Here is a 57,469-nt window from a genome sequence, read left to right on the forward strand (position 1 = left end):
CGGCGCGTCTGGCCGCGTCGAATCCCAATTACGTCGGCGGCGACATCATCGGCGGCGCCAACACCGAAACGCAGGTGGTGCTGCGCCCGCGCATCGCCCTCGACCCGTACAGCACCGGGATCCCCGGCACGTACCTGTGTTCGGCCTCCACACCGCCCGGCGCCGGGGCACACGGGATGTGCGGGTACAACGCGGCGCAATCGGCTCTGCGCTATCTGCGAAAGGGAGGAGGGGACGTGCTGTGAGCAGTCCCGCCCCCGGCGACCGCGGCGCCGGTGCCAGGCGCCGCATGGCGCGGGTGCCCGCGATGGCGGAGGCCGAGGTCCTCGACATCGTCGCCGGCGTCGCCCGGAAACTCGATGCGCGGCAGGCGGAGATCACCCGCACGATGAGCGCGCTGCTCGCACACGAGATCGACCAACTCGACGAAGACCCGCAACTCGTCGAACTGCTCGAGGCGAGCGTGAACGGCAACGTCTCGACGATCGTGCACGTCCTCGCCAACGACATTCCCGTCGATCACTTGCAGCCCACCACCGCCGCCGTGGAGTATGCGCTGCGACTGGCGCAACGCGACGTGTCGTCGAACTCGCTGGTCCGCGCGTATCACATGGGCCAGGACGACCTCATCAAGATCTGCTACGACGAAGTCAGCGCCCTCCAACTGTCCGGACCGCTGACCCTCGCTGTGCTCAAACATATTTCGGAGGTCGTGTACAGCTACATCGACTGGATCACCCTTTACGTGTTCGACGCCTACGAGCAGGAACGCCGGCGGTGGCTGGGTGCCCGCGGCAACGTCCACTCGTCGACCATCCACACCCTCCTCACCGGAACGGGCAACGACGGCTCCGCGTTCGAGGCCGAGACCCACTACCGGCTCGAGCAGACGCACGTCGCGATGATCCTGTGGTCCACCGGTTCCGACACCGAGGCGAGCCTCAACGCACTCGACCACTACGTCCGGGACCTCGCCCACCACCTCGCCACCGACTCCGCGCCCATCGTCACCGCCATTGACCGCCGAACACTGTGGGCCTGGCTGCCTTTCGGCCGCCGGAAGCCCATCCTCGACACCACCGAACTCGCCGCGGCCATGCCCGCGAACCCGGGCATCCGGACTGCGATCGGCCTGCCCGCGTCCGGGATCGCGGGATTCCGGCGGTCGCACGAACAAGCGCACGCCGCCTACTCCGTCGCCACCGTGCCCCACACCCCGGCCCGGCCGATCGTCGGCTTCGGCGACCGCGGCGTCGCCGTCGTCTCGCTCCTCGCCGAGAACCTGGACTCCACCCGGGCCTGGGTATGGGAGGTCCTCGGCCCACTCGCGGAGAACACCGACCAGGCCGCGACACTGCGGACCACGCTCAGCACCTACTTCGCGACCGGCGAAAGCCACCTCCACACCGCCCAGCAGATGAACCTCCACCGCAACACCGTCAAATACCGCATCACCAAAGCCCTCGGCGACCCCGCCACCGGCACACACAGCAAGCTGGATCTCGCACTCGCCCTGCAGGTGTGCGAATTCCTCGGTCCGACGGTGCTGAAGTAGGCGCTTCGCGCCTGTGCGTGGTTGACGAGTCTCAGGACTCCTTAACCACGCACGGGCGGCGGAGCCGCGAGCGCAATGGATCCGTCTCGCTGTGGTGGCGGGTGGAATCGTCGTCGGCTTCCCGCTCCTCACGTCGTTCGCCCTGACGACTGCGCCCGCCAGTCACGGTGCTGTCGTCATCGCGCTGCTGCCGGCGGCGACCGCGGTCACGGCTGTTGTCCGCGGCAAAGAGCCTCCGCCGCGGTCGGATACGCGAACTCGGCGCATGGCAGACGGTGTCCTGGGCTCTGATGGTCGCCGCGCCGCTGATGATCGCCCTGACAGTCATTTCGGCGATCCGGCAGCCGCCAACCGGGTCACCGATCGAGTGGGCGGCGTTCGCCTACCTGGGCGTGGTGAGAGCACGTTCCTCGGATTCTTCGCCTGGTACCGCGGGCTCGCGATCGGGCCGATGGCACAGGTCAGCCAGGTCCAACTGGTCCAACCCGTGCAGACCATCTCCTGGGCGGCCCTGCTGCTGCGTGAACAACTCACCTGGGCCACCGTCCGAGTTCGAGGGCGCTTCGCGCCCGTGCGCGGTTGAGGAGTCCAGAGACTCGTCAAGCACGCACGGGCGGCGGAGCCGCCTATGCCCGACCGAGGATGGACCCGAGGTCGGCGGACGTGGAGAGGGTGCCGTATTCGTGAGTACGGTCCGGGCCCAGGCGGGCATCGATGAAGGTGTCGGCGACGGCGGCGGGTGAGAAGCGGGTCAGTAGCGACGCCTGAAGTGCGAGGGCCATCGATTCGACGACCGTGCGGGCGCGCGACTGTGCGCGGGCCGGGTCCTCGGTGGCGAGTTCGCCGAGCTGACGACGGACCCGGTCGAGGTGCTCGTCCAGCACCGCGTTGCTGCCGCGGGCCAGGTTCACCTCGGCGTCGAATGCGGCGACGCTGTCGGGTTCGCGGGTCATCGCGCGCAGGACGTCGAGGGCGATGACGTTGCCCGACCCCTCCCACACGGCCATGACGGGCTGCTCCCGGTAGCGGCGGGCGAGCGGGAAGTCCTCGGTGTACCCGTTGCCGCCCAGGCATTCCAGTGCCTCGTACGCGTGGTGCGGGCCGCGCTTGCAGATCCAGTACTTCGCGACCGCGGTCGCGAGCCGGCGGAAGCTGCGTTCCTGCTCGCTCGCGTCCTCGTCGTGGGCGCGAGCGAGGCGCAGCGCGGTGACGGTGGCCGCCTCCGACTCCAGCGCCAGGTCGGCCAGCACCGACGTCATCGCCGGCTGATCGGCCAGGACCTTCCCGAACGCCGAGCGGTGCCGGGCGTGCCACACCGCCTCCGCGACGGACTGCCGCATGCCCGCGGTGCTGCCGAGCACGCAGTCGAGGCGGGTGCGCGCGACCATCTCGATGATGGTGCGGACGCCGCGCCCCGGTTCGCCGACCATGACGCCGACGGTGCCGTCGAGTTCGATCTCGGACGACGCGTTGGACTTGTTGCCCAGCTTGTTCTTCAGCCGCTGGATGCGAAAGACGTTGCGGGTGCCGTCCGGGAGGATGCGGGGCAGCAGGAAGCACGAGAGCCCCTCGCCACCTGCACCTTCCGCCTGCGCGAGGACGAGGAACGCGTCGGACATCGGGGCCGAGCAGAACCACTTGTGCCCGGTCAGCAGGTAGTCGGCGCCGGGGCCGCCGCGTCCGGCGGGTTTCGCGACGGTGGTGTTGGCCCGGACGTCGGAGCCGCCCTGCTTCTCCGTCATGGACATGCCGAAGATCGCGGACGCCTTGCCGGGTGCGTCGAGTTCGGGGGTGTAGCTGCGGGACAGTGCGCGCGGCTTCCAGATCGCGGCGACGTCGGGTTGCAGGTCGAGGGAGGGGATGGCGGCGTTGGTCATCGAGATCGGGCAGGAGTGTCCGGGTTCGATCTGCGCGAACATCATGAATGCCGCTGCGCGCGCGACGTTCGCGCCGGGCTTGGGGTCGGCCCAGGCCGACGTGTGCGCCCCGTGCGCGACGGCCGCGGAGATGATCCGGTGATACGCGGGGTGGTATTCGACCTCGTCGATCCGGTTGCCCCAGCGGTCGAACGTCTTCAGTTCGGGGATGATCGTGTTGGCGAGTTCGGCGTCGTGCTGGAACGTGGCACTGCCGACGAGTGCGCCGATGCCGGTGAGTTCGCCGGTGGCCCAGCCGGCGTCGTGGCGGCGAACCCCCTCGGACAGCACCGTGTCGAGGGTGAACTCGTTGACGTCGGTGCGGGGCACCGACTGGTTGAGCACGGTGTGCGTCCGGTGGGGTGCGGGATGGGTGACGTTCGTTTCGGAAAAAGTAGTCATGGCAGTGTCTTTCGTGAGTCAGCTCGCGGAGCGGATCAGGTGCTTCTGGATCTTGCCGGTGGGGGTGCGGGGCAGCACGTTGGCGAACACGTAGTCGCGGGGAATCTTGTAGCGCGCCAGCTTGTCCGACAGGTAGTCGCGGATGTCGTCGGCACCCACGACGTCCGGTTCGCGCCACACGACGTGCGCGACGACGGTCTCACCCCACTCGGGGTGCGGCCGGCCCACCACCGCGACGTCCACGACGTCGGGATGGCCGGAGATGGCGTCCTCGACTTCCTTGGAATAGACGTTCTCGCCGCCGGTGATGATCATGTCTTTCGCCCGGTCGACGATGAAGAGGTAGCCGTCGTCGTCCTTGCGTGCGAGATCGCCTGTGCGGTACCAGCCGCCGTCGGCGAACACGGCTGCGGTGGCGGCGGGATCGTCGAGGTAGCCCTGCATCACGGTCTCGGTGCGTAGCCAGATCTCGCCGATCTCCCCGGCGGGCACGTCGGCGCCGTCGGGGCCGGCCAGGCGCATGTCGACGCCGGCGAGCGCCGCCCGGCCGATCGAACCGGCCTTCGCGAGCTGTTCCTCCGGGTAGAGGACGGCCCCGACGGGACCCGTCTCCGTCATCCCGTACACCTGGTAGAAGCGGGTGGTCCGGTACGACTCGACGAGTCGGCGCGCCACGTCGGCGCCGATCGGGCCGCCGCCGTAGAGCCAGGCCCGGACGCTGGACAGGTCGTGGTCGGCGAAGTCCGGCACCGCATTCTGTGCCGTGGTGTAGATGACCGGCGGACCGAAGCACAGCGTGATGCGTTGCTGCTGTACCGCTTCCAGGAAGTGGACGGGGTGGTACTCGCGGACGAGCACGACGGTGCCGCCCATGTAGAGCGTCGCCATCAGCCAGTTGTTGAGCGGCGACGCGTGCCAGATCGGGACGGCCATCAGTAGTCGCTCTTCGCGGGTGATCGACAGACCGAGGGCCGCCGTAGTCGCCACGAGCACGACGTTGCGGTGGCTGTGCACGCAGCCCTTGGGCGCGCCGGTGGTGCCGGACGTGTAGAGGATTTCCGCGGGGTCGTTCTCGTCGAGGTCGATGCCGTCGATGCCGTCCAGGTCCGCGATCGCGTCGTCGAAGAAGGTGTGGCCCGCCACGGCGGTGTCGGTGGACAGCAGCTGCACCGGCGTCTCGAGCCGCTCGATCACGGGTGCGAGTTCGCCGTCGAAGACGCACACCTTCACCCGCGCGTGCCGCAGGATGTAGTCGACCTCGGGTGCCTGCATCTTGTGGTTGACCGGAACCACCACCGCGCCGATGCGCCAGGCGCCGAGCATCGCGTAGACGAATCCGGGGGTGTTGAAGCACATGAGAGCGACGCGGTCACCGTGCTCGACCCCCAGTGTCCGCAGCAGGGCGGCGGCCCGGCGGCTACCGTCCTGCACGGAACCATACGTATGGTCGCGGCCCTGGAAATGGAGAAACGCCTTGTCGGGGGTCTTCCGGACGTTGCTGTCGAATACGCGAACGATGTTCATCGCGCTCCTTGGAGAAGAGAAGTTCAGTCGATGGAGGTGTTGCGGACGGTCTCGGGGATCTGCAGGTTCGCGAAGATGACGGCGACGGCCTCCTCGAGCGAGTAGCCGAAGCTCTCACCGGTGGCGGTCTTCTGGATCACCAGTCCGAAGATTGCCGACCAGAACGCCTTCGATTCGACGTCGATGCCGGCGCGCAGTTGCCACCCGGTTCGCATCAGGGTGCGGATCAGCGCGACCTCGCCCGACGAGTGCAGAGTGCGGAGGGTGTCGGTGATGAGATCGCGCAGTTCGCTGCGACGTCCCGTCATCAGCATCGCCGACGTGAAGAGTTCGACGCTGGGGGCGCCGGGTCCGAGCAGGGAGCCGACGAGTTTCTCCGTGTAGTCGCCGACGGTCTCCGCGGTGGCCGCGTCGTCCTCGGCCCGCTTGCCGGCGCGCAGCACGGCAGCACACGCGACCTCGACGAAGAGTCGTTCCTTGGAACCGTAGTAATAGGTGACCTGGTTGGGGTGCGCCCCGGCGGCGGCGCAGATCTGCGTGATCGGGACGCCCTCGCCGTGCTCGAGAAACAGTTCGGTGGCGGCGGTGAACAGGGCGTCGCGGGTCTGACGACCGGACTCCCGGGTCGCTCGCGCTGCTCGGCCCGTCTGCGGCACCATGACTGCTCCCACTTGTTTGTATGACAAACAATAACTCGACTTTGTTTGTATGACAAACAAGGAGAGTGACGGGCGTCGCCCCGACGTCCTCCGACCCCGGAAATACCGACTGCCAGGGTTACGCTGCTCACCATGTTTTCTTCCGTCGGAGCGAAGATCCGTGTGGTGGTGGCGCTACTGCTCACCGCCCTGCTGGCGCTGACCCTGTCGTCGTGTTCGAGTGACGGGGAAACGTCCGGGGCGGCACCGCAGGATCTGTGTTCGCCACCCGGCGTGGGCGCGGCCACCGCCGCCCCGACCAACCTCGCCGCCGCAGGCGCCGCGGCCGAGGACCGCTACACGACGCCGTCGACCACCCCGGTCGACCAGATCGACGCGTCGAAGCTGAACCTCATCACCCCCGGCGTGCTCACCGTCGGCACGCTGTCCGACGCGCCGCCGAGCATCTGCGTGAACTCGGAGAACCAGTTCACCGGTTACGACAACGAACTGCTGAAGGCCGTCGCCGACAAGCTGGGCCTGCGCGTCGACTTCGTCGGCACCGAGTTCGCCGGACTGCTCGCCCAGGTTGCCGGGCGCCGCTTCGACGTCGGATCCTCCTCCATCACGACGACGGACGAGCGCCGCAACACCGTCGGCTTCACCAACGGCTACGACTTCGGCTACTTCTCCCTCGTCGTTCCCAACGGCGGTCCGATCCAGGGCTTCGACGACTTGACCGAGACCACTCGGATCGGCGTCGTCCAGGGCACCGTCCAGGACGACTACGTCGTGAACACGCTGAAGCTGAACCCGGTGAAGTTCCCCGACTACGCCACCGCCTACGCGAACCTGAAGTCCGGGCAGATCGACGCCTGGGTGGCGCCGTCGCAGCAGGCCGAGGGTGCCATCGCGCCGGGCGATCCCACGTCGATCGTCGAGAACACCTTCAGCGTCAACAACTTCGTGGGCTGGGCCGTCAACAAGGAGAACCAGCCGCTCATCGACGCCCTCAACTCCGGGCTCGACGCCGTCATCGCCGACGGCACCTGGGCGCAGCTGTACTCCGACTGGGTGCCCCGCGAATTGCCCGAGGGCTGGAAGCCCGGCAGCAAGTCGGCACCGGTGCCCGACCTGCCCGACTTCGCCGCGCTCGCCGCCCAGAACGCACAGAACACGACCGAAACCCCCGTCGCGGAGCCCAAGTCGACACTCCAGCAGCTGAAGGACACGTTCTTCAACTGGGACCTCTACACCCGGGCGTTCCCCGATCTGCTCAAGACCGGTCTGCCGAACACGTTGATCCTCGCGCTGGCGTCGGGCATCGTCGGCACCGTCCTCGGCATGCTGCTCGCGATGGCAGGGATCTCCCGCACCCGCTGGCTCCGCTGGCCCGCCCGCATCTACACGGACGTGTTCCGCGGACTGCCCGCCGTCGTCATCATCCTCATCGTCGGCCTCGGCGCCGGACCCATCGTCAAGGGACTCACCGGCAACAACCCGTACTGGCTCGGTGCCGCCGCGCTGTCACTGCTCGCGTCCGCATACATCGGTGAGATCTTCCGGTCCGGCATCCAGAGCGTCGAACCCGGACAGCTCGAAGCGTCCCGGGCGCTCGGGTTCAGCTACCGGAAGTCGATGACGCTCGTCGTCGTCCCGCAGGGTGTGCGACGGGTGCTGCCCGCGCTGATGAACCAGTTCATCTCCCTCATCAAGGACTCGTCGCTGATCTACTTCCTCGGCCTGCTCGTCAGCCAGCGGGAACTGTTCGCCGTCGGCCGCGACCTCAACGCCCAGACCGGCAACCTGTCGCCGCTCGTCGCCGCCGGCCTGTTCTACCTGGCGATGACGATTCCGCTGACCCACCTCGTCAACTACATCGACAACCGTCTGCGCACCGGCCGCGCCGACACGTCCGGCACGCTCGACCCGGTGGAACAGTCCATCGTCGTGGAAAGGGGATAAGGCGATGGCCGTCTCTCTCACTGGCACCGACCTGCATCTCGCATTCGGCACCAACAAGGTGCTCCGCGGCGTCGACCTCCACGTCGACGCGGGCGACACCGTCACCGTGATCGGACCGTCCGGCTCCGGAAAGTCCACCCTGCTGCGGGTCCTCAACCGGCTGCACGAACCCGATCAGGGCGACGTCCTCCTCGACGGCAAGTCGGTGCTGAAGGACAACCCGGACAAGCTGCGGCAGCGCATCGGCATGGTGTTCCAGCACTTCAACCTGTTCCCGCACAAGACCGTCGTCGACAACATCGCCCTCGGCCCCCGCAAGCTCAAGGGGATGTCCAAGGACGAGGCACGGTCGCTGGCGCTCGAACAGCTCGAACTCGTCGGGCTCGCCAACAAGGCAGACTCCCGGCCCGGCAACCTGTCGGGCGGGCAGCAGCAGCGCGTCGCGATCGCCCGCGCCCTCGCGATGAAGCCCGAGGTGATGTTCTTCGACGAGGCCACCTCGGCGCTCGACCCCGAGCTGGTGAAGGGCGTCCTCGCGCTGATGGCCGACCTCGCCAAGGGCGGCATGACGATGGTCGTCGTCACCCACGAGATGGGGTTCGCCCGCGAGGTCTCCGACACGGTGCTGTTCATGGATCACGGCGCCGTCGTCGAGACCGGGAAGCCGGACCAGCTGTTCGACAATCCCGAAACCGAACGGCTGCAGCAGTTCCTGTCCCAGGTACTCTAGGCCGCTCCGCGGCCTGTGCGTGGTTGACGAGTCCTGAGACTCCTTAACCACGCACGGGCGCGAAGCGCCTACCGCGTCATCGCCCGGATCCGCCTGGCCGCGACGGAGATCAGCGCCAGCGTGGGTTCGGTGGCGACCTCCGACTCGATCTCCGTCAGCAGTGCCCGCGCGCGGGCGAGCCGGGCGGCGTTGTGCTGTTCCCACTGGTCGACCTTGTCGGCCGCGTCCTCGCCGGGTTCGCTCACGGACAGCGCGTCGAGGGTGATGGCGCGCAGCGAGCTGTAGAGGTCGTCGCGCAGGGCCAGGCGGGCGAGGGCGTGCCAGCGGTCCAGCCGGGGGAGCGCCGTGACGGCGGTCAGCGCGGTGTTGATGTGCAGGTGCGCCGACAGCGCGAAGTACAGTTCGGCGACGTCCTCGGGACTGTGCTGTGAGATCTCCGCGATGTCCACGATGTCGAGGAGGCAGTACGTGTGCAGGAGGTCCGCCACGTCCGCGGCCAGCCCGGTCTCCGCCCCACGCGATGTGAGGGCCTCGGTGCGCCGCCCCACCGCGGTGATCTCGTCGCCCCGCAACCATTCCCGCACGCGTGGCCCGAGGTCGCGGACGACCGGACGGTAGCGGGCGATCGTCGCCTCGAGCGGCAGCGGTTGCGGCCGGTGCGTGGTCAGCCACCGCGACGCGCGGTCGATCAGTCGCTGGGTCTGCACCGTCAGTGCGTTCGTGCCGACCGTCGGTGTGGTGTCGGCCGACGCCCGGATCCGCTCGAAAGTCTCTCCGAGGTCGAAGATCTCGGCGACCGCGGTGAAGGCGTTCACCGCCTCCGCGGAGTCGGCGCCCGTCTCCTCGCGCAGGCGGAAGGCGTACGTCATCCCCGCGCGGTCGACCATGTCGTTGACGACCGACGTCGTGACGATCTCCCGGCGCAGCGGATGCGCGGCGACCGTGTGCGCGAACTCGCGGCCGAGGCGCGGCGGGAAGTAGTTGTGGAGCCGGCCGGCGTAGACCCCGTTGTCGGGGAGGGTCGTGCCCGACACCTCGCTCTTGATGAATCGCTTGACCTGCGCGGTGAGCTGCGCCAACTCCGGGCTCGTCAACCCCTTTTGCTCACGTTCGAGCGCGCCGAACTGCGCGGACGTCGGGAGCACGTCGATCGCGCGGTCCACGTGTCCGCGCCGTTCCAGGTCGTCGACCATGCGGGAGTGGAAGCTGACGAGGGTGCCGGCCTGCGCCCGGTTCAGGCTCATCATCTCGTTCTGGCTGCGGTTGTCGGCGAGGACGAGCCTGCTGACGTCGTCGGTCATGTCGGACAGCAACTCTCGCCGGTCCTGCGCGGGGAGGGTGTTGTCGGCGGTCGCGCCCGCCAGGGCGATCTTGATGTTGACCTCGTGGTCCGAGCAGTCGACGCCGGCCGAGTTGTCGAGCGCGTCGGTGTTGACGCGACCGCCGTTGCGCGCGTATTCGATTCGCCCGAGCTGGGTCAGCCCGAGGTTGCCGCCTTCGCCGACCACCCGGACCCGCAGTTCGGGCGCGTCGAGCCGGACCGCGTCGTTCGACTTGTCGCCGACGTCCGCGTGGCTCTCCGTCGTCGCCTTCACGTAGGTGCCGACCCCGCCGTTCCACAGCAGGTCGGCGGGCGCACCGAGGACGGCCCGCACCAGTTCGACGGTGGTGAGGACCCGATCGTCGTCGATCCCGAGAACGCGCCGGGCCTGCGGGGTCAGCCGAACCGACTTCGCGGACCGGTCGACGATCATGGCGCCGTCACCGAGGACCGCCTTGTCGTAGTCCTTCCAGCTCGACCTGCCGAGCGCGAAGAGGCGTGCCCGCTCGTCCCACGACCGCTGCGGGTCGGGATCGGGGTCGATGAAGACGTGCCGATGGTCGAATGCGGCGAGCAGACGGATGTGCGGGCTGAGCAGCATCCCGTTTCCGAAGACGTCGCCGCTCATGTCGCCGATGCCGACGACGGTGAAGTCGTCGGTGCGGGTGTCGACGCCCATCTCGCGGAAGTGCTGCATGACGCTTTCCCACGCGCCGCGGGCGGTGATGCCCATCGCCTTGTGGTCGTAGCCGACGGATCCGCCGGACGCGAATCCGTCGCCGAGCCAGTATCCGCGCTCGAGCGCGATCGCGTTGGCGACGTCCGAGAACGCGGCTGTCCCTTTGTCTGCGGCGACCACGAGATAGGTGTCGTCGCCGTCGCGGCGGACGATGCCCTCCGGCGCGATCACCTGCCGGGTCGTGATGTCGAGGTTGTCCGTCATGTCGAGGAGGCTCGAGATGAATTCGCGGTAGCAGGAGATGCCCGCCGACGCCGTCGCCTCCCGGTCGGCGGCGGCGTCACCGGTCGGCGCGGGCGGGTTCTTGACGACGAAGCCGCCCTTCGCTCCCGCGGGGACGATGACGGCGTTCTTGACCGCCTGCGCCTTGACGAGTCCGAGGATCTCGGTGCGGAAGTCGTCGCGGCGATCCGACCACCGGATGCCGCCGCGGGCGACGTCGTCGAATCGCAGGTGCACGCCCTCCACCCGGGGCGAGTACACGTAGGCCTCGTATTTCGGCCGGGGCAGCGGCAATTCGTCGATCGACGCAGAGTCGAACTTGAACGCGAGAGCGCGCGCGGGCCGACGGTCATCGGCGTAGTAGGTCGTCCGGGTGGTCGCGCGGATCAGGGACAGCAGTGCCCGCAGGATCCGGTCGGCGTCGATCCCGGCGACGGCGTCGATCGCATCGACGATGCGGCCCTCGAGCGCGTCCTCCGCGGCGGCGTCGCGTTCGATACCCGGGTCGAGCCGAAGCGCGTGGAACTCGACGAGAAGTTGCGTGATTGCACTGTTGCTCAGCAGGACTCGTTCGACGTTGCTGCGGCTGTACGGGAGCCCGGCCTGACGCAGGTAGGCGGCGTACGCACGGAGGACGGTCACCTGACGCCAGCCCAGCCCGGCATGCAGGACGAGCGCGTTGAAACCGTCGACCTCGGTCTCACCCGTCCACGCCGCCCGGAACGCGTCCGCGATCCGGCTGTCCCGGGTCACTCCGTGGCCGTCCGTCACGGCGACCAGATCGACGGTGAGGTCGTAGATCCAGGCACGGTGCCCGTCCGGGCGGGTCAGCGCGGCCGGACGTTCGTCGAGCGCGTTGACGCCGAGGCTGGACAGGATCGGCAGAACCTCGTTGAGCGGTGCGGGTTTCCCGACCGCGTAGATCTTGAGGTTCTCGTACGGTGCGGACGCCTCGGCGGTGGTGAACGTCAGCGCCACACTGTCGACGCCGAGGCGCTCCACCTCCGCGACATCGCGGATCGCCTGTGCCGGATCGGTTTCGGTGGCGTAGCTGATCGGCAGTGCGGACGCGTAGTGGCGCGCGACCGCGGTGTCGAGGCGATGCGGCTCCGTGAGCAGCGTGCTACGCCACAACTCGTGGGACCAGGGTGTGTCGAGTTCCGTGCCGATGCTGTTCATGACGATGGGGTGATCTCCTGTAGTGGGATCGGAGCGAAGCCGATCACGCAGTGGTGAAGCGAATCAGTTGACCTGGTCGAGCCTGGGCGATCCGGTCGATGTCCTCGTCCGCGACGACGCCGATGACGGGATAACCGCCCGAGATGGGATGGTCCGCGAGGAAGACGACGGGCTGCCCGCTCGGCGGAACCTGGATGGAGCCGAGCGCGACACCTTCGGTCGGGAGTTCGGCCTCGGACGTCCGCACCAGTGCCGGCGCGTCACCGTGCCGGTTCAGGCGCGCCCCGATGCGGTCGGTGTCCGGGGAGACGGCCCACACCCCCGTGGTCAATGCTTCGGGGTTGGTGAACCAGTCGTCGCGGGGGCCGCCGACGACCCGCACCGACAGCGTTCCCGCCTCCATCGGGGGGACGGGTGCGACGTCGACGTTCGGGAAGCTCGTCGCCGCGGTGCCGACGAGTAGAACGTCGTTGGGTTTCAACGCTTCCGGGCCGATTCCGGAGAGGGTGTCGGTGCTGCGGGAGCCGAGCACGTCCGGCACCGCGACGCCACCTCGGATGCCGACGTAGCTGCGCAGGCCGACCTGCGCGTACTGCAGGCGCAGCGTCTGCCCCGGTTGCATCACGACGACGCTCGCGTGGCCCATCGGGATTCCGTCGAGCAGCGCCGTCGCGGGTGCACCGGTGACGGCGACGATGGTCACGTCCCGTGTGCGGAGGGCGAGGCCGCCCATCAACACCTCGATGCACGCGCTGTTCTCGTCGTTCCCGACCAGCCGATTGGCCAGCTTCGCGGATCCGCGGTCGGCGGCGCCGGACACGCCCACACCCGAACTCAGGTAGCCGGGGCGGCCGAGGTCCTGGATCAGGCTGAGCGGACCCGTTTCGAGTACTTCGAGTTCACTCACAGTGTTTCCTCGTCGACGAATCGGACGCGCTGCCCCGGCTGCAGCAGCGCCGGAGGGTTCGCGTCGAGGTTCCACATCGGGGAGTCCGTGGTTCCGATGATCTGCCATCCGCCGGGTGAGGTCCGGGGATACACCGCGCCGTAGCCACCGGCGAGGGCCACGGACCCGGCGGGCACCACGGTCCGGGACTGCGCCCGCCGTGGCACGGTGAGCCGGTCGTCGCCGCAACTCAGGTAGGCGAAACCCGGTGCGAATCCGATGAACACGCAGCGCCAGGTGGCCGCGGTGTGCGCCGCGATCACGTCCTCGCGGCTCAACCGCAGATGGTCGGCGACGTCGGCGAGATCGGCGCCGTCGTAGCGGACCGGGATGGTGACCGGCTCGGAATCGGTTGCGCGGCTGTCCTCGTGCACCTCGAGGTCGACGGTCATCGTCCGCAGCGCGCGGCGCACCTCGTCGAGGTCGGTGCGCGGAGTCGTGGTCACGAGCACCGTCCGCGCCGCGGGGAGCACGTCCTCCACACCGGGAACCGGGGTGCGGCGGAGGCGTTCGGTCAGCGACACCACGAAGGGTTCCGACTCCAGTTCGACGAGGAGGGCCCGGTTGCCCGCCGGAAGGATCCGGGTGCCGGCGCTCGGGGTGGTCATGCGAAGGACCCGAGCGTGACGTCGGCACTCTCCAGGGCGCGCCGGACCTGGCGGGCCGTGCGCACGGACCCCGGCGAATCACCGTGGACGCAGATGCTGCGCACCGGCACCGCGACGTCGTCGCCGTCCATCGACTCCACCGTTCCGCTCGACACCATGCGCACGGCCTGGGCGGCGGCGACGTCGGGATCGTCGATGACGGCGCCGGTCACCGAGCGCGGGGTCAACGTGCCCGCGGCGGTGTAGCGGCGGTCGGCGAAACCCTCGGCGACGAACTCGATGCCGTGGGTTTCCGCCGCACGCTGCAACTGCGAGCCGGGTGGGCCCATCAGCGCGAGCGGTTCGGCGAACCGGCCGATGGCCGACGCGATCGCCTCCGCCCGCTCGTAGTCGAGTGCGGCGGAATTGTAGAGCGCACCATGCGGTTTGACGTACGACACGCGAGATCCGGCCGCACGCGCGAACACGGCGAGCGCGCCGATCTGGTACAGCGTCTCGTCGCACAGATCCGCCGGCGACACCGCGAGTTCCCGGCGGCCGAATCCGGCCAGATCCCGGAAACCCACGTGCGCACCGATCGCGACGTTTCGCTCGGCCGCGCCCTCGCAGGCCCGGCGGATGATCATCGGATCCCCCGCGTGAAACCCGCACGCGATGTTCGCGCTGGTGACGATGTCGAGGAGGGCCTCGTCGTCCGCCAGGGTCCACTGCCCGAAGCCCTCACCGAGGTCGCAGTTCAGATCAACGCGCATCGGGAACCTCCAGCACGTACTCGCTGTCCGGGATGTCGGTGATCAGCATGTATCCGGGCGCATGGGTGATCGCGAACGGCAACCGGGACGCCATCACCGCCGCCTGCGGGGTGACCCCGCAGGCCCAGAACACCGGCACGTCGCCGGGCTCGAAGTTCACCGGATCGCCGAAGTCGGGGGCCGCGACGTCGGCGATGCCGAGTTCCGTGGGATCGCCGATGTGCACGGGTCCACCGTGGACGGCGGGCATCCGCGCCGAGATCGCCGCCGCAAGCGACACCTGATGTTCGGGAACCGGCCGCATCGACACCACCATCGGTCCGCTCATCCGGCCCGCGGGCCTGCATTCACGGTTGGTCACGAACATCGGGACGTTGCTGCCCTGCTCGACGTGCCGCAGCGGGACCCCGGCGGCGGCCACCGGGTGCTCGAACGTGAAGCTGCATCCGATGTGGAACGCCACGAGGTCGTCCCGCCACAACCCCGACACGTCCGCGGTCTCGTCGGCCAGTTCACCGTCCTTCCACACGCGGTACAGCGGCAGGTCGGTGGTGATGTCGGCGCCGGGGGCAAGCACCGTCTCGCGGGAGCCGACGTCGCCGACGTCGAGGACAGGGCACGGCTTGGGGTTGCGCTGCGTGAACAGCAGAACGTCGTAGGCCCAGTCCTGCGGAACGGCGATGAGGTTCGTCTGCGCGAATCCGGGCGCCAGACCGGCGGTCGGGGTGACACGTCCCGAACGGAACGCGGAGCGGAGGTCGGCCGGTGAGTCAGTCAAGTTGGATCCCGCGGGTCTCGGGGAGGAAGAACAGGGCGAAGACGGCGATGGCGTACCCGAGCGCACCGAAGATCATTGCGCCGCCGATACCCAGCTGGGTGGCCGCCAGGAAACCGACGACCGCGGGGAACACGGCACCGACCGCGCGGCCGAAGTTGTAGGTGAAGCCCTGACCCGTGCCGCGGGACTGCGTCGGGTACAGCTCGGACAGGAACGATCCGAATCCGCTGAAGATCGCCGACGTGCAGAAGCCGAGGGGGAAGCCCAGGATCAGGATCAACGTGTTCGCACCCTCGGGCACCTGGGTGTAGCCGACCATGAAGATCGCCGACAGGAACGCGAACAGCTGCATGGTCCGCTTGCGGCCCAGCTTGTCGGTGAGGATGCCGCCGCTGACGTAACCGAGGAACGCACCCGAGATCAGGACGGCGAGGTACCCGCCGGTGCCGACGACGTCGAGTCCGCGCGAGGTCTTCAGGAATGTGGGCAGCCAGGACGCCAGCGTGTAGTAGCCGCCCTGCACACCGGTGGCGAGCAGCGACGCGAGCACGGTAGTGCGGAACAGTCCACCGCGGAAGATGGCGGCGAACGAGCCCGTCTGCTTGCCCGCGGACTCGCGGCGCTCCGTGACGACCTCGGGGTCCTTCAGATTCCGGCGAACCCAGATGATGAGGAAGGCGGGCAGCACACCGGTGAAGAACAGCACGCGCCACGCGACGTCGGGGTCGAACAGCTGGAAGACGACGGTGTAGACGATCACCGCCAGCGCCCAGCCGACTGCCCACGCACTCTGCACGAAGGCGACCGCCCGGCCCCGGTACTCGGCCCGGGCGTACTCGGCCACGAGAATCGCACCCGCCGCCCACTCGCCGCCGAAGCCGAGGCCCTGGAAGGCGCGGAAGACGAGCAGCGTCTCGAAGTTCTGCGCAAACCCGCACAGCACCGTGAAGATCGTGTACGTCGCGACGGTGACCTGCAGGGTGCGGACCCGGCCGATCTTGTCGACGAGGATGCCGGCGAGGGCACCGCCTAGCGCGGACACCACCAGCGTCACCGTCGTCAGCAGGCCTGCCTGACCGGTGGTGAGGCCGAAGTAGGCGGCGATGGCCGCGAGGCCGAGCGGGAGGACCTGGAAGTCGTAGGAATCCAGTCCGTACCCGCCGAACGCCCCGATGAAGGCTCTCTTTCCCTTCGGCCCGAGGGTGCGGAACCAGTCGAAGGGGCGCGCCTGCGCGACCTCGGTCTGTGTATCTGTGGTCATGGCACCTCGCCTGAAGAAGGGATGTAACTGCCGGAAGAAACGGTGTAACTCCCATCACGGTACAAATCGTTCAACGATCCTGCAATACCCTGAGAGGATCGTTTAACATGGAAGACATCGCGGAACCGAGCTCACAACTATGATTGCGGTCGAGATCGAAACCTGAGGAGTGGACTTGACCAGCTCGAATGCCCTTCGCGGCGATGCGCATTCCCGCCTGGCCGCTCACCGCGGCCTGCTCGAACGCACCAGCAGGACCACCCGGGTCGCCGGCATTCTGCGGGACGCGATCATCGACGGAACGTTCCGACCAGGGGCGCGACTGTCCGAACCCGACATCTGCGCCGCCCTCGACGTCTCCCGCAACACCGTGCGCGAGGCCTTCCAGATCCTCATCGAAGACCGGCTCGTCGCGCACGAACTCAACCGCGGCGTCTTCGTCCGCGTGCCCACCGCCGAGGACATCACCGAGCTGTACATCTGCCGGCGCGTCGTCGAATGCGCCGGTGTCAACGGATTCGATCCCGCCACCGGCGACCTGTCGCGCGTCGCCGAGGCCCTCGACCTGGCCGACGAACGGTACGCCGTCGAAGACTGGACCGGAGTCGGCACCGCCGACATCCACTTCCACAGCGCCCTCGCCAGCCTCAACAACAGCAATCGCATCGACGAACTGATGCGCAGCGTGTGGAACGAGGCGCGACTCGTCTTCCACGTCATGGACGACGCCCACCGATTCCACGGCCCGTACCTCACCCGCAATCACGAGATCTACGACGCCCTGGCGGCCGGCAACACCGAAGCCGCAGGTCAGCTACTCAAGACCTACCTCGAAGACGCCGAGGCGCAGATCCTGGGGGCGTACCGCCCCGTGAGCGGTTGACGAGTCCAGAGACTCCTCAACCACGCACGGGCGCGAAGCGCCCGTAGAAGCCCTCGATGTGCTCCCGCACCAGGCCGGCGGCCTCGGCGCCGTGCCCGTCGCGGAGGGCGGCGACGATGCCGCGGTGCTCGCAGCGGAGGTGGGTCGCGACGGCAGGCCAGTCGTCGAGGAGCGGAACGGCCTGCATGACGTAGCCGTGAATCGAGTCGCGGAGCGAGACCATCATCGCCTCGACGAGGACGTTGCCCGCGAGTCCGGCCATCGCGACGTGCAGGTCGGCGTCGAGCCGGTGGAACGCCTCGGGTGAGAGGTCCTCGTCGTCCATCGCGTCGAGCAGTGTGTCGATGGCCGAGAAGTCGAGGTCGGGGGCCTGTCCGGCGGCTTCCTGCACCGCCCACGACTCGAGCAGTGTGCGTGTCTGGACGACGTCGTGGATGGGTAGCGTGCGCGTCGCCATGTGCAGTCGGATGGCTGCGCCGATGGACGCGGCCGGGTCGGCGGCCACGATCGCGCCCGCGTCCGGTCCGGACCCGACGGCCGTGCGGACGATGCCCATGGCCTCGAGCACGCGCATGGCCTCGCGGACGGACGACCGTCCGACCCCCAGTTCCTCGGCGAGTGCGCGTTCGGCGGGCAGACGACCGCCGACGGTGAGTTTGCCTGCCGCCAGATCCTGCTCGATGCGGTGCAGGACGACCTCGTGTGTGCGCACGACGAAAGTTTACCTGGTGTGGTCTGACCACAGTGCGCTACTGTGGTCAGACCACAGCCCAGCCCGGTTGGAGTACCCGATGAGAATCGCCCTGTTCGCCACGTGCCTGGCGGATGCCCTGTTCCCCGAATCCGCCACCTCGACGGTCCGCCTGCTCGAGCGGCTCGGCCACGAGGTCGTGTTCCCACCGAAGCAGACGTGCTGCGGGCAGATGCACGTCAACACCGGCTACCAGGCCGAAGCGCTCCCACTCGTCCGTCACCACGTGGAAGCGTTCGAGAGGGGACCGTCCTGGGACGTCGCGGTCGCGCCGTCCGGTTCCTGCGTCGGATCCGTCCGGCACCAGCACGCGATGGTCGCCCGCCGGTACGGGGACGAATCACTCGCGACGCGCGCCGAGGAGGTCGCGTCCCGGACGTACGAACTGTCGGAACTGCTCGTCGACGTCCTCGGCGTCACCGACGTCGGCGCCTATTACCCGCACCGGGTGACGTACCACCCGACATGCCACTCGCTGCGGATGCTGCGCGTCGCCGACAAACCGCTGCAACTGCTTCGCGCGGTGCGGGGGATGACGCTGATCGAACTCCCCGCGGCCGAATCCTGTTGCGGCTTCGGCGGAACGTTCGCGCTGAAGAACTCCGAGACGTCGACCGCGATGCTCGCCGACAAGATGGGCAACGTCCTGAGCACGGGCGCCGAGGTGTGCAGCGCCGGCGACTCGTCCTGCCTGATGCACATCGGCGGCGGACTGTCCCGGCTGCGCAGCGGGGTCCGCACCGTCCACCTCGCCGAGATCCTGGCGAGCACCGAGAAGATCGGGAGCAACGCATGACCACGTTCCTCGGCTCGCCCACCTTCCATGCGGGCACCGGAAACATCCGGGGCACAGAATCTTTCCCCGACGCGGCGCGGAAATCACTCGCCGACACCCAACTGCGCGCCAATCTCGGCGCGGCCACCACCACCATTCGCAACAAGCGCATCGCCGCGGTCGCCGAGGTCGAGGACTGGGAGGAACTGCGGCAGGCGGGCAGCGCCCTCAAGGCGGACGTGATGGCGCGGCTCCCCGAATTGCTCGTTCAGTTCGAGGAGAACGTCACCGCCCGCGGCGGCACCGTCCACTGGGCACGCGACTCGGAGGAGGCGAACCGGATCATCACCGACCTCGTGCAGGCCACCGGCTCCGACGAGGTCGTGAAGGTCAAGTCGATGGCCACCCAGGAGACGGGCCTCAACGAGCACCTCGAGGCGAACGGGATCGCGGCGATCGAAACCGACCTCGCCGAACTCATCGTCCAACTCGGCGAAGACAAGCCGAGCCACATCCTCGTTCCCGCCATCCACCGCAACCGCGCCGAGATCCGTGAGATCTTCCTGAAATCGATGCCGGGCATCGACAAGGACATCACCGACGACCCCCGGGCGCTGGCGATGGCCGCGCGGGCACACCTTCGGCGGAAGTTCCTCTCCGCGAAGGTGGCAGTCAGCGGCGCGAACTTCGGGGTCACGGAAACCGGGACCCTCGCGGTGGTGGAGTCGGAGGGCAACGGGCGGATGTGCCTCACCCTCCCCGACACCCTCATCACCCTCATGGGCATCGAGAAACTGGTCCCGACGTTCACCGACCTCGAGGTGTTCATGCAACTGCTGCCGCGGTCGTCCACCGCCGAGCGGATGAACCCGTACACCTCCATGTGGACCGGGGTGCATCCCGGCGACGGCCCGCAGAACTTCCACGTCGTCCTCCTCGACAACGGTCGCACCAACGTGCTGGCCGACGAGGTCGGGCGGTCGGCACTCCACTGCATCCGCTGCAGCGCCTGCCTGAACGTGTGCCCCGTCTACGAGCGGGCAGGCGGACACGCGTACGGGTCGGTGTATCCGGGCCCGATCGGCGCGATCCTCAGCCCGCAACTCACCGGGACCACCGGCCACGACGACCCGAACGCGTCGCTGCCGTTCGCCTCGACGCTGTGCGGCGCCTGCTTCGACGCCTGCCCGGTACGCATCGACATCCCCAGCATTCTCGTGCACCTGCGCGCGGAGCAGGTCGACTCCGAGCGGCACGGGCTTCCCGGCGGCCAGGACCTCGCGATGAAGGCCGCGGGCTTCGTGATGGGGTCGGAGAAGCGCTTCGCCGCCGCCGAGACGGCGTCCAAGGTCGGCCGGGTGCTGGGCGGCAAGAAGGGACGCATCACGTCGCTGCCGTACCCGGGGTCCAAGTGGACCGCGAGCCGCGACCTCCCCTCCCCGCCGAAGGAAACCTTCCGCCAATGGTGGGCCCGCACTCACGAGGACACGACACGATGACCGCACGCGAAGAGATCCTGTCCCGGATCCGGTCGGCGCTCGCCGACGCGCCCGCCCCCGAACCCGTTCCCCGCGACTACCACCGCCTGCCTGCGTCGGGGCCCGGGGACGTCGAGTTCTTCGCCCACACCGTCGACGACTACCGCGCGCAGGTCCATCGCGCCGACGAGAGCACGGTCGCCGAGGTCGTCACCGGGCTGATCGCGGAGGGCGCGCGCGCCGTCGTCCCGCCGGACCTGCCGCTGTCGTGGCGGCCGCGACGTGACGTCGTCGTCGACGGGGCACCCGCCGAACTGTCGACGCTCGAACTCGACGCGCTCGACGTGGTCGTCACCGGTTGCACCCTCGGGATCGCCGCCACCGGGACGATCGTGCTCGACGGCGGCACCGGGCAGGGGCGGCGGGCACTGACCCTGGTCCCGGATCACCACATCTGCATCGTGCGCACCGATCAGATCGTCGACACCGTCCCGCAGGCCTTCCAGACCCTCGACGCAACCAAGCCGCTGACGTTCATCAGCGGCCCCAGCGCCACCAGCGACATCGAACTCAACCGCGTCGAGGGCGTCCACGGTCCCCGGACGCTGGACGTCGTCATAGTGCGCTGACGCGCCTGTGCGTGGCTTGCGAGTCCAGAGACTCGTCAACCACTCACGGGGCGCGGAGCGCCCTCGCGGCCAGATCGGCGATGGCGCGGACGATCTCCGCGCCCCCGAACATCACGTCGTCGTTGTGCCCCGCCCCTTGCAGCACGACGGTTTCGACGGGACCGCGCGCCGCATCCGCCACGCGTGCGCTCTGGTCCGGGGGGACGACGCTGTCGGCGGTGCCGTAGACCACGGTGGTCGGCACATCGATGCGTGCGACGTACTCCGCGACGGGGAAACGGTCGCGCAGCAGCAGCCGGACCGGCAGGAACGGGTAGTGCCGGGCGCCGACGGACGCGAGGTCGACGAACGGCGACCGAAGCAACAGGCCCGCAGGCGGATGCCCGGTGGCGAGTTCGGTGACGACGCCGGTGCCGAGGCTTTCCCCGAAGTAGAGCAGCCGCTCCGGCGGCACGCGACGTTCGTCGACGAGGTACCGGTGGGCCGCTCGGACGTCGAGTGCCAGCCCGTCCTCGCCGGGGTGGCCGGGGTTGCCGCCGTACCCGCGGTAGTCGAAGAGCAGTGTGGCGAAACCGGCGGCGGCGAGGTCCGACGCCAGCAGCGCGCGGTCGGCCCTGTTGCCGGCGTTCCCGGCGGCCACGAGGACGGTCATGCGCGGGCCCCCGCTCGCGGGTGGGACGTACCAGGCACCCAGTTCGAGGCCGTCCGACGTGGTCAACGTGATGTCCTCGGCCCCGGCGATCAGTCGGTCGGCAGGCGGCACCGGCGAGTTGTCGGGGTAGTAGATCAGACGCCGCTGCAATACCCACACCCCCGCGACCAGCAGAGCGACGACTACGAGCGCAACGATGCCGACGCGGATCATTGCCGGATCGGTGTTCCCGCCCACTCCAGCAACTCGGCCACGGGCAGGGTGTTGATCACGTCCGACGGCTCGACTCCGCGTTCGGCGGCGCGCTCGCAGGCGTAGCCCTGCCAGGCGAGCTGACCGGTGGTGTGCGCGTCGGTGTCGATGGAGAACTTGCACCCGCTGTTCAGTGCGAGGTCGATCAGGCGTCCCGGCGGGTCGCGGCGCTCGGGGCGGGAGTTGATCTCGACCGCGGTGCCGTACTCCCGGCACGCCTCGAACACCCGTTCCGCGTCGAACTTCGATTCGGGCCGCGGTCCCCGCGCACCCTCGACGAGCCGGCCGGTGCAGTGCCCGAGCACGTCGACGTGCGGGGACTTCACGGCCTGCAGCATCCGCTTGGTCGTCGTCGCACGGTCGGTGTCCAGGTGCGAGTGCACGCTGGCCACCACGATGTCCAGGTCGGCGAGCAGGTCGTCGTCCTGGTCGAGGGAGCCGTCGTCGAGGATGTCGACCTCGATACCGGTGAGCACGCGGAACGGCGCGAGTTCCGCGTTCAGTTCGGCGACGACGCTCAGCTGGGAGAGCAGTTGCTCCGACGACATCCCGTTCGCGACCGTCAGCCGCGGCGAGTGATCGGTGATCGCGCAGTACTCGTGGCCCAGGGCGGCCGCGCGGCGCATCATCTCCCGGATCGGGCACCGGCCGTCCGACCAGTCGGAATGGGTGTGCAGGTCGCCGCGGAGGGCGTCGAGCAGTTCGGTCCCGCCGAGGCCGATCGGCTCGGCCGCATTGCGCAGGTACATCAGATACAGCGGCACCGACTCGGCGCACTCACGGATGATCGCGGCGGCCTCGGATCCGATGTCGGGTGGCGACACCCAGCCGCGCTCCTCCAGCTCGGCCAGTTCGTCCTCGTCCGCGTACGTCAGCACGTCGGCCGCCCGCCGGAATGCGGCGATCCTCGGTGCCTCGTCACGCGAGCGCTCGAGCCAGAACGCAATTTCCCGCAGCGCTTCGACGGGGTCCATCTTTCAATGGTGCACGGCTGCCGGGCTGCTGGCTAGAAGCAATTTCTGCCAGAACTTAGGGTCACCTCGTTGTCCGCACGTTCACACGCACGTTCCCTTCGTCTCGCTTACGACTTCTACGGTGCCGGAGTTGTCCACATTCGAATCGGGAGCCACGGTGAGTTTGAAACCCCTCGCACTGTTCGTCAATCACGACGGCGTGTCTTCGCGCGCATCCGTCACCTGTCAGTACAAGTGCGGAAACGCGTGCTCCCACGACGTGCCCAACACCTCGCACGGCGAATACTTCCGTGACATCGCCCGTACCGCCCTGTCGCGGCGCGGGATGCTGCGCGGGACCGGGATGGCCGTCCTCGCCGTCGGCGCGGGCAGTGCGCTGGTGGCCTGCTCGGACGACTCCGGCAACGGAAGCGTCTCCGGTTCGGACGGTTCGGACGGTTCCGCACCAGCCGGAACGAACTTCGACGCCGTCGCCCCCAACACCGAGGACGCCCTCGTCGTCCCCGACGGGTACGAGCAGGCCGTGGTGATCCGCTGGGGCGACCCGGTGCTGCCCGGGGCTCCCGCGTTCGACTTCGACAACCAGACCGCCCAGGCGCAGGCGCAGCAGTTCGGGTTCAACAACGACTTCGCCGGACTCCTGCCGGTCGAGGGGCAGCCGAACACCTTCCTGCTGGTGGTCAACCACGAGTACACCACCGAGCCGTTCATGTTCACGGGCTACGACGCCGAGAACCCGTCGCCGGAGCAGTTCCAGACCGCGCTCGCCGCCCACGGGCTGTCCGTGGTGCAGGTGAAGGGCGAATCCGCCTCCGGCGCGCTCACTCCCGAGTTCGGACCGTACAACCGGCGCATCACGGCGACGACGGAATTCGTCGTCACCGGCCCTGCCGCGGGCAGCGACTTCCTGAAGACGTCCGCGGACCCGACGGGCACGAAGGTGCTCGGCACGCTGAACAACTGTTCGGGTGGCGTCACCCCGTGGGGCACGGTGCTGTCGGGGGAGGAGAACTTCAACCAGTACTTCGCGAACGCCGAACTGGTCACCGACCCCGCCGTCGCCGCACGGCTGAAGCGGTACGGCGTGGAAGGTGGTGCGTCCGAACGTAAGTGGGAACGGTTCGACAAGCGTTTCGACCTCGCCCAGGAGCCGAACGAGGTGAACCGCTTCGGCTACGTCGTCGAAGTCGATCCGTGGGACGCGACGTCCGCACCCGTCAAGCACACGGCACTGGGCCGGTTCAAGCACGAGGCCGCCACCATCCACGTCACCGACGACGGCACCGTCGTGGCGTACAGCGGTGACGACGAACGATTCGACTACATGTACAAGTTCGTCTCCAGCCGCAAGGTGATGGACGGCAGGAGCCAGGCCGCATTGCGCCACAACATGACGCTGCTGGACGCGGGCACCCTGTACGTCGCGAAGTTCAGCGGCAACTCGGCGGACGAAATCGACGGGTCGGGCACGCTGCCGGCGAGCGGCACGTTCGACGGCACCGGCGAGTGGATCCCGCTGCTGCGCACCGGCGAGGACGGCCGGGGCGAGTCGCTCGTCGACGGCATGAGCGCCGAGGAGGTGGCGGTGTTCACCCGTCAGGCCGGCGACAAGGTGGGTGCCACCAAGATGGACCGTCCCGAGGACTTCGAACCCAGCCCGACGACCGGCAAGGTGTACGTGGCACTGACCAACAACACCAAGCGCGGCGTCGACGGCGCGGCGGCCGCCGACGAGGCCAACCCGCGGAACAACAACAAGAACGGCCAGGTCCTCGAACTCACCGACGACCACGCCGGCACCGCGTTCACGTGGAACCTGCTGCTCGTGTGCGGTGACCCGACGGAGGCCGACACCTACTTCGGCGGCTTCGACAAGGCGAGCGTCAGCCCGATCTCCTGCCCCGACAACCTCGCGTTCGATCCGCACGGCAACCTGTGGATCTCCACCGACGGCAACGCGCTGAAGTCCAACGACGGCCTGTTCAGCGTCGTCCTCGAGGGCCCGAACCGCGGGGAGACCAAGCAGTTCCTCACCGTGCCCAAGGGCGCCGAGACGTGCGGTCCGATCGTCGGCGAGCAGCGGGTCACGGTGTGCGTGCAGCACCCGGGTGAACTGGACGACGCCAGCGCCGACAACCCGGCGTCGCACTGGCCCGACGGCGGCGACGCGCAGCCGCGTCCCGCCGTCGTGGCGGTGTGGAAGTCGGGCGGCCGGATCGGCGTCTGACCCCAGGTGAGTGGCAAAGTGTGCCCCGGCACGCTTTGTCACTCACCCGGCGGGGGTGGGCGGACGCCCGAGCAGCGACTCGAACATCGCGCCGCCCGCGAGGAACCCGTACCGGTCGTAGAACTCGAACATCGCGGACAACCGGGCGCGACCGTCGTCCGTCAGGTCCCGCCCGTGCCGCGACATCCACTCGTCGACGGACACCTGCTTCACCGACACCGGGCCACCCGCCCGGTCGCACAGGTCCCGCACGCTGAGGGCCTCCGGGCCGCCGAGTTCGTAGGTGGCGCCGTGGTGGATGTCCGGGCCCTCCACCAGCACTCGCGCGCCCACCTCGGCGACGTCCGCGAGTGCGACGAACGAGAACGCCGCGTCGGGGCTGTAGGGCAGTTCGACGGTCGTCGCCGTGCCCGCCAGCACCGCCCCGAAATTCTCGGCGTAGGCGCACGGCTGCAGGACGGTCCACCGGAGCCCGCCGAACGTCCGGAGTTCGTCCTCGCACCGCGCCTTGTCGACGTGGTGGGGCATGAGCGGGGTGTACGGCCAGGCCACGGAGTGGTAGACGAAGTGATCGACGCCCACCGACGCTGCGGCGCGCATCGTGTTCCGCAGCAGCGCCGGCTCGTCGGGGTGCACGTTGGGGGCGATGAAGTACACACCCCGGCAACCCGACAGCGCCTTGTCCAGTCCCGCACCCGTTTCGAGGTCGACGGCGAAATCACCGGCACGCCGGGCGGTGTGCACCACCCGGCGTACGTCGTCGAGTCCCTCGAGCGCCGCCACGACGGCGGCTCCGGTCTTCCCCGCGGCGCCGATGACGGCGATCTCGGCGCCGCGGGAGAGTGACTCGGTCATCGGATCACCGGTCGATGAAGTCGAACTCGGCGAACTTCGCTCCGCCGGACAGACGTTCGTAGCCGGGACCGCGGTCGAAGAAGGGCTCGTCGAGGCCGCGGTCCGCGCGCAGCTGCTCACGCAGGGCCTCGGTGGCGTCGATGTCCGCGACCGGTTCCCCGGTCGACGACGCCAGCACCACACCGTAGTCGACGCGTGCACCCTCCGCGGACACCTTGCCCCACAGCACGTCCCGGACGACTTCCTCGATCGGACGGTCGAGCGGGTCGCCCCAGCCGCCGCCACCTGTGGTGCGGATGCGCACCACTTCGCCGGCCTTGATCGGTTCGGCGTCGGTCAGCGCGTCGAACTCGCGCTCGTTCGGTCCGCCGGGGTCGAGGACCACCGAGAAGGGGCGTCCGGCCTTGCCGCCCTTGACTCCCCAGCAGGAGAGGATCGACCGGTCGGCGATGGACATGAAGTTCGCGTCCTTGAGCATCCGGATGTGCTTCTCGTAGCCGAGGCCGCCGCGGTAGCGTCCGGCGCCGCCGGAGTCCTTCGCCAGGCCGAGCTTCTCGACGATGAACGGGAACCGGCTCTCGGTGAATTCGGTCGGCAGGTTCCGCGAGTCGGGAACGACGTGGATGGTGTCCTCCCCGTCCGCGTAGTGCCTGCCGCCGGACCCGCCGCCGAGCACCTCCCGCATCAGGTAGGAGTGCCCGTCGAAGTCCTCGCCGTACACCCCCGTGTAGCGGATGGTCTCCTGGTCGGCGGGCATGTTCCCGTCGACGGCTTTCGCGACGACGCCGGCGAGCACGCCGAGCAGTCGCAGGATCACGAACGTCCGGGCATTGGTGGGCGCCGGGAAGATCGGGGTGATCAGCGTGCCCTTCTCCGGGAACTTCATCTCGATCAACGGCACGACACCCTCGTTGACGTCGAGTTCCGCCATCCGCTCGGGACTGTCGGCGAGGTTGCGCAGGATCGGCGCGAGCCATTTGATGAGAAAGTTGCCGTCGGCGTAGTCACCGCAGTGGTTGATGGGACCCTTGGCCTGCGGGCCCGTGCCGTTGAAGTCGAGGATGAGGCGTTCGCCGCCCTCGTCCTCCGGGCCGGTCTTGGTGAGCGTGATCCGCTGCCGGTGCAGCATGGGCTCGTCGACGCCGTCGTGTTCGGCGTAGTCCTCCCACGTGTACTCGCCCTTCGGGATCTTGCTGAGGATCTCCCGCCGGTACGTCTCGGTGGTCGCGTCCATCATCGCGTCGAAGCAGGCCTCGACGGTGTCGCAGCCGTACCGCTCGAACAGCTCGGTGAGACGGCGAGCGCCCATGAGGCAGGCCGAGCACTCGGCGTCGAGGTCGGCGGCCAGCGCATCGGGCATCCGCGAGTTGCGGGTCATGATGCGCAGTGCGGCCTCGTTGGGCACACCCTGATCCCACAGCTTGATCGGCGGGACCATCAGGCCCTCCTCGTACACCGTGGTCGCGCCCGACGGCATCGATCCCGGGCAACAGCCACCGATGTCGTCGTGGTGGCCGAACGCCTGCACGAACGCGACGACGGACGGTTCCTCCTCGCCCGGCCTGGTGGCGAACACCGGGACGGTGACGCAGAGGTCGGGGAGGTGGCCGATGCCGCCTTCGGACAGGTAGACGTCGTTGTGGAAGTAGACGTCGCCGGGCTTCATCGTGTCGAGCGGGAAGTCCCGGGCCACCGGGTGCACCAGCGCCGAATACGAACGGCCCGTGAGCTTCCGGAGGTTTCGGTCGTGGATGCCGGCGCGGAAGTCGTGGGCGTCGCGGATCATCGGGGAGCGGGAGGTCCGCGAGATCGACGTCTCGACCTCCATCTCGACGCTGGCGAGGTAGCCGGCGACGATCTCCACCAGCACCGGGTCGGGGGTCGTGCCGTCGACCGGGGTCAGCCGGTAGGGCTTGACCGCCTGCACTGCAACGGGTTCGGTGGTGACGGTCATCGGTTCGCTCCGTTCGAGTCGGCGATCTTGGTGATGCGGATGTTTCCGAAGGTGTCGATCCGCGCCCGGAAACCGGGGTGCACGGGGATGGTCGAGCTGAATTCCTCGATCACCGCCGGACCCTCGAGGACGTCGCCGGCACCGAGCCGGGCCCGGTCGTAGACCTGGGTGGTGACCCACTCGTCGAAGTACGCCGGACGGGTGCCGGTCACGGCGGACTCCGCTCCGGTCCCTGCCGCGATCTCGTTGAGGATCGGGCGCTTGATCGGGCCGATGCCGCTGACGCGCAGGTTGACCCACTCGACGTGCTGGTGCGGGTCGCCGCGGAAGTCGTAGCCGTACAGCTCCTTGTGTGCCTGGTGGAACCGGTCCGCGGCGTCGTCCATCAACTCCTGCGTGACGGGACCCTCACCGACGGGCACCCGCACCTCGAAGGCCTGGCCGAGGTAGCGCAGGTCGGCCGAGCGCGCATACTTGCGCTCGGCCTCGCCGAAGCCCTCGTCGGCGAGTGCGCGCTCCGCCTCCGCGGCGAGCGCGTCCAGCCCCGATTGCAGTTCCTCGATCTTCAGCCGGTCGTGTCTGCAGACGTGGGTCTGCACGTAGTCGTTGCGGACGTCGACCGTGAGCAGCCCGAATGCGGACACGTTGCCCGGGTTCAGCGGGACGAGGACGTCCTTGAGACCGAGGATGTCGACCAGCCGGCAGGCGAGCAGCGAACCGGAGCCGCCGAACGTGACCAGGGTGAAGTCGCGGACGTCGAGACCGCGCTTGACCGTGATCTGCCGCAGCGCGTTGGCCTGGTTCCATGCGGACACCTCGAGGATGCCGGTGGCGCACGCCTCGAAGTCGAGCTTCAGCTGGTGGGCGAGCTGCTCGACGCCCTTGCGGGCCAGTTCGGTGTCGAGGGGGATCTCGCCGCCGAGCAGGTGGGGTGGGATGCGGCCGAGCAGCACGTGGGCGTCGGTGATCGTCGGCTCGCTGCCGCCCTTGCCGTAGCAGAGCGGTCCGGGGTCGGCACCCGCCGACTGCGGTCCGACGCGGAGCGTGCCCTCGGGGGTCTGCCAGGCGATGGAGCCGCCGCCGGCGCCGACGGTGACGACGTCGATCATCGGGATCTTCGACGGGTACGCCCCCACCCGACCCTCGGTGGTGAGCGCGGGCTCACCGCGGACCACCACGGTGACGTCGGTCGACGTTCCGCCGCCGTCGCACGTGAGGACCTGTTCGACACCCGCGACACTCGCGATGAGCGCCGCGCCGAGCGCGCCGGCCGCCGGGCCGGACAGCACCGTCGTGATCGGCTGGTGCACGACCTCCTTGGCGGAGAGCACGCCGCCGTTCGACTTCATCACGTAGAACGGGATGTCGCGTGCTTCGCCCTCGTCGGAGGAGAACTCGCGCAGCCGGTTGGCGATGTTGTTCACGTAGTTGCGGATGTTCGGCTTCACGGCCGCATCGACCAGCGTGGTGATGGACCGCTCGTATTCGCGGTACTCGCGCAGCACCTGGCTGGAGATGCTTACCGTGGCCTCGGGGTATTCCTCGAGCAGAAGATCCCGGACGCGGTTCTCGTGGCTGGGGTCGGCGTAGGAGTGCATGAGGCACACGCCGATGGTGCGGATGCCGCGCTGGGCGAAGAACCGGGCGGCCTCGCGGACGTCGTCCTCGACGAGGGGGCGGATCTCGCTGCCGTCGAACGCGAGCCGGCCGCCGATGGTGCGGACGCGGTCGGCGGGGACGATGCGGTCGGGCTTGACCCAGAAGTAGGAGTTGCCGTAGCCGTCGGGGACGGACTGGCGGGCGATCTCGAGGACGTGCTCGTACCCCTCGGTGGTGATGAATCCGAGGTTCTCGACCTTGCCTTCGAGGAGCTTGTTGGTGGCGACGGTGGTGCCGTGGCTGACGGCGCCGATCGCGTCGCCGGTCTCGCCGAGCTTGGCGAGCACCTTCTCGATACCGGTGAGGAATCCCTGCGCCGGGTCGGCAGGCGTCGAGGGCGTCTTGGTGGTGACGACGGCTCCGGACTCCTCGTCCACAGCCACGACGTCGGTGAATGTTCCGCCGGTGTCGATACCGACCCGAATCTTTCTGGATTCCACGATTCCTCCTGGGCTCGTCTCTGTAAGGCAATTGCACCGCTTCCGCCGCCCGGTTTCTTTGTCACATATCGCCGAACTCATCGGTCCTCGTTCGGTGCTGCCCGTGCCCGGATGGCCCGGACAGACGACAGCACCCCGAACCGGACGGTTCGGGGTGCTGTGTGACGAGGTGTTCGCGACGCTACTTCGAGCAGGTGCCCCGCACGAGGATGCCGCCGACGAGAACACCGGCGAGGGCGATGCCGGCGCCGAGTGCGGCCGACGCGAGAACGGTTGTCGTGGAAGCACCCTCGGGCGCCCGCACCCGCGCGGCGGCTGCCGCGGGAGCCGCGGCCGCCTCCGCGACACCGGCGACCGCCGGTGCCTCGCCGGCCGCCGCGGCGACCTCGGCCGCCGGGATGCCGTTGGCGATCACGCCGTCGATGCCCTTGAAGAACACCCCGGCCATCTTCTTCGCGACGCCGGTGATCATCCGCTGCCCGACGCCGCCGACCATGCCTCCGACGACGGCGTCCGCGTCGTAACTGAGCAGGGTGCCGCCGTCGCGTTCCTCGAGCCGCACCGTCACGTCGGCCTTGACGGTGCCGGGAGCGCCCGCACCCGACGCCGTCATCACGAACGACTCGGGCCGATTCTGCTGCGACAGAATCACTTCGCCGTCATAGGTGCCCTTGATGGACGCGACACCCGCGGTGATGGACAACTTGTAATGGTTGTCGCTGAGTTGCTCGAGGGACTGCACCCCGGGGATCGTCGCCGCGAGGACCCGTCCGTCCTGCAGGTTGTCGTACACGGCCTCCGGTGGGGCCGTCAGTAGGGCGGTGCCGGCGATTCTCATTCGTTCTCCTTGCTCTGTGACGACGCGTGTGCGAGGCGAAGCTCGAACAACTCTGAAGGGGATATCGGCATGGAGGTGATCGGGATGCCTTCGGCGTCCTCGATCGCTGCCGCGATGACGGCGGACGTCGGGATCACGCCCGCCTCGCCTGCGCCCTTCATCCCGAGGGGATTGAGACCGGACGGGGTGACGGTGTGGTCCATCTCGAGCGAGTCGGGCATCTCGGTGACGAACGGCATCAGGAAATCCATGTACGACGCGTTGAGCATCTGGCCGTGCTCGTCGTAGACGATCTTCTCGTACAGCGCGCCGCCGACACCCTGCGCGACGGCGCCCATGACCTGGCCCTCGACGATCCGCGGGTTGATGACGTTGCCGCAGTCGTGGATCACGGCGTACCGCCGCACGTGGATCTCCGCCGTCACCGGATCGGTTTCGACGATCGCCGCGTGCACACCGGACGCGAACGTCGACGTCGGGGGCGAGTAGTAGCCGGTGGCCTCGAGCCCGGGTTGTTCACCCTCCCGGACCGGCGGAATCGTCATGTCCGTATCGGCTTTCGCGAATCCGGTGGCCTGCCGCGACGCGTCGTCGAACGCGTAGCGCAGCGGATTCGACAGCACGGCGACCACACCCAGCGAGATGGACGTGCCCTCGGCGCCGGGCAGCGTGCCGATCTTGCACACGTGCCCACCGCGAAGTTCCAGTTCGGCGGGGTCGAGGTTCAGCGCCTCACCGGCGATCGTGCGGGCCTTCTCCGCCACCATCTGCGCGGCCACGTGGAACGCCGAACCGGACATCACGGCGCCGCGGGACGCGAACGTGCCGACGGCATAACCGAATCGACGGGTGTCGCCGGTGACGATCTCCACGTCGGTGACCGGCACGCCGAGGTCGTCCGCGACGATCTGCGCGAACGCCGTCTGGTGGCCCTGCCCCTGGGTGGTCAGACCCGTTGCGGCCTTGACCTTCCCGGACGTCTCGACGAGGACGTGGGCGCCCTCGTACGGGCCCGGTCCGGTGCCTTCCACGTAGGCGCCGATCCCGATGCCCACGGCCCGGCCTTCGGCCTTCGCCTGTTTCTTGTACTCGGCGAACCCGTCCCAGTCGATGAGCTTCTTGAGCTTGTCGATCCCGGCCTGGTAGTCGCCGGTGTCGTAGATCAGCGGGCGGCCGTCCTGGAAGGTGAGGTGGAAGTCGTACGGCATTTCCTCGGGCCGGATGAAGTTGTGTTCGCGAACCTCGATGACGTCCTTGCCGAGGTATTTCGCGATCGCGTCCATTGCCCGTTCCATCGCGAACACGGCCTGCGGTCGGCCGGCGCCGCGGTAGGGCGTGACGATGACGGTGTTCGTGTAGAGCGAGTACGCGTCCACCCGGAACGATTTCGGCTTGTACGGCCCGAGCACCTGCGTCGACGTGTTCAGCATGACGATGATGCCGTACGGCAGGTAGGCGCCGTTGTCGTGCCAGAACGTGAAGTCGAACGCGAGGAGTGTGCCGTCGTCGTCGAATCCGACCGTCACCTCCTGGATCTGGCCGCGCTCGTGCGCGCTCGACACGAAATGCTCGCGCCGGTCCTCGACCCATTTGACCTCGCTCGAGATGCCCGCCGTCCCGAGCCGCCGCGCGGCCCAGGTGACCATGACCTCCTCCGGCCACGGGTGGACGATCTTGACGCCGAATCCGCCACCGACATCGGGCGCGATGCAGTGGACCTTGTTGTGCGCCATCTTCAGTCGTGCCGCGATCGCGGCGCGAGCCGACGTCGATGTCTGCGTGGACGTCCAGAACGTGAGCGCCTGCTCGTCGGTGTCCCAGCGCGCGTAGACGCCCTTGCCCTCCATCGGCATCGACGCCGACCGCTCGATCTCGAGGTTCAGCGTCAGCCGGTGCGGCGCATTCGCCAGTTCCGCGTCCACGTCGCCGAATCCGTGCTGCAGGTGCGCCGCGACGTTGTCGGGGACGTCCGCGTGCACCGCGTTGTCCGCCTGCCGCGCCACGTCGATACCCACGACCGGTGGGAGCATCTCGTACGTGACGTCGATCTTGGCGCACGCGTCCTCGGCGACGTACCGGTTGTCGGCGACCACCATCGCGATCGCCTCGCCGACATGATTCACCTCGTCCTTGGCGAGCGGATACCCGTTGCGCGGGGCGGTGATCGCCGGATGCGGGATCAGGAGGGGGAGATTCTCCGCCATCTCCGGGGAGTCGTCCACGAGGTCGTCGTACGTGTAGATCGCGTGCACACCGGGCAGGTCGAGCGCGGCATCGATGTCGATCCCCGTGATGCGGGCATGCGCGTGCGGTGACCGGACGAACGCGGCGATGAGCGCGTTGTGACCCAGATCGTCGAGGTAGCGGCCGTTGCCGGACAGGAGCCGGGCGTCCTCCGTGCGGGGAATCGGCTTGCCGAACAACTTCTCCGACGCGGCGGGCGCGTCGGCACCCGTGGTGGGCGCGGGCTCGGTGCGGGGTTTCGTGACGCTCATGCTCGCCCTGCCCTTCCACCGACCGGGTTGGTCGTGCCGCGGACCTTCGGATCGAGTGAGGCCCGTGACGACTCGTCGTCCTCGCCGAGCGGGAACTCGCCCGAACGCTCGCGCTTGATCTCCGCGGCGCGCAGCACGGCCGCCCTGATGTTCTGATATCCGGTGCACCGGCAGAGGTTGCCCGCGATCGCGTCGGTGGCCTCCTCGCGGGTGGGCGAGTCGTTCTCCTCGAGGAACGCTGCGATGGTGGTCACGAAGCCGGGAGTGCAGAATCCGCACTGCAGGCCGTGGCAGTCGATGAACGCCTGCTGCACCGGATGCAGGGTGCCGTCGGGTTCGACGAGACCCTCGACGGTGGTGACCTCCCGGCCCTCGAGGCTCGCCGCGAGCACCAGGCACGACCGCACGGGTTTGCCGTCGAGCAGCACGGTGCATGCGCCGCAGACCCCGTGCTCGCAGCCGACGTGTGTCCCCGTCTGGCGCAGATGGTGCCGGATCGCGTCGGACGCGAGGGTGCGCGACGGCAGCACCACCGTCTGCGTCACCGCGTTGAGCGTGAACGTCACCGCGACGTGCTGTTCACCCGTCTCCTCCTGCAGTCCGGCGAGTTGTTCGTCGATGCTGTGCGTTGCCTTTGCCATGGTCACCTTCCTCCCGCCGACGCGTGCACGGCGGCACCGTCGAGCACTGCATCCTGCGCGGCCGCGAAGCCGACCCGGGCGGTCAGCGCCGCCACCAGCTGCGACCGGTACCGCGCGGTGGCGTGGATGTCGGGCTCGGTGTCGATTCGCTCCCGCGCGAACTCGGACAGATTCCGCCACAACGGGTCCCGGTCGTCCGTCGCGGACGCACCCCGCAGCACGTCCGTGTAGTCGACGACCTCACCGAGCTCGCCGGCCGACACGTACGTCATCCGAGCCTCCGCGACCGCACCGCCTTCGACCCGCACCTGCGCCGCGACCCCGACGAGTGCGTAGTCGCCGTGCCTTCGGGCGATCTCGTCGATCGCCGTCCCGACACCGGGCTCGGCGGCCGGGACGGTGACACTCGTGGCGATCTCGTCCGCCTCGAGCGTCGTCTCGAGCGGCCCGGCGAACAGGTCGGTCGAGCGGATCTCCCGGACCCCGCGCACGGAACGCACGGTGACCGAGCCGCCGAGCAGCGCGAGCACGGCCGGCATCTCGGCGGACGGGTCGGCGTGGACGATCGAGCCGACCGTCGTGCCGCGGTTACGGATGGTCGGGTGCGCGACGAGACGCAGCCCGCGGCCGATCAGCGGCTGCACCTGGGCGGCGCCGCGGTCGGCTTCGAGCACCGAATGGGTGGTCAGTGCGTCGAACGTGACACCGAGCTCGCGTGACGACGACACCGCGTCCAACCGGGGGATCGATCCGATGTCGACGAGGTGCGCCGGCGCGGCCAGCCGCATGGAGAGCAACGGGATCAGCGACTGCCCGCCCGCGAGCACCTTTCCCTCGTGAGCCACGTCCGCGAGGATCTGAGAGGCCTCGTCGATCGACCGAGGTCGGTGATAAGTCAGTGGCGACGGTTTCATTCCTCAGATCCTGCCCGTATCGTACGCTCGACGTTTCGTGAACTAGTGACAAAACTCACGTCCCCCCGATGGCAGATCACGTGAGCTGACCGACCCGATCCGGGGCCGTTCCGTCGTCCGCGGTGGGCTTCGGGGCGTGACCGCCGGCCCCCGCGTCGTCCGCGTCCTTCGGTGCGATGACCCGGCACAGGTGGTACATGCCGATCACCACGATCGTGCCGAGCGCGATGCCGCTGAGGGAGAAACTGTCCGTGAAGGTCAGCTCGGTGTCACCGATCGCGATGATCAGGCCGGCGGCGATGGGCATCAGGTTGAGCGGGTTGCCGAAGTCGACGCCGTTCTCCTTCCAGATCTTCGCGCCGAGCAGGCCGATGATCCCGTAGAGCACCACCGTGATTCCGCCGAGCACACCACCGGGGGTCGCGGAGATGACGGCACCGAACTTGGGGGAGAAGCCCAGCAGCATCGCGATGACGCCTGCCGCGGCGTACGCGGCGGTCGAGTACACCTTCGTCGCGGCCATGACGCCGATGTTCTCGGCGTACGTCGTCGTGGGGGATCCGCCGACGCTGGTCGCGATGGTCGTGGCAAGGCCGTCGCCGATCAGGGCGCGTCCCATCATCGGGTCGAGGTCGGTCTTGGTGATCTCGGCGACGGCCTTGACGTGTCCTGCGTTCTCTGCGATCAGGGCGATCACACCGGGCAGCACGAGGACGATGAACGTGAGGCTGAACGACGGCGCGTGGATGCCCACGATGCCGTTCGCCTCGTCGGAGAACGGCGGAAGTCCGATCCACGACGCGGAGGAGACGCCGTCCCAGTTGACGCGGAAGTGCTCGGTGACTCCGCCTGCGACCGGGTCGTACGACGTGATCATGCCGGTCGTCAGGTCGAGCACCCACGACAGCACGTATCCGAAGAGCAGCGTCAGGAAGATCGCGACCCGTCCGAGGAATCCGCTGAGCGCGACGCTCGCCACCACCAGCACGACCATCACCGTCAGCGCGACCCACTGGTCCTGCGGCCAGTACGTTCCGGCCACGACCGGGGCCAGGTTGAACCCGATCAGCATGACGACGGCGCCGGTGACCACGGGCGGCAGGATCTTGAACACCACCCCGCCGCCGAGGAAGTGGATCAGCACGCCGATCCCGGCGAGCACGAGACCCGATACCAGGATCGCCCCGGTCACCTGCGCGGAGGTGCCGCCCTGGGCACGGATGGCGGCGATGCCGCCGACGAACGCGGCCGACGTCCCCAGGTAGCTGGGAATCCGGCCCTTGACGACCAACAGGAAGAAGAGGGTGCAGAAACCCGACAACATCACGGCCAGTTGAGGATTGAGTCCCATGATGATCGGGAAGACGAACGTGGCCCCGAACATCGAGACCACGTGCTGCCCGCCGAGCCCGATCGTGCGACCCCAGCTGAGCCGTTCGCTCGGGGCGACGACCTCCCCGGGCGCGATGGTCTTGCCATCTCCGTGCAGTGTCCAGATAGGCATAGGGGGACCTTTCAGACAGGTGACGGTGCAGGAGTGCCGACGGCCAGCTTCGATGATGTGCCGCATGTCACAGTTGCACCTCGATAGGAGGGAAACGTTATTACAGCGTCAGCCACCCGGCGTGAGAAGAATCTGCCAGTGCGCGTGCAGCGAAATTGGCAACTTTAGGAATTGATGCCGCGCATCGCCATGATCTTGAGGGCGAGCGACAGGTCGAGTCGTAATTCGGGGTGATCGGTGAACGACCCGAGCATCTTCTCCAGCTTTACCACCCGGTACCGCAGGGTGTTGTAGTGAAAGTGGAGTTGACGTGCGGTTTCGGCGATGTTGATGTTGGTGGCGAGCAACACCTCGAGGGTGCGCCGCATGTCCTGAGCCTCGGGTGTGTCGGCCGTCAGTTCGCGGAGGGTCTCGGAGGCGAACGACTCCAGTTCCCGGTCGTCCTCGACGAGGCTCAGCAACCGGTAGACACCGAGATCGTCGAAATGTGTCACGGCCCAGGCGCCGGTGATCTGCCGTCCCACCTTCAGCGCGGTCCGGGCCTGGCCGTAGAGGGCCGGGATGCCGTCCACCGAGTCCGTCGGCCGGGACACTCCCACCCCGAAGGGCCTGCGCCCACCGCCGCCGTCGCCGCGCACGTACGCGACGAGTTCGTGGACGAGGTTCATCGTGTCGGTGCCGACCCCCATCAGGATCACCGTCTCCGTCGCCAGCGCAGTGACCGCGGCACCGGTGTCACGGCCCGCGACGGCACTCGTGAATGCCCGCGCCTGACGCTCGACGAGCGGCATCCGGGTAGGCATCGACGGCTCGTCCTCACCGACCGGATCGGGTTGGATCACCACGACGACCACGGGACGGTCCAGGTCCCAGCCGAACGTCTTGGCATGCGCGACGACGTGCTCGTGTTCGCCGCCGCGGCCGAGCAGCAGGTCCCGCACGAAGTTCGCGCGATGCTTCTCCTCCACCGAGGACACGACCAGTTCACGGGCGACCACCAGGGCGCACACCGCCGCCGCCTGCTCGACGAGATACAGGTCTTCGCTGCGCAGCGGGTGCCCGGTGCTGAAGTGCACCAGCCGCCCGTGATCGATGCCGTTGGCTGAAATCGCTGAGACGGCGATGAACTCGTCGCCCAGCCGGTGCAGGCCGAGCCCGCCCTCCGTCGAATCGGTGCGGACCCGCCCGGTGGAGTCGAGCGCCGCACTCGACGCCAGCCGGTTCAGCTCGGACTCGTCCCCGGCCCGGCACAACTGACGTCCGTCGGGTGTCGTGATCAGCACGGCCCCGCCCAGTTCGCCGTGGACGGCGACGGCGAGTTCGGCGAACCCTCCACCGGCCATCACGACGTCGACGAGCACTCTCCGCAGCCGGTCCGCCTCGAACACGGCGTCGACCTGCCGGGCCGACAACTCCGCGAGCGCACCCGCCAGCGGGTGTGTCTGCGAGTACAGGTCCGCGACCACGACGACGGGAAGCCCGAGTTCGTCGGCCGCGTCGGACATCTCGGCCGGCAGCGTGGCGCCGGGGTCGTCGAGTCGGACGGCGAGCCCGCAGACGCCTCGCCTGTCGAGCCGGGCGAGAAACGCGTCGATCGGCTCGACCAGTCGGCCGAGAACCGCGGACGTGGTGATCAGCAACTGTCCGGTCCGGAGCCACGGTCCGATGTCCGGCACCGCCATCACGGCCACGTTCGAGACCTCACGCGAGGTGCCGGTCTCGCCGGCGACGAGGGTCGGGGAGACGAGGAGATCGGACACCAGCACGTCGGCGAACGATTGCGGCGCAACGTCCCGACCAGGCGTGTCGCCGATGTCGGCGGCTGCGCGGAACCCGGGAGCGGAACTACCGACATCCCTCGCCGTCACTGCAACACCCTGCTCACTTGATCCGATACTCGCCCCGGATGGCGCGAAAGTGTGACCTTAAGTCTCGACCCGAATACCCGTCAAACGATGGTCACACGGTGCACTCGAGCGGACGGCCGGTCCCGGCCGGTGCGTCACGGTGAATCGGACCGCTCAGCTGCTGGAGCTCGAGCCCGGTGGTGCCCCGGGTCGTCTTCATCATCTCGGCGAGGATCGACACCGCGGTCTCTTCGGGAGTGCGGGCACCCAGGTCGAGGCCGATCGGGGAATGCAGCCGCGCCAGCTCCGCCGTGGTCGTCCCCTGTTCCCGCAGCCGCGCGACCCGGCGCTCGTGCGTGGCCCGGCTGCCCATCGCGCCGATGTACGCGGCGTCCGATCGCAGGGCCAGCTCCAGCAGTGGGATGTCGAATTTTTCGTCGTGGGTGAGCACCGCGAGGACCGTCCGGTGGTCGACCGGCGCGGTCTCGAGGAACCGGTGCGGCCACATCACGACGACGTCGTCGGCGTCCGGGAACCGGGCGCGCGTCGCGAACACGGCGCGGGCGTCGATCACCGTGACGTGGTAGCCGGCGAACGCGCCGAGCGTGCACATGGCCGCCGCGAAGTCGATGGCCCCGAAGATGTACATCCGCGGTGGGGGCGCGAAGATCTCGACCATGCACACCGTCTCGGACTGCAGCTGATACACCAGCGACTCACCGGCGTCGAGACGACGGCGGACATTCGCGACGTCGGTCTCGGGCAGGTCGAGCTCGCCCGCGGGACCGTCCCCGGTGATCACGCAGCGCCGGGTCCGTGATCCGTCGCCCGTCTCCGTCACGACGGCGATCGACTCACCGCCGCGGATCCGTCGCGCCACATCCGCGAAGTCGGGGAAGTCGTTGTGCCCGATGCGCTGAACGAACACCTCGATGGTGCCGCCGCACGTCAGACCGACACCGATCGCGTCGTCGTCCGCCACGCAGAACACCTCGGTCCGGCTCCGTCCGTCGGCCAGCACGTCCCGCGCCGTCTCGTACAGCGCGCTCTCGACGCACCCACCGGACACACTTCCGAGCACCTCACCGGATTGCGACACGGCCATCGCCGCGCCCGGTGCCCGCGGAGACGACTTCCAGGTGCGCACCACCGTGGCGAGGGCGAAGTTCTCGCCGCGGTCGAACCACGCTTCCAGGCCCGTCAGGATGTCGCGCATCGTCTCGTACTCCTCGGGTGATTCGTCGGGACCCTCACGCTAACCGGAGGCGACCGGCCGACGCGGCACACAATGCGCCGAAAACCCCAGCGGCCGCTTGTGCATTCTCGCCATCGCTATCGATCGGCGGCTCCGCAATTCTCGGACGGCCCCCTTCCTTCACAGAGAACCGAGGATCCACCATGAATCAGTTGCTCAGCGGAATCCGGGTCCTCGACCTCACGCGGGCCCTCGCCGGTCCGCTGTGCACGGCACTGCTGTCCGATTTCGGCGCCGACATCATCAAGGTCGAGACCCGTTCCGGTGGCGACAGTTCCCGGCAGTGGCCGCCGTTCGACGGCAGCGACAGCCTGTACTTCGCCTCTGTCAACCGCGGCAAACGGTCCGTCGCGCTCGACATGCGCAGCGAGCAGGGCCGGAAACTGCTGCGCCGCATGGCCGTCGACGTGGACGTCATCGTCGAGAACTTCCGTCCCGGCGTCCTCGCGGACATGGGGCTCGATCAGGAGTCGCTCGCCGAAGACAATCCCGGCGTGATCGTCATGAGTGTCAGCGGTTTCGGCCCGACCGGACCCGAGCAGTTCTCGCCGGGACTCGATCAGGTGGCGCAGGGCATGTCGGGTCTGATGTCGGTGACCGGCGCGGGCGACCACACGCCGATGCGCGTCGGCGTCCCGATCATCGATACCGTGTCCGGTATCTATGCGGCACTGGGCATCACGGCGGCGCTCGTGTCGCGGGGCAGTGACGGCGCCGGTCATCACGTGCAGACGTCGCTGCTCGAATCGGCCCTGTCGATCATGTCGTTCCAGGCGCAGAACTACCTGAGCACCGGTCGCGTCGCGGAGCCGAACGGCAACACGCACCCGACGATCACGCCGTACGGCACGTTCGACACGGCCGATTTTCCCATCATCATCGCGACCGGCTCGGATCGGCACTGGGAGTCGCTGTGCCAGGTTCTCGGGGATCCCGACCTCGCCGACCGGCCCGAATACCGCACCGGCCAGTCACGACTCGCGCACCGCGATCGGCTCACCAAGGAACTCCTCGAACTGCTGTCCGTGCGGCCGGCCGCCGAATGGGTGACGGCGATTCGCGCGGCGGGTATCCCGTGCGGTCCCGTCCACACGATCGATCAGGCCTTCGCCGACCCTCAGGTGCAGGCGCTGAAGATGGTGCAGCCGGTGGCCACACCTGACGGCGGTGAAGTGCCGCTGGTGCGTGGTCCGTTCTGGGTGGACGACGAGACCCTGCCCATCCGGAATGCGCCGCCGATGGTGCTGGGACAGGACACGGCCGAGGTGCTCGGTGAATTCGGGCTGAGCGACGAAGACATCGCGGGCCTGCGGCGAGACCGGGTGATCTGACACCCGCGTCGGCCGTGGTCGCCTCACAACCGGGCGGCCACGGCCAACGCCACGTGCTCGCACCACGGGCGCGCGACGACCTGCACCCCGATCGGCAACCCGGACCGGGTGCTTCCCACCGGAACGACGATGGACGGCAGACCCGTCACACTGATCGCGCGGCAACTCGCCAGGGCCTGAGACCACGTGAGCGAGTGCCCACCGACGTCGAACAGTTCCTCGCCCAGAGGCGGCGCCGGGATGGAGGCGACGGGAAGGACGAGCACGTCGCCCATCTCGCCGAGCAATCGGTGGACGAGTTCCGCTCGCTGCGCCCACAGTCGCTCGACCAGGCGCCGGTCCACGTCCCGCGCGTCGGCGAGCATCATGGCGATGTTCGTTCCGAAGTCGGTACCGAGTTCTTCGATGTCGGTGTGGGTTTCGACCGAACGCAACGTCCCGAACAGATCGTTCCCCTCCGACAGCGCCGCTCCCCGGTACGGTCGGGCGCAGAGCCGTCCGGCGGCGCCGGCGACGGCCGCGACAATCTCCGTGTCGACCGGGACGGTCCCGTCACCGGGCGCCCACGTGATGTCGAGACCCGGGAGGTCCACCGAAGCCGGGTCCGTCCAGCGGTACTGCCGGGACGAGAGCACCCGCAGCACGAGCGCCGCGTCGTCCAGGGTCCGCGCCATCGGGCCGATCGTCTGCAGTGTGCCGTGCATGGTCGCCGGATTGGTCAACAAGTGATCGCCGGACGGGACGCCGGGATACTGTCCGTCGGGGTCCACCCGGCCGATCGTGGGGCGCACGGACCGCAGTCCCGTGCAGTGGGCGGGCCAGCGGACCGAGCCGCCGAAGTCGGTGCCGAGACCGACGACACTCATCCCGGACGCGATCGCTGCCGCCTCGCCGCCACTCGAACCGCCGGGGGAGCGGGCGACACCGTCGGGCCGCAGCGGGTTCACGGTGTACCCGAACAGGTCGTTGTGCGTCAGGCCGCTGGCCCCGAACTCCGGGGTGTTCGTCTTCCCGACGAGAATCGCGCCGGCCGCCCTCATCGCGGCCACCGCGGGCGCGTCGACACGCGGCACGTTGTGCTCGAGCGCGCGCGACCCCGCCGTCGTCCGGACACCTGCGGTCGCGATCAGGTCCTTCACGGTGAACGGGACCCCGGCCAGCGGACCGACGTCCTCCCCTCGGCCGATGCGGGTGTCGAGGTCGTCGGCGGCCCGGATCGCCTGATCCTCGGCGACGGTGACGACGGCGTTCAGCTCCGGGTTCCGGGCCTTGATGTGCGCCAGGTGGTCGTCGAGCACCTCGCTCGCGGACACCTCCCGGTTCGTCACCGCGCGGGCGATCGTCTGCGCGTCCGAGCCGACCCAGCTGCCGTCGTTACCCCACACATGTCCTCCTCGGCTCGTGCTCAGGGGTCGACGCTAGACACCCCCACACCCGCCGCACACGGCCAGTGTGCACAGGAAACCGTCGCCCGAGCTGTGAAGAGTTGATACTTCGCCGCGCCACGGGCTCTGGGAGGATCGGGTGATGCTCTCGCCCTGGGTCCGCCTCGCCGCCGCGCTGTTCGCGGTCAGCTGGGGTGCCAACCAGTTCGCCCCGATGCAGCTCGTCTACCGCGAACATCTCGGTCTCGGCAACGGCTCGTTCACCGCGATGCTCGCGTCGTACGTCGTCGGGCTGGTACCCGCCCTGCTGTACTTCGGGCGCGTGTCCGACCGGTTCGGCCGGCGCGCGGTGATCCGCCCGATGATCCCCGTCGGCATCGTCTCCTCCCTCGTCCTCATCGCGGGCGCCGCCGTCCCCGACCTGCTCTACCTGGGCCGGGTGCTGGCCGGACTCGCCTCCGGCATGGCGTTCGGCGCCGGAACCGCCTGGATGAAGGAACTCAGCTCCACCGCGCCCGCCGGGGCGGGTGCACGCCGCGCCGCCGTGTCGTTGTCCGCGGGATTCGGCTGCGGAGCCCTGTTCGCCGGCATGATCGCGCAGTGGCTCCCCGCCCCCGAACTGCTCCCGTACCTGGTGCACATCGCGTTGATGCTCGGGGCCCTTGCGTTGGTGTGGGCGGTGCCCGACGTGCGCGTCCGGGCGACCGACCTCACCGCCACACCCCTGTCGGCGCTGGCGACACCCCAGTTCCGGTGGCGCATCGCGCCCTGGGCACCGTGGGTGTTCGGTGTGGCGACCGTGTCGTTCGCGACCCTTCCGCCGCTCGTCTCCGAGTCGCTGCGGTCCACGTCGGTGGCCTTCACCGGGCTCGTCGCGGCGCTGACCCTGATCACCGGGGCGATGATCCAGCCGTGGGCCAAACGGTGGTCGCAGCAGGACGACGCCGCCGCCGGGATCCGGGTCGGCATCACCCTCGGGGTGCTGGGCTTCGGCGCCGCGACCGTGGTCGCATACACGGACGGCGCGCTGTCCGTCGCCGCGATCGTCGTCGCGGCCTTCCTCCTCGGATCCTGCTACGGCATCCTGCTCGGATCCGGTCTGGCGTCCGTCGAAAGACTGGCACCGGCAGACGAACTCGCACAGACCGTGGCGGTGTTCTACTGCCTGATTTACGTCGGCTTCACCGTCCCGTTCGTCATCTCACTACTCGCCCCGCACGTCGGTTACGCCGCCTGCTTCGTGGGGGCGGCACTGCTGATGCTGCTGTCCGTGGCAGTGGGCCGGATGGTGAAGGACCGGCACCTCACCCACACGTGAGTGGCGAAGCGTGCCCTGGCACGCTTCGCCACTCACCTACGGAGGGTCCTACCGTTCGGTCGCGCCGCACTCGCCGCATGCGGGCACCAGCGCCTCACTGCGCGGCTGCGGCGCACCGGCCTGCGACCGCACCGGGAGCAGCGGCGGCCACGGCCAGTGCTGGCCGAGGCGGCCCCGCGCACGCAGGAAGCCGAGACCGAGCACGAGCCCGAAGATCAGGTGCCCGATCAGCGACAACGTGATCGTCGTCGGCGTGAGCGGGAACATGTCGTGCTGTCCGTGTGGCGACAGGGCGACCGTTCCGATGAGCCCGGCCCACACCGGGAACACCGCGAAGGTGACGAACGCGAGGATGACGACGCGGCGCGACCGATGCTGGAGGCCGAGTGCGAGGGCGACGAGGAAGAAGGCGATTCCGATGCCGCCGCCGTCACCGAGATACCGCCACAGGTAGCCGACGATCGCGCCGGTCCGGGTGTCGGTTCCCGAGTGCAGCCACGTCCCCATTTTCGGAATGAAGTCGCCCCACAGCCCGAGCAGATACACGGTGTCGAGGCGGAAGACGTCGTAGGCCAGACACGCGAACATGCCCCAGCCGAGGCCGTGGCCGACGATGCGGTCGATCGGGTGCGGAGCGAACACGCACAACACGGCGAGGGTGGCGGCGAGCGGAATGATCACCAGCGCACCGGTGGCATTCATCGGCACGACGCCGAACACCTGCGCCGAGATCGCGAGCAGCGGCAGGGAGGCGAGCAGCAGATACAGGCCGATCCGGGCGAAGGCCCAGTGGTGACGGACCGCCTTCCGGACGGATTCGACGGCGGGCAACGCCACGCCCGGCGGATCGTGTTCGTGGACGTCGGGGACGGTGGTGCCGAGGATGCGGGGCATGCGACGGATTCCTTTCGATCGAGGGACTTCTCTCTCCGAGTGGTCGGTTTTCGAGATCCCCAGCGTCCGACGAGTGCCCGGCATTCGAATAGTCCCCCGAGGGGTGGTGGTAGCCACCCCTGTACGTGCGTCCCGTCAGTAGGCGCGCCCGAAGATCACCCGCTTGCCATACGCCGACGCCGCGCCGCATCGCACGCACACACCTGTCTCCGGTTCGCCGCCGAGGGGAACACATCGCGGGGTGGCAGCGGTGAGGGACTTGATCTCCTCCTCGCACGCGGCAATCCCGCAGTGCAGGGCCAGTGCCCACCCGGTCGACACCGCGTCCGCGAAATCCGTCCAGTTGTCGACGGTTCGGGCGTGGCCGTCACGGAACGCGGTGGCGCGAGCGAGCAGGAAGGCCTGAAAGTCGTCCAGGACCCCGGGCATGGCCTCGGGCAGGGAGTCGATCGGCACGGCCTGCTTACCGTCGTCGCCGAGTCGTTTCACCATCATCACGGTGCCGTCCTCCAGATCTCGCGGGCCGAGCTCGAGCCGGACCGGGACGCCGCGCATCTCCCATTCGTTGTATTTGAAACCCGGGGTGAGGTGGGGGCGGGCATCGACATGGGTCCGTACCCCCACCGACCGCAGGCGGTGAGCCAACTCGTCGGCCGCGCCCTCGACCGCGACGTTGCCGCCGCGGGTGATCGGCACGATCACCACCTGGTGGGGCGCCAACCGCGGCGGGAACACCAGGCCCTTGTCGTCGCCGTGCGTCATGACGATGCCACCGATCATCCGGGTGCTCATCCCCCAGGACGTGGTGTGACACAACTCCTCTCGTCCAGTCTCGCTGGTGAACCGTATGTCGAACGCCGACGCGAACTTGATGCCCATGTAATGCGAGGTGCCGGACTGCAGCGCACGACCGTCCCGCATCATGCCCTCGATCGTGTAGGTCGCCACCGCACCCGCGAACCGTTCGCCGGGTGTCTTCTCACCCGGGACGACCGGGATCGCGGCCAACTCACGCGCCACCTCGTGGTAGATGTCCAGCGCCAGCATCGTCTCGCGGCGGGCGGACGCCTCGTCGACGTGCGCGGTGTGACCCTCCTGCCACAGAAACTCTGTGGTGCGCAGAAACATTCGCGGCCGTAGCTCCCACCGCACCACATTCGCCCATTGATTCAACAGCAGTGGCAGGTCGCGGTGCGAGCTGATCCACTTGGCCATCATCTCGCCGATGATCGTCTCCGACGTCGGCCGCACCACCAACGGCTCCTCGAGAACCTTCCCGCCGACATGGGTGACCACCGCCAGTTCCGGGGAGAACCCTTCGACGTGTTCGGCCTCCCGGCCCAGGTAACTCTCCGGAATCAGCAACGGGAAGTATGCGTTCTCGTGACCGGTGTCCTTGATGCGACGATCCAGCTCCGACTGCAACAGCTCCCACAGCCGGTACCCGTACGGCCGGATCACCATGGTGCCCTTGGCCGGACCTCGATCCACCAGGCCCGCCTTGAAGACCACCTCGTTGTACCAGGCAGCGAAGTCCTCACTCTGGGCTGTCACACCACGCTCATCCCGTGCCATGCCCAGACAGACTACTCGGGAGGCGCATGCCACGGTCGGTCCTGGGGCACCCGGCCGCCGGCCGCCCGGGCTGCGGCGACAAGATTGATCGACTACATCTCGACGTGCCGAGAACCTGCGCGGGGTCGTACCCCACAGTCTCGTCGAGTCCACAGCATGCCTCCACAACCGACCACGGTGGGCCGAATACTCACCTCCCGTGAACTTCCCGGTTGCCAGATCATTTCTGGCCGGCAGCGGCCGGAGCTTCCCCGCTGTCTGTATCAACCAGAGAGGTGTAGGCCACGATGTTGGACAGGTAGCTACGGGCGTCCGCGTCGTACTCTCCCCCACAGGTGACCAGTTGCAGCGTTTCATCACCGTGAGAGCCGTACACCTCCTCGGCCGGGAACTCCGTCTTCGGATACGTCTCCACCCTGGTGACCGCGAAATGAGCGATGGTGCCGTCGGCCAAGCTCACCTCGATCGAATCTCCCGCCTCGAGGTCTTTCAATCGGTAGAACACCGCCGGACCCTCATAGGAATCGACGTGCCCCAGGATCACTGCCGAACCCAGCTGGCCCGGAGCCGGCCCGAACTTGTACCACCCCGGCTTGTCGAAATCGGCGGGCACCTCGACTGTTTCGTCGGGATTGAGACCAAGAGTGATGAGTGTTTCGTCCACCCCCAGTGCAGGGATCCGCAACGCGACCGGTGCCGGGCCGGACGCCCCGTCGGAGGGCGCCGGCACGGTGTCGGTCACGGATGGCTGTCCGAGCTGGGGATCTCCCGACTCCTGATAGCTGCGCAGGGCGAGGACAGCCGTCGCGATGAGTATCAGGACCGCTGCCACCACCCACCAGCGTTTCACCCTGCCCATCGCCCCCTCGAGCCCTGGCCACTCGGGGCCCGGGACGGGCTCGGGGTATTCGGGGCTCGGGTCGCTCATCGCTGCCTCCTGCGCAGTCGGGCCCCCTGGCCTGCCGCTATGCCCGATCCGGCCAGGGCCAGACCTGCGAGGGAGCGGAGAACGTTGTCATCTGAGTGGGGAGTGGTGCCGCCAGCCCCCGTTTCCGGATGCCCCTTGGGGATGATGTATCCGTTGCCACCGGGGCCGCCCTTGCCTCCGCCGCCGGGTCCGCCTTGTTCGCCGGGTCCGCCTTGCTCACCCGGGCCACCTTGCTCACCCGGGCCACCTTGTTCGTCGGGTCCGCCCTGCTCACCAGGTCCACCAGGACCGCCGGGGGGAGCGGGGGGAGCCGGAGGAGCCGGAGGAGCGGGGGGAGCCGGAGGGCCGGGGGGTGCCGGCGGGCCCGGAGGAGCGGGAGGGCCGGGAATTCCGGGGACACCGGGGATGCCGGGGACACCGGGGATGCCTCCGCCGGGGGGGATCGGAATGGGGATGGGAATCGGAATGGGAATCGGAATGATGGGACCGTTGGTGACGGTCGTAGTAGTGGTGGTCGGCGGTGCCGTGGTTGTCGTGGTCGGCGGCGGTGTCGTCGTGGACGTCGGCGGCGGCGTGACGCAGTTGGGCCGGGTGATGGTGTTGGTGTCCAGAGTGACTGCGCCGTTGCGTGCCAAGACGCGTCCGTTCACGGTGGTGCCGGTCTGCACCGAGATCGAGGTCAACGCCATGATGGTTCCGACGAAGGTGGTGTTGGTCCCCAGGGTCGCTGAGCTACCCACCTGCCAGAACACGTTGCACGGGGAGGCCCCGTTGATGAGAGCGACCGTGCTGCCCGACGCGGTGATCAACGTGGACCCGGCCTGAAAAATAAACACCGAGTTGGGATCACCCTGCGCATCGAGGGTGACGGTGCCGGTCAGTCCCATCGGGCCGGCCGTGTTGTAGGTGCCATCGACCAGAGTCAGGCCACCGAGATCGGGGGGCGCCGCCGCGGTGGCCGGCCGGCCGGCCGCATCGTTGTATGCCGTCGTCAGATCGGATTGAGCCTGCAGCGCAACGGCATCGGCAACGTGTTGCGTGCCGTTGATCACCGTTCCCGGCGGAAAGCCGGTGACCGCGCTGCCCGGACTGACACCCAGGTCCCCGGAGATAATCGACGGGCCGGTGTTGGTGACCGTTTGGCCCGCCAATATCGCGAAGGAGTTGGCTGTCCCCAGTCCGACCGGAGGATGAGCCGCTGACGCGACTCCACCGAAAACGATCACAGCCGTGGCGGTCGCCATGGCCGCCCCCGCCACAAACCAGCGACGCCGAGAACGCGCCTGGATCGAAGTGTGCACCGATGTCACGAATTTCCCCTCACCGTGGAGCGGTTGATGGCAGGAATCATTCGCAAACCACCCGGTATGTGTCAACGACCGGCGCGGTGTGTCGGTTATTAATTAATTTACGACCGAATAGCGAATCCACGCCTTCGCGGGAATTCGTCGATTTGGAACTGTCGCCCGAAGAGGTGTGACCGCCGCAGTTACGGAGAAAAGTACTGTTCTTCACAAGAACTAGAAGCGCGCGCCTGAGCAGGAGAACCCGGATCGGACCTGGCAGTGCGCGTTTCGCTTTCGGTTGAACGTACAGCAAGGTTCGCTTCTTTATGCTGGTTGGACGTACAGCAAGGTTCGCTAATTTATATGGGTTGGACGTTCGATAAGTTAGATTGAAATATTGTTACCAAGCTACATTGCATGCCATTTCATACCGGCGGTACGGTACCCGGCGTCAAAACAATTACAGAAACGGTGAGCGTCCCTTTTCTCGGGCCGATGTCACAATTCTCGTATTGGTTTATTTTTCCGGTAACAAGTTGCATTGCGATCACGCGTGCTATCTTTCAATGTGTCAGCTTCAAGTTCCGTCCGCTCTGGTCGTAAATGTGGGCGACAGAATTTTTCCGATACTTCGCGTAACACTCAACATGTGCCTGCAAAGTCAGCCCTCCCGGACTGAACACGCGAGGGTGCGGCACCGAGGCCGCCGATCTCGTCGAACAGCTACCTCATCGGTACGTCAAGGAGATGAAGATGGGCAACGAGCACTCCGCGGGAGCATCCGACACCGTGCTGCAGATCGCGGCGCCGGATTGTGATTCGGATCCGCTCTTCCCGAGTACTACAGCCGAGGCCGCTCCGGTCTCCGTCGGTGCGGCGAAACTCCCGCAGTTCTCCGCGCGCGTGGACCCGGAGTTGCTGCGGCAGGTGAAGATCGAAGTAGCCACCCGCGGGACGACTTTGCAGGCTGCGACGGCCGAAGCATTCAGGCTGTGGCTGTCGTCGAAGTAGCCCCGACCGGGACGTCCGATCTCGCCTTCGGCCCCGAGCCGCACAGATTCATCGGTACGGATCGTCTCGACAACTGCGGGAATGGGTGCCGGTAGCGCCGAAACAGAATGAACAGCCGAGGCCCGGCACCCAAGAATCCGAAGGCGAGTAGCCAGCGTGAATTACTCGCCACTTGGCCGACTCCGCCACAACCATCAATCTGGAGACGAAGTGACCTGACGGCGGCGCGCGGCATTCGGTTACGGGTACCAATATCTGGTTAACGCCGAGGAGTTGCTCAGAGCCAAGGGAGGTCGACAACGGACCCGGGCGGTCATTCCCCCGGGTGCCGGTCAAGGGCGTCCCAGGCGGTGCGCTGCTCGCACAGTTCGCCGATGGCGGCGACCGCGGTGCCTGTGTGCGGGTCGACCCACACCGGTTCTTCCTGGCGGAGGCGGGGGTTGAGGATGTGCCGTCCTCGCGATGGCCATTGGATGAACTCGTAGCCGGTCAGCTCGCCTTGCGCGGTGTCGGCGACCCAGACCGTGGCCTGCGGGTAGGGGGCTTCCATCGAAACGCCGTGGCAGAGGTTGAACCCACCGACCCCCGGCCCTCGCCAGCCGATGGTGACGGCGTACTGGTCAGTGATCGCGAGTTCCCACACCAGACGTTCTACCTGCACGTCGCGTCCGTATCGCAGGCACCACAGATCGCGGGCAACGGCTGCGATCGCGAGCAGCCACGCAGCCGGCGGCTCAAAGCCCGGAGTCTCGTAGAAGTCCGGACCGTCGTCGGTCATAACGAAGCGCCACACCAAACTGTCCTGGTTCCATTCCGAGATCGGCATGGAACGATCATCGCGGTCGATGACTTCCCGCGATGCGCTTTCACCTACGGGATGGGATGGGAAGGTGACACTTTTTGCATGTTGAGCAACGTATTTCGTTCGCGATCCGGGCGGCGTGAACCCAGGACCCCAGCGGCCGTCGTCACCATCGACCGAGCCTGAGTCCGTCATCCGTTCCGCTGCCGCGCCCAGCCGCATTGTGTGTTCGTTTTTTTCGTTTTATGGTGAGGTATGGGCGCTGGGACGAACCACACGGTACTGCCGCCGGCCACCGACGATCGGGATCTTCTCGCAGCGCTGAAGGCCGTTCTTGCTGGTTCCGAGGAGGTGTCGATCTCGTCCCCGGGCGGGTCGGTGCCGTTGCCGGACAGTGTCCGGGGTTTGCTCGTCGACGCGGTTGCTGCTTTGGATCGGGGTCAGGCGGTGACGGTGGAACCGCATCGCACGATGTTGACGACGCAGGAGGCTGCGGACCTGTTGGGGATTACGCGGCCGACGTTGGTGCGATTGTTGGAAGCGGGGAAGATCCCATACACCTCGCCCGGCCGGCATCGGCGGGTGGAGTTGGCGGACGTGCTCGCATTCCAGCAGGGTGAGCGGGCGCGTCGGGGCCAGGTGTTCGAGGAGATGGCGCACGAGGAACCCCCGGACCCGGGCGATGCCGCTGACGGCTTCGTGTCGACTCGTTGATATAGGGCGGGGCGACCATGACGACCTTTCGGGTGGTTCTCGACACGTGCGTCATGCTTCCCCAGACCCTGAACAACCTGCTGCTGACGCTGGCCGATGCCGAGTTGTTCCGGCCGGTGTGGACGCCGGATCTGCTCGACGAGGTCGAGCGCACCCTGTCCGGGGAGAGGTTCGGTAAGTCGCCGCAGCAGGCGGCGCGGCGAGTGCAGCAGATGCGCAGAGCATTTCCCCTCGCAGAGGAGGAATCACGCGGATACCGTGAGCTGATCCCCGCGATGACCAACGATCCGAAGGACCGGCACGTCCTGGCTGCGGCGGTGCGATCCGGTGCGGGTGTGATCGTGACCGCAACCGTGCAGGATTTCCCGCCGGCGGCCCTCGTCCCGTTCGACGTCGAGGCGATCCACCCCGACGAATTCCTCTGTGATCTGCTCGATCTGGACCCGGACGCGGTGCTCGAGTGCATGCATGCCCTGGTCGCCCGGAACATGCTCTCGCCGCGCACGGTGGGGGAACTGCTCGAGTCGCTCGAGCGGCTGACCCCACGGTTCGTCGACACCGTCCGCGCCTTGCTCGTCGCCCGAGGCGAGGCTCCCGACCTTGGTGCGGTGCCGGCGGCGTCCTCCCTTCCGGAATTGACCGACCAACAGATCAGCGCCTTGCTGCCCGAGATGCGGGAGGCCTACCTCGAGCTACGTGCGATGGATCCGACGGAATTGGTGCGGTTCCTCGGGCATACGAAGCTGGTGGGTGCGGCGTGGGCGTTCTTGACGTCGGTGTGCGTCGACGGGGATCTGTTATCGGTGTGGCCGAACGTGGATCCCGACTTCCGGTCGGTACTCGCATGGCGGTGGGTGCGGGACAACCACTATCAGATGACCGTTGACGGTTGGGAGGGTGAGGCGGTCGCGGCGGCCCTCGCGGGTCCGGTGCCGGAGCATCCGCTGTGGGTGCATTTCGAGCGCGTACATGTGCGGTCGTTCCGGGCGATGCTGCCGGACCCGGCGACGTGGGGGATCGGTACCGGAACAAGGATCGTCGGCCCCGGTGTGGAGGTGCTCTATGTGCACGAGATGTCGACGCTCGAGAGCGGTGTGTGGGAGCCGAACGTTCCTCGGCCGGTGTTTCCGATCCTGATGCATCTCGTCGACGATCGGTGGCTGGTGCGGAACCTGGGGTCCGAGGAGGACCCCGCCGCCAGGGCCTGATTCCTTCGCACACGAACCTCGCCCGTACCTCGAGCGCGTTTGATCTCAGCTTCCTCACTGGTGCATGACCACTCGCGTGGAAGGCAGTGCGGCTTTCGGACTAAAGGCTTACCGCATGGTCGACGCAGATTCGGCTGATATCGGAATTCGTCCAGATCGATTCATCCGGTCTGCGATACGTTCGATGAAAACTGCACGTTCGGCCTCTCGATGACAGGTTCTCAGGATATCGCCCGACGGCGTGATCCAGCTGACTCATCACTGAGGTAGACGTAATCCGAGTCATTCGAGGATGAGCGGGAGTTTCATCGCCAGCTCGCCGAGTTCGGCCTTCTCCGTGTCGGTCGGGCCCCGTCGTCCGGTGCCGACCAGCAGTGTGTCCCTGTCGGAGAACGACGCGGGGAATGCGGCCCCGGCGATCTTCTCCAGCAAGTCGCGGGACCGGGCGAGGCCCTCTGCGGGCGGTTCCGCCACGCCTGGGAGGTAAGCGATCAGGTCGAGGTGGTGCAGCGTCGATTCCAAGACGTACGCGGAGAGGTACTCGCCTGCGGTAAGGACCTCGTCGCGGGTGCTGACCCGCAGGTCCGGGTCGGCGAGTTCGGCGGCGCGGCCGGCAGCGGAGCCGACGTCGTCGAAGTGGAACTTCAGCAGCCGTGGCTCCTGGTACGCGGCGGCCAGCCGGACGATCAGCGCGTCGAGCGGGTCGTCTCCGGTCGGCGGCGTGTCGGCGAGGTCCCAGTAGGTCACGGCGTCGCGAGTCGGTTCCATGTCGGAGGGGGTGACGAGGGTGATCAGGACGTCCTGCGCGTCGATGATCAGGTGGCACACCAGATCCCGCACGAGCCAGCCGCTACAGCCGGACTGCTGTGCGAAGTCGTCGTCCGGCAGGTCGGCGACCGCGGTGCGCAGCGCCGACCACGAGCGTGCGAAAAGATCCACATCGGCACGGTAGTGCGGGCGTACCGTCGATGTCATGACCGAGGACAACCAGGTTGCGCCGTGGGACGACATCTACCGAGGTGACGCGGAGGTATTTACGGGGCCGGTGCCGTGGAACATCGGTGAGCCCCAGCCCGAGATCGCCGGGCTGATCGCGGAGGGCAAGTTCCGCAGCGACGTGCTGGACGCGGGCTGCGGACATGCCGAGACGTCCCTCCAGCTGGCGGAGCAGGGGTACACGGTGGTGGGTCTGGACCTGTCGCCGACGGCCATCGCGGTGGCTCAGGCCGCCGCCGCCGATCGTGGACTGACGACGGCGACGTATCAGGTGGCGGACATCAGTTCGTTCACGGGTTTCGACGGCCGGTTCTCCACGATCGTCGACAGCACCCTGTTCCATTCCCTTCCCGTCGACAGACGGCGCGACTACCTGCGCGCGGTCGCTCGGGCGGCCGCGCCCGGCGCGTCGTACTACATCTTGGTGTTCGCGAAGGGCGCCTTCCCCGAGGGCGAGGGACCGAACCCGGTGACCGACGACGAGCTGCGCGAGGCCGTCGCCGAGTTCTGGACCATCGACGACATTCGTCCGGCCTTCATCCACGCGCTGCTCGGCCCGGAGCAGGCCGCGAACTGGGAGCACGACGAGAAGGGCCGGTCCAAGTTGCCGGCGTGGCTGTTGTCGGCTCACCTCGACTGATTCGGCAGTCGGAAACCCTTACCCGGCAGAACTGTTCGTATCGGACGGGCGCAGGAGGAATTCTCCGGCGAGTTGGATGGCTTCACGTTTGGTGTACCCGGGGTGGTCCGCGACGATGAAGTGACGGCCGATCGCAAGTCCGAACATGAGGGTGCTGCGTGCCTCGATCTCGTCGGGGTCGGTGACGAAGGTGCCGAACATCTTTCGCAGGAAGTCCATCCGCTCGTTGTCGATGGCGTGCAGGCGCGTCGCGACGGACCGGTCGTGGTGGGCCCAGGCCCGGATCGCGAGATCGATCCGTTGAAAGTCCTCCGAGTAGGTCAGTTGCCCCACGCGCCGGATTCTGTCGGCGGGGGTGCCGCCTTCGGCATCGGCTTGGGCGATAACGGTTTTGGTGCAGCGGCGTTCCCATTCGTCGAGCATCTCGGTGAGCAATGCGGGACGGCCGTCGAAGTAGCCGTAGAACCCGCCCTTCGTCACGCCGAGTTCGGCGGCGAGTGTCTCGACGCGGACGGCGTCGGGGCCTCCTCTTGCGAGGGCGTCGAGGCCCGCCTCTATCCAGCGGGCTCGTGTCGTGCGGGCGACGGCGGGAATCGGGCCACCTCCATTGATCGCGTTCAATTTGTACGGTACCGTATAGATGAAATATACGGTGCCGTATAGATCGGGGTCGACAGTGCCACGAATAGCAGAGGCCACCTACATCGAGCAGCCCTGGCGCATCCACGAATTCACGAGAGACTTCGACGTCGAAGACGTGTGGTCGTTCCGCACTCCCGGAGCCGGGCCCGACGACTTCCCCACAATGCTCGCAGCGATGCGAGCCGCGGGCGGACCCGCGAAGCAGCCCCGACTGGTGAGGTTCCTGTTCGCCGTTCGATGGAAACTCGGGGCACTCTTCGGCTGGGACAATCGCTCAACTGGTGTCGGTGAGCGGGTTGCCTCGCTCCGCGACCGCCTGCCCAGCGATCTCCGCGCCGCTCCGCGCGGCCCGGACGACGCAGGCATGCCCCTCACCGCGGTGTACGAGCTCTACACGGAGTCCGCCCGCGAGCTGGCGAACAAGACCGTGCACACCGTGATGCATCTCGGCTGGGCGAGAGGAGCGAACGGCGACTACGAGCTGCAGATGACCGTTCTCGTCAAGCCCAACGGATGGTTCGGGCGGCTCTACATGACCGCCATCGCGCCTTTCCGGTACCTCATCGTCTACCCCGCCCTGACCCGGCAATGGGAGCGAGCGTGGCGCGACCGCCACCAAGCGGCGACGAGGTAGGGCGGCTTGCTCCCTCAGCGGCTCACCGCGGTTTCCCGCTCGACGCGCGACAGCTTCTCCGGGTTGCGCACGATGTAGAGCCCGGTGATCTTGCCGTCGTCCATCCGCACCGCCACGACGTCGTCGATCTCCCCGTCGAGCCGGACGATCAGCGCGGGGGAGCCGTTCATCTGCACCGGCTCGACCGACACCGTGCCGTCGATCCGGGGCAGGCCGGCCGCCAGCAGGCGACCCACCTTGTCGGCCCCCACGATGGGCCGCAGCACAGCCTGCTTGACTCCGCCACCGTCACCCAACAGGACGACATCCGGTGCGAGCAGGTCGAGCAGGCTCTGCAGATCGCCCGTTTCGAGCGCCCGTTGGAACGCCTCGAGTGCGTCTCGGGACTCGGCCGGGGATACGACGCCGCGCGGCCTGCGCGACGCGACATGTGCCCGCGCCCGGTGCGCGATCTGACGGACGGCGTCCGGGCTCTTGCCGACGGCGTCCGCGATCTCGCCGTACTCCAGAGCGAACACCTCACGCAGTACGAACACGGCCCGCTCGGTCGGCGCGAGCGTCTCCAGCACCAGCAGCATCGCCATCGAGACGCTGTCGGCCAACTCGACGTCCTCGGCCACATCGGGCGCGGTCAGCAGCGGCTCGGGCAACCAGGGGCCGACGTAGGACTCCTTGCGACGGCTGAGTGTGCGCAGCCGAACGAGCGCCTGGCGGGTGGTGATCCGGACCAGGTACGCACGCTGATTGCGCACCGTGTCGAGATCGACGCCCGCCCACCGCAGCCAGGTCTCCTGGAGAATGTCTTCCGCGTCGGCGGCCGATCCGAGCATCTCGTAAGCGACGGTGAACAGCAGGTTGCGGTGGGCGACGAACGCCTCCGTAGCGGGGTCCGAACGATCGTCCTGGCTCCCGCCGCGATCTGCGGGCGTGGTCTGCGACGTGCCGGCCATGGGTGGCTCCTCTTCACTTTCGACTGTGTCACACACCAGACACCGGGCCCCGCCGTTTTGTGACACCCAGCCGTGTTGCCCGCTGCCAAATTACGTGACCGCGAGGCAGCGGCGTGAACGATTTGTCACAAGAATCGGGTCGCCGGCATCTCATGTTCGTTCCGAGCAGTACACGACACCACGAGTGAGGACGAAGTCATGGACGCCCGATTCAACCTGTTCGACAACGAGATCGCCCTGAAGTTCGGCAAGAGGTTCGCCAACGCGTCCCTGGTGATCGACCAATCGCCACTGCCGAAGGCCACTCAGGAACTGGTCAAGATCCGGGCCAGTCAGATCAACGGCTGCGGCTTCTGCACCGACATGCACACCAAGGACGCCACAGCTGCCGGCGAGACCCCGGTCCGGCTCAACCTCGTCGCGGCCTGGCGCGAGGCCACCGTGTTCACCGAGGCCGAGCGGGCCGCGCTGGCGCTCAGCGAGGAAGGCACCCGGCTCGCCGACGCCCACCACGGCGTGACCGACGAGACCTGGGCCCAGGTGCGCAAGCACTACGACGACGACCAGATCGCCGCGCTGGTCTCGCTGGTCGCCCTGATCAACGCCGCCAACCGGATCAACGTGATCGTGCGCAACCCGGCGGGTTCGTACGAGCCCGGCATGTTCGCCAGCATGACGAACTGACCGGCAGACGACAGCCTCCTGACAACGAGCCCTTGACCCTGACACAGTGACAAGGACTCGAATGGTCGGCGAAGGAGGTGGTTGTCGTGAACACAACCAACCACGGTGGGCCGAATGCCCACCTCGTCGACGCTCTCGCCGCAGCCGACCCGTCGGGTCGGCTGCGTGCGGCGCTCTCGGCAGGCACACGCCCCGATCCGCATCTCACGGACACTCTCGTCGATCGGTGCGCCGTCGAGCCGGACTTCTTTGTCCGGGACATGCTGACCTGGGCATTGTGCCGCTTCCCGACCGAGCTCACGGTGCCGAGACTGGTCCGAGAGCTCGGGTCGGACACCGCGCAGGCCCGCAGTCAGTCGCTGCACACCCTGTCCAAGATCGGGGACCGGCTCGCCTGGCCCGCCGTGTCGGCACTGCTGCACGACGAGCACGACGAGGTCGCGCGCAGCGCGTGGCGGGCCGCCGTGGCACTCGTGCCGCCCGGCGACGAGGCTGCGCTCGCGGCCGATCTGACGACCGAACTCGGACGGGGCGACCAGCACGTGCAGCTCAGTCTGAGCCGTGCTCTGGTGGGACTCGGGGACGCTGCCCTCCCGGTCCTCGATGCAGCCGGGACGAGTCCCGATCCGCGTATTCGAGCGCATGCGGAGGCGACGAAGCGGCTCTGTCACGACCCCGACAGCGGGTTCACCCTCTCGGTCGAGACGGCGAAACGCGTCGCGGTCACCGGTCCGAACGCGTAGCAGGAGGCGATGGAATGTTGATCGGTGAGGTCTCCCGGCGTTGTGGTGTCAGCACGCGGATGTTGCGCCACTACGACAGGCTGGGACTGGTGAAGCCCACAGGCCGCACGTCCGGCGGCTACCGCGAGTACTCCGCCGACGACATCCGACGGCTCTTCCACGTCGAGAG

Annotated in this window: 50 protein-coding genes and 1 pseudogene (2 of these 51 running past the window's edge); 20 read left to right on the plus strand and 31 right to left on the minus strand. The window is 68.1% G+C overall.

Annotated features, from left to right (window positions below; translation table 11 throughout):
- The 3 genes and pseudogenes from RHA1_RS16815 to RHA1_RS16825 form a co-directional block, all read left to right on the plus strand.
- Positions 1-245: the end of a phytoene desaturase family protein gene (locus tag RHA1_RS16815; RefSeq protein WP_011596091.1), read on the plus strand. Its footprint begins 1,189 nt before the window's first position; 245 of the gene's 1,434 nt are visible here — the last part of the coding sequence; its start codon lies beyond the left edge, outside the window; its stop codon occupies positions 243-245.
- Positions 242-1,555: a PucR family transcriptional regulator gene (locus tag RHA1_RS16820; RefSeq protein WP_016884841.1), complete on the plus strand. Its 1,314-nt coding sequence runs from the start codon at positions 242-244 to the stop codon at positions 1,553-1,555. The genes RHA1_RS16815 and RHA1_RS16820 overlap by 4 nt, the downstream gene beginning before the upstream one ends.
- A 52-nt stretch (positions 1,556-1,607) precedes the next feature.
- Positions 1,608-2,138 (plus strand): annotated as a pseudogene (locus RHA1_RS16825) (EamA family transporter); the annotation flags it as partial.
- 43 nt (positions 2,139-2,181) lie between these two features.
- On the opposite strand, the gene RHA1_RS16830 reads toward RHA1_RS16825, so the two are convergent.
- From RHA1_RS16830 to RHA1_RS16840, 3 genes are read right to left on the minus strand one after another with little or no spacing between them, the layout of a single operon-like run.
- Complete coding sequence (locus tag RHA1_RS16830) at positions 2,182-3,873, minus strand: acyl-CoA dehydrogenase family protein (protein WP_011596094.1); 1,692 nt, start codon at positions 3,871-3,873, stop codon at positions 2,182-2,184.
- A gap of 18 nt (positions 3,874-3,891) precedes the next feature.
- Complete coding sequence (locus RHA1_RS16835; RefSeq protein ID WP_011596095.1) at positions 3,892-5,397, minus strand: class I adenylate-forming enzyme family protein; 1,506 nt, start codon at positions 5,395-5,397, stop codon at positions 3,892-3,894.
- 23 nt (positions 5,398-5,420) lie between these two features.
- A complete protein-coding gene (locus tag RHA1_RS16840) occupies positions 5,421-6,056 on the minus strand; it encodes a TetR/AcrR family transcriptional regulator C-terminal domain-containing protein (RefSeq protein ID WP_011596096.1) in 636 nt (211 codons plus the stop codon).
- 132 nt (positions 6,057-6,188) lie between these two features.
- On the opposite strand from RHA1_RS16840, the gene RHA1_RS16845 reads away from it, so the two are divergent.
- Positions 6,189-8,000 carry an ABC transporter substrate-binding protein/permease gene (locus tag RHA1_RS16845; RefSeq protein ID WP_011596097.1) on the plus strand — a complete coding sequence of 604 codons (1,812 nt, stop codon included), beginning with the start codon at positions 6,189-6,191 and terminating at the stop codon, positions 7,998-8,000.
- Positions 8,001-8,004: 4 nt separating this feature from the next.
- Positions 8,005-8,730: an amino acid ABC transporter ATP-binding protein gene (locus tag RHA1_RS16850; RefSeq protein ID WP_011596098.1), complete on the plus strand. Its 726-nt coding sequence runs from the start codon at positions 8,005-8,007 to the stop codon at positions 8,728-8,730.
- Between the two features lie 68 nt (positions 8,731-8,798).
- Here RHA1_RS16850 and RHA1_RS16855 read toward each other — a convergent pair whose 3' ends face one another.
- Genes RHA1_RS16855 through RHA1_RS16880 form a run of 6 tightly spaced genes read right to left on the minus strand, consistent with a single transcriptional unit; the run spans position 8,799 to position 16,536 of the window.
- Positions 8,799-12,191, minus strand: a complete 3,393-nt coding sequence (locus tag RHA1_RS16855; protein WP_011596099.1) for an NAD-glutamate dehydrogenase domain-containing protein — start codon at positions 12,189-12,191, stop codon at positions 8,799-8,801.
- A gap of 43 nt (positions 12,192-12,234) precedes the next feature.
- Positions 12,235-13,098, minus strand: coding sequence for a 5-oxoprolinase subunit C family protein (locus RHA1_RS16860; RefSeq protein ID WP_009476472.1), 864 nt, complete (start codon positions 13,096-13,098; stop codon positions 12,235-12,237).
- Entirely contained in the window at positions 13,095-13,745 is a 651-nt protein-coding gene (locus tag RHA1_RS16865; RefSeq protein WP_009476473.1) for a 5-oxoprolinase subunit B family protein, read from the minus strand. The genes RHA1_RS16860 and RHA1_RS16865 overlap by 4 nt, the downstream gene beginning before the upstream one ends.
- Positions 13,742-14,497 (minus strand): LamB/YcsF family protein, encoded by a 756-nt coding sequence (locus RHA1_RS16870; RefSeq protein WP_011596100.1) that lies wholly within the window; start codon positions 14,495-14,497, stop codon positions 13,742-13,744. The genes RHA1_RS16865 and RHA1_RS16870 overlap by 4 nt, the downstream gene beginning before the upstream one ends.
- A complete protein-coding gene (locus tag RHA1_RS16875; protein WP_011596101.1) occupies positions 14,487-15,275 on the minus strand; it encodes a putative hydro-lyase in 789 nt (262 codons plus the stop codon). Before RHA1_RS16875 ends, RHA1_RS16870 begins: the two co-directional genes overlap by 11 nt.
- The gene (locus RHA1_RS16880) at positions 15,268-16,536 is read right to left on the minus strand and encodes an MFS transporter (protein WP_009476476.1); all 1,269 of its coding nucleotides are present in this window, start codon (positions 16,534-16,536) and stop codon (positions 15,268-15,270) included. Before RHA1_RS16880 ends, RHA1_RS16875 begins: the two co-directional genes overlap by 8 nt.
- Before the next feature lie 169 nt (positions 16,537-16,705).
- Between RHA1_RS16880 and RHA1_RS16885 the strand changes: the two genes are divergently transcribed.
- Entirely contained in the window at positions 16,706-17,419 is a 714-nt protein-coding gene (locus RHA1_RS16885) for a GntR family transcriptional regulator (protein WP_016884833.1), read from the plus strand.
- Between the two features lie 16 nt (positions 17,420-17,435).
- On the opposite strand, the gene RHA1_RS16890 is transcribed toward RHA1_RS16885, so the two are convergent.
- Positions 17,436-18,131, minus strand: coding sequence for a FadR/GntR family transcriptional regulator (locus RHA1_RS16890; RefSeq protein WP_011596103.1), 696 nt, complete (start codon positions 18,129-18,131; stop codon positions 17,436-17,438).
- Between the two features lie 79 nt (positions 18,132-18,210).
- Here RHA1_RS16890 and RHA1_RS16895 point away from each other — a divergent pair, with 79 nt between their 5' ends.
- The 3 genes from RHA1_RS16895 to RHA1_RS16905 are packed head-to-tail and all read left to right on the plus strand — an operon-like array spanning position 18,211 to position 21,052.
- A complete protein-coding gene (locus RHA1_RS16895) occupies positions 18,211-18,966 on the plus strand; it encodes a (Fe-S)-binding protein (protein ID WP_029539765.1) in 756 nt (251 codons plus the stop codon).
- Positions 18,963-20,444, plus strand: coding sequence for a LutB/LldF family L-lactate oxidation iron-sulfur protein (locus RHA1_RS16900; protein ID WP_011596105.1), 1,482 nt, complete (start codon positions 18,963-18,965; stop codon positions 20,442-20,444). The genes RHA1_RS16895 and RHA1_RS16900 overlap by 4 nt, the downstream gene beginning before the upstream one ends.
- Positions 20,441-21,052, plus strand: coding sequence for a LutC/YkgG family protein (locus tag RHA1_RS16905; RefSeq protein WP_011596106.1), 612 nt, complete (start codon positions 20,441-20,443; stop codon positions 21,050-21,052). The genes RHA1_RS16900 and RHA1_RS16905 overlap by 4 nt, the downstream gene beginning before the upstream one ends.
- Positions 21,053-21,095: 43 nt before the next feature.
- Here RHA1_RS16905 and RHA1_RS16910 read toward each other — a convergent pair whose 3' ends face one another.
- Positions 21,096-21,917, minus strand: a complete 822-nt coding sequence (locus RHA1_RS16910; RefSeq protein WP_011596107.1) for an alpha/beta hydrolase — start codon at positions 21,915-21,917, stop codon at positions 21,096-21,098.
- On the minus strand, positions 21,914-22,930 hold the full coding sequence (locus RHA1_RS16915; protein WP_011596108.1) for a PHP domain-containing protein: 1,017 nt from the start codon (positions 22,928-22,930) through the stop codon (positions 21,914-21,916). Before RHA1_RS16915 ends, RHA1_RS16910 begins: the two co-directional genes overlap by 4 nt.
- A 157-nt stretch (positions 22,931-23,087) precedes the next feature.
- Between RHA1_RS16915 and RHA1_RS16920 the strand changes: the two genes are divergently transcribed.
- Positions 23,088-25,157: a PhoX family protein gene (locus RHA1_RS16920; RefSeq protein WP_011596109.1), complete on the plus strand. Its 2,070-nt coding sequence runs from the start codon at positions 23,088-23,090 to the stop codon at positions 25,155-25,157.
- A gap of 42 nt (positions 25,158-25,199) precedes the next feature.
- Here the strand turns inward: RHA1_RS16920 and RHA1_RS16925 are convergent, their stop codons facing one another.
- The 10 genes from RHA1_RS16925 to RHA1_RS16970 form a co-directional block, all read right to left on the minus strand.
- Positions 25,200-26,012, minus strand: a complete 813-nt coding sequence (locus tag RHA1_RS16925; protein WP_011596110.1) for an NmrA family NAD(P)-binding protein — start codon at positions 26,010-26,012, stop codon at positions 25,200-25,202.
- Between the two features lie 4 nt (positions 26,013-26,016).
- Entirely contained in the window at positions 26,017-27,966 is a 1,950-nt protein-coding gene (locus tag RHA1_RS16930) for a hydantoinase B/oxoprolinase family protein (RefSeq protein WP_009476486.1), read from the minus strand.
- Positions 27,963-30,065 carry a hydantoinase/oxoprolinase family protein gene (locus tag RHA1_RS16935; RefSeq protein ID WP_050787322.1) on the minus strand — a complete coding sequence of 701 codons (2,103 nt, stop codon included), beginning with the start codon at positions 30,063-30,065 and terminating at the stop codon, positions 27,963-27,965. The genes RHA1_RS16930 and RHA1_RS16935 overlap by 4 nt, the downstream gene beginning before the upstream one ends.
- Positions 30,066-30,246: 181 nt before the next feature.
- Entirely contained in the window at positions 30,247-30,903 is a 657-nt protein-coding gene (locus tag RHA1_RS16940; protein ID WP_011596112.1) for an SRPBCC family protein, read from the minus strand.
- Positions 30,900-33,398 carry an aerobic carbon-monoxide dehydrogenase large subunit gene (gene cutA / locus RHA1_RS16945; protein ID WP_011596113.1) on the minus strand — a complete coding sequence of 833 codons (2,499 nt, stop codon included), beginning with the start codon at positions 33,396-33,398 and terminating at the stop codon, positions 30,900-30,902. Before cutA ends, RHA1_RS16940 begins: the two co-directional genes overlap by 4 nt.
- Positions 33,395-34,039, minus strand: a complete 645-nt coding sequence (locus tag RHA1_RS16950) for a (2Fe-2S)-binding protein (RefSeq protein WP_009476490.1) — start codon at positions 34,037-34,039, stop codon at positions 33,395-33,397. Before RHA1_RS16950 ends, cutA begins: the two co-directional genes overlap by 4 nt.
- A gap of 2 nt (positions 34,040-34,041) precedes the next feature.
- Positions 34,042-34,953 carry an FAD binding domain-containing protein gene (locus RHA1_RS16955; protein WP_011596115.1) on the minus strand — a complete coding sequence of 304 codons (912 nt, stop codon included), beginning with the start codon at positions 34,951-34,953 and terminating at the stop codon, positions 34,042-34,044.
- A 76-nt stretch (positions 34,954-35,029) separates the two neighbouring features.
- On the minus strand, positions 35,030-36,457 hold the full coding sequence (locus tag RHA1_RS16960; protein WP_029539762.1) for a uracil-xanthine permease family protein: 1,428 nt from the start codon (positions 36,455-36,457) through the stop codon (positions 35,030-35,032).
- A 164-nt stretch (positions 36,458-36,621) separates the two neighbouring features.
- Positions 36,622-38,325, minus strand: coding sequence for a PucR family transcriptional regulator (locus RHA1_RS16965; RefSeq protein WP_041811585.1), 1,704 nt, complete (start codon positions 38,323-38,325; stop codon positions 36,622-36,624).
- 91 nt (positions 38,326-38,416) lie between these two features.
- Entirely contained in the window at positions 38,417-39,520 is a 1,104-nt protein-coding gene (locus RHA1_RS16970) for an XdhC family protein (RefSeq protein WP_011596118.1), read from the minus strand.
- A gap of 182 nt (positions 39,521-39,702) precedes the next feature.
- Between RHA1_RS16970 and RHA1_RS16975 the strand changes: the two genes are divergently transcribed.
- Positions 39,703-40,890, plus strand: coding sequence for a CaiB/BaiF CoA transferase family protein (locus RHA1_RS16975; RefSeq protein WP_011596119.1), 1,188 nt, complete (start codon positions 39,703-39,705; stop codon positions 40,888-40,890).
- 23 nt (positions 40,891-40,913) lie between these two features.
- Here RHA1_RS16975 and RHA1_RS16980 read toward each other — a convergent pair whose 3' ends face one another.
- Positions 40,914-42,275 (minus strand): amidase, encoded by a 1,362-nt coding sequence (locus tag RHA1_RS16980; protein ID WP_011596120.1) that lies wholly within the window; start codon positions 42,273-42,275, stop codon positions 40,914-40,916.
- A 142-nt stretch (positions 42,276-42,417) separates the two neighbouring features.
- On the opposite strand from RHA1_RS16980, the gene RHA1_RS16985 reads away from it, so the two are divergent.
- Positions 42,418-43,593 carry an MFS transporter gene (locus RHA1_RS16985; protein WP_011596121.1) on the plus strand — a complete coding sequence of 392 codons (1,176 nt, stop codon included), beginning with the start codon at positions 42,418-42,420 and terminating at the stop codon, positions 43,591-43,593.
- 48 nt (positions 43,594-43,641) lie between these two features.
- Here RHA1_RS16985 and RHA1_RS16990 read toward each other — a convergent pair whose 3' ends face one another.
- The 4 genes from RHA1_RS16990 to RHA1_RS46170 all read right to left on the minus strand — a co-directional run bounded on the left by RHA1_RS16990 (position 43,642) and on the right by RHA1_RS46170 (position 48,234).
- Positions 43,642-44,487, minus strand: coding sequence for a hypothetical protein (locus RHA1_RS16990; RefSeq protein ID WP_011596122.1), 846 nt, complete (start codon positions 44,485-44,487; stop codon positions 43,642-43,644).
- A 135-nt stretch (positions 44,488-44,622) separates the two neighbouring features.
- Entirely contained in the window at positions 44,623-46,062 is a 1,440-nt protein-coding gene (gene proS, locus RHA1_RS16995) for a proline--tRNA ligase (protein WP_050787323.1), read from the minus strand.
- 220 nt (positions 46,063-46,282) lie between these two features.
- Positions 46,283-46,990: a class F sortase gene (locus RHA1_RS17000; protein ID WP_011596124.1), complete on the minus strand. Its 708-nt coding sequence runs from the start codon at positions 46,988-46,990 to the stop codon at positions 46,283-46,285.
- Complete coding sequence (locus tag RHA1_RS46170) at positions 46,987-48,234, minus strand: ice-binding family protein (RefSeq protein ID WP_011596125.1); 1,248 nt, start codon at positions 48,232-48,234, stop codon at positions 46,987-46,989. The genes RHA1_RS17000 and RHA1_RS46170 overlap by 4 nt, the downstream gene beginning before the upstream one ends.
- 789 nt (positions 48,235-49,023) lie before the next feature.
- On the opposite strand from RHA1_RS46170, the gene RHA1_RS17010 reads away from it, so the two are divergent.
- Positions 49,024-49,287: a hypothetical protein gene (locus RHA1_RS17010; RefSeq protein ID WP_016884814.1), complete on the plus strand. Its 264-nt coding sequence runs from the start codon at positions 49,024-49,026 to the stop codon at positions 49,285-49,287.
- A gap of 313 nt (positions 49,288-49,600) precedes the next feature.
- On the opposite strand, the gene RHA1_RS17015 is transcribed toward RHA1_RS17010, so the two are convergent.
- A complete protein-coding gene (locus RHA1_RS17015) occupies positions 49,601-50,113 on the minus strand; it encodes a hypothetical protein (protein ID WP_041811592.1) in 513 nt (170 codons plus the stop codon).
- A gap of 231 nt (positions 50,114-50,344) precedes the next feature.
- Between RHA1_RS17015 and RHA1_RS17020 the strand changes: the two genes are divergently transcribed.
- Together RHA1_RS17020 and RHA1_RS17025 are read left to right on the plus strand one after the other, a co-directional pair.
- Positions 50,345-50,803: a helix-turn-helix domain-containing protein gene (locus RHA1_RS17020; RefSeq protein ID WP_011596129.1), complete on the plus strand. Its 459-nt coding sequence runs from the start codon at positions 50,345-50,347 to the stop codon at positions 50,801-50,803.
- 17 nt (positions 50,804-50,820) lie between these two features.
- On the plus strand, positions 50,821-52,011 hold the full coding sequence (locus RHA1_RS17025) for a PIN domain-containing protein (protein ID WP_011596130.1): 1,191 nt from the start codon (positions 50,821-50,823) through the stop codon (positions 52,009-52,011).
- A gap of 282 nt (positions 52,012-52,293) precedes the next feature.
- Here the strand turns inward: RHA1_RS17025 and RHA1_RS17030 are convergent, their stop codons facing one another.
- Positions 52,294-52,950: a maleylpyruvate isomerase N-terminal domain-containing protein gene (locus RHA1_RS17030; RefSeq protein ID WP_011596131.1), complete on the minus strand. Its 657-nt coding sequence runs from the start codon at positions 52,948-52,950 to the stop codon at positions 52,294-52,296.
- A gap of 34 nt (positions 52,951-52,984) precedes the next feature.
- Here RHA1_RS17030 and RHA1_RS17035 point away from each other — a divergent pair, with 34 nt between their 5' ends.
- Complete coding sequence (locus tag RHA1_RS17035; RefSeq protein WP_011596132.1) at positions 52,985-53,647, plus strand: class I SAM-dependent methyltransferase; 663 nt, start codon at positions 52,985-52,987, stop codon at positions 53,645-53,647.
- Between the two features lie 18 nt (positions 53,648-53,665).
- Here RHA1_RS17035 and RHA1_RS17040 read toward each other — a convergent pair whose 3' ends face one another.
- Positions 53,666-54,346, minus strand: a complete 681-nt coding sequence (locus tag RHA1_RS17040; protein WP_011596133.1) for a TetR/AcrR family transcriptional regulator — start codon at positions 54,344-54,346, stop codon at positions 53,666-53,668.
- On the opposite strand from RHA1_RS17040, the gene RHA1_RS17045 reads away from it, so the two are divergent.
- On the plus strand, positions 54,324-54,923 hold the full coding sequence (locus RHA1_RS17045; RefSeq protein ID WP_011596134.1) for a DUF2867 domain-containing protein: 600 nt from the start codon (positions 54,324-54,326) through the stop codon (positions 54,921-54,923). The genes RHA1_RS17040 and RHA1_RS17045 overlap by 23 nt on opposite strands.
- A 14-nt stretch (positions 54,924-54,937) precedes the next feature.
- Here RHA1_RS17045 and RHA1_RS17050 read toward each other — a convergent pair whose 3' ends face one another.
- Positions 54,938-55,873, minus strand: coding sequence for an RNA polymerase sigma-70 factor (locus tag RHA1_RS17050; protein WP_011596135.1), 936 nt, complete (start codon positions 55,871-55,873; stop codon positions 54,938-54,940).
- A 198-nt stretch (positions 55,874-56,071) separates the two neighbouring features.
- On the opposite strand from RHA1_RS17050, the gene RHA1_RS17055 reads away from it, so the two are divergent.
- The 3 genes from RHA1_RS17055 to RHA1_RS17065 all read left to right on the plus strand — a co-directional run.
- Positions 56,072-56,557: a carboxymuconolactone decarboxylase family protein gene (locus tag RHA1_RS17055; RefSeq protein WP_009476518.1), complete on the plus strand. Its 486-nt coding sequence runs from the start codon at positions 56,072-56,074 to the stop codon at positions 56,555-56,557.
- 77 nt (positions 56,558-56,634) lie between these two features.
- Complete coding sequence (locus RHA1_RS17060; RefSeq protein ID WP_016884810.1) at positions 56,635-57,300, plus strand: HEAT repeat domain-containing protein; 666 nt, start codon at positions 56,635-56,637, stop codon at positions 57,298-57,300.
- 14 nt (positions 57,301-57,314) lie between these two features.
- Positions 57,315-57,469, plus strand: partial view of a MerR family transcriptional regulator gene (locus RHA1_RS17065; protein WP_011596137.1) — the start only. 925 nt of this gene lie beyond the right edge of the window; the window shows 155 of its 1,080 coding nt (coding positions 1-155); it begins with the start codon at positions 57,315-57,317; its stop codon lies beyond the right edge, outside the window.

This window comes from Rhodococcus jostii RHA1 (genome assembly GCF_000014565.1).
GTDB lineage: Bacteria > Actinomycetota > Actinomycetes > Mycobacteriales > Mycobacteriaceae > Rhodococcus_F > Rhodococcus_F jostii_A.

Excerpts from the sequence above, each read along its gene's own strand:
- RHA1_RS16830 (WP_011596094.1), bottom strand. The coding sequence starts at position 3,873 with ATGACTACTTTTTCCGAAACGAACGTCACCCATCCCGCACCCCACCGG.
- RHA1_RS16835 (WP_011596095.1), bottom strand. The coding sequence starts at position 5,397 with ATGAACATCGTTCGCGTATTCGACAGCAACGTCCGGAAGACCCCCGAC.
- RHA1_RS16840 (WP_011596096.1), bottom strand. The coding sequence starts at position 6,056 with ATGGTGCCGCAGACGGGCCGAGCAGCGCGAGCGACCCGGGAGTCCGGT.
- RHA1_RS16845 (WP_011596097.1), top strand. The coding sequence starts at position 6,189 with ATGTTTTCTTCCGTCGGAGCGAAGATCCGTGTGGTGGTGGCGCTACTG.
- RHA1_RS16850 (WP_011596098.1), top strand. The coding sequence starts at position 8,005 with ATGGCCGTCTCTCTCACTGGCACCGACCTGCATCTCGCATTCGGCACC.
- RHA1_RS16855 (WP_011596099.1), bottom strand. The coding sequence starts at position 12,191 with ATGAACAGCATCGGCACGGAACTCGACACACCCTGGTCCCACGAGTTG.
- RHA1_RS16865 (WP_009476473.1), bottom strand. The coding sequence starts at position 13,745 with ATGACCACCCCGAGCGCCGGCACCCGGATCCTTCCGGCGGGCAACCGG.
- RHA1_RS16870 (WP_011596100.1), bottom strand. The coding sequence starts at position 14,497 with ATGCGCGTTGATCTGAACTGCGACCTCGGTGAGGGCTTCGGGCAGTGG.
- RHA1_RS16880 (WP_009476476.1), bottom strand. The coding sequence starts at position 16,536 with ATGACCACAGATACACAGACCGAGGTCGCGCAGGCGCGCCCCTTCGAC.
- RHA1_RS16895 (WP_029539765.1), top strand. The coding sequence starts at position 18,211 with ATGAGAATCGCCCTGTTCGCCACGTGCCTGGCGGATGCCCTGTTCCCC.
- RHA1_RS16900 (WP_011596105.1), top strand. The coding sequence starts at position 18,963 with ATGACCACGTTCCTCGGCTCGCCCACCTTCCATGCGGGCACCGGAAAC.
- RHA1_RS16905 (WP_011596106.1), top strand. The coding sequence starts at position 20,441 with ATGACCGCACGCGAAGAGATCCTGTCCCGGATCCGGTCGGCGCTCGCC.
- RHA1_RS16910 (WP_011596107.1), bottom strand. The coding sequence starts at position 21,917 with ATGATCCGCGTCGGCATCGTTGCGCTCGTAGTCGTCGCTCTGCTGGTC.
- RHA1_RS16915 (WP_011596108.1), bottom strand. The coding sequence starts at position 22,930 with ATGGACCCCGTCGAAGCGCTGCGGGAAATTGCGTTCTGGCTCGAGCGC.
- RHA1_RS16925 (WP_011596110.1), bottom strand. The coding sequence starts at position 26,012 with ATGACCGAGTCACTCTCCCGCGGCGCCGAGATCGCCGTCATCGGCGCC.
- RHA1_RS16930 (WP_009476486.1), bottom strand. The coding sequence starts at position 27,966 with ATGACCGTCACCACCGAACCCGTTGCAGTGCAGGCGGTCAAGCCCTAC.
- RHA1_RS16940 (WP_011596112.1), bottom strand. The coding sequence starts at position 30,903 with ATGAGAATCGCCGGCACCGCCCTACTGACGGCCCCACCGGAGGCCGTG.
- cutA (WP_011596113.1), bottom strand. The coding sequence starts at position 33,398 with ATGAGCGTCACGAAACCCCGCACCGAGCCCGCGCCCACCACGGGTGCC.
- RHA1_RS16950 (WP_009476490.1), bottom strand. The coding sequence starts at position 34,039 with ATGGCAAAGGCAACGCACAGCATCGACGAACAACTCGCCGGACTGCAG.
- RHA1_RS16955 (WP_011596115.1), bottom strand. The coding sequence starts at position 34,953 with ATGAAACCGTCGCCACTGACTTATCACCGACCTCGGTCGATCGACGAG.
- RHA1_RS16960 (WP_029539762.1), bottom strand. The coding sequence starts at position 36,457 with ATGCCTATCTGGACACTGCACGGAGATGGCAAGACCATCGCGCCCGGG.
- RHA1_RS16970 (WP_011596118.1), bottom strand. The coding sequence starts at position 39,520 with ATGCGCGACATCCTGACGGGCCTGGAAGCGTGGTTCGACCGCGGCGAG.
- RHA1_RS16975 (WP_011596119.1), top strand. The coding sequence starts at position 39,703 with ATGAATCAGTTGCTCAGCGGAATCCGGGTCCTCGACCTCACGCGGGCC.
- RHA1_RS16985 (WP_011596121.1), top strand. The coding sequence starts at position 42,418 with ATGCTCTCGCCCTGGGTCCGCCTCGCCGCCGCGCTGTTCGCGGTCAGC.
- RHA1_RS16990 (WP_011596122.1), bottom strand. The coding sequence starts at position 44,487 with ATGCCCCGCATCCTCGGCACCACCGTCCCCGACGTCCACGAACACGAT.
- proS (WP_050787323.1), bottom strand. The coding sequence starts at position 46,062 with ATGGCACGGGATGAGCGTGGTGTGACAGCCCAGAGTGAGGACTTCGCT.
- RHA1_RS17000 (WP_011596124.1), bottom strand. The coding sequence starts at position 46,990 with ATGAGCGACCCGAGCCCCGAATACCCCGAGCCCGTCCCGGGCCCCGAG.
- RHA1_RS46170 (WP_011596125.1), bottom strand. The coding sequence starts at position 48,234 with ATGGCGACCGCCACGGCTGTGATCGTTTTCGGTGGAGTCGCGTCAGCG.
- RHA1_RS17010 (WP_016884814.1), top strand. The coding sequence starts at position 49,024 with ATGAAGATGGGCAACGAGCACTCCGCGGGAGCATCCGACACCGTGCTG.
- RHA1_RS17015 (WP_041811592.1), bottom strand. The coding sequence starts at position 50,113 with ATGCCGATCTCGGAATGGAACCAGGACAGTTTGGTGTGGCGCTTCGTT.
- RHA1_RS17020 (WP_011596129.1), top strand. The coding sequence starts at position 50,345 with ATGGGCGCTGGGACGAACCACACGGTACTGCCGCCGGCCACCGACGAT.
- RHA1_RS17025 (WP_011596130.1), top strand. The coding sequence starts at position 50,821 with ATGACGACCTTTCGGGTGGTTCTCGACACGTGCGTCATGCTTCCCCAG.
- RHA1_RS17035 (WP_011596132.1), top strand. The coding sequence starts at position 52,985 with ATGACCGAGGACAACCAGGTTGCGCCGTGGGACGACATCTACCGAGGT.
- RHA1_RS17050 (WP_011596135.1), bottom strand. The coding sequence starts at position 55,873 with ATGGCCGGCACGTCGCAGACCACGCCCGCAGATCGCGGCGGGAGCCAG.
- RHA1_RS17055 (WP_009476518.1), top strand. The coding sequence starts at position 56,072 with ATGGACGCCCGATTCAACCTGTTCGACAACGAGATCGCCCTGAAGTTC.